53 protein-coding genes and 2 tRNA genes (1 of these 55 cut by a window edge) are annotated in these 56,425 nt (G+C 66.8%); 26 read left to right on the top strand and 29 right to left on the bottom strand.

Features of this window, described 5'->3' with window-relative positions:
• The 7 genes from NR101_RS15585 to NR101_RS15555 all read left to right on the top strand — a co-directional run.
• On the top strand, positions 1-2,486 hold the 3' portion of the coding sequence (locus NR101_RS15585; protein ID WP_256776582.1) for an efflux RND transporter permease subunit. Its footprint begins 745 nt before the window's first position; only the last 2,486 of its 3,231 coding nucleotides appear in the window; the start codon falls outside the window, past its left edge; the stop codon is at positions 2,484-2,486.
• A 34-nt stretch (positions 2,487-2,520) separates the two neighbouring features.
• On the top strand, positions 2,521-5,643 hold the full coding sequence (locus tag NR101_RS15580; RefSeq protein ID WP_256776581.1) for an efflux RND transporter permease subunit: 3,123 nt from the start codon (positions 2,521-2,523) through the stop codon (positions 5,641-5,643).
• A gap of 284 nt (positions 5,644-5,927) precedes the next feature.
• Entirely contained in the window at positions 5,928-8,105 is a 2,178-nt protein-coding gene (yccS, locus tag NR101_RS15575; RefSeq protein WP_256776580.1) for a YccS family putative transporter, read from the top strand.
• Positions 8,106-8,239: 134 nt separating this feature from the next.
• Positions 8,240-9,034, top strand: coding sequence for an SDR family oxidoreductase (locus NR101_RS15570; protein ID WP_256776579.1), 795 nt, complete (start codon positions 8,240-8,242; stop codon positions 9,032-9,034).
• Positions 9,035-9,121: 87 nt separating this feature from the next.
• Positions 9,122-11,011, top strand: coding sequence for an MFS transporter (locus NR101_RS15565; protein WP_256776578.1), 1,890 nt, complete (start codon positions 9,122-9,124; stop codon positions 11,009-11,011).
• A 192-nt stretch (positions 11,012-11,203) separates the two neighbouring features.
• Positions 11,204-11,563 (top strand): CD225/dispanin family protein, encoded by a 360-nt coding sequence (locus tag NR101_RS15560; RefSeq protein WP_256776577.1) that lies wholly within the window; start codon positions 11,204-11,206, stop codon positions 11,561-11,563.
• Entirely contained in the window at positions 11,563-11,982 is a 420-nt protein-coding gene (locus tag NR101_RS15555) for a DUF2752 domain-containing protein (protein ID WP_256776576.1), read from the top strand. The genes NR101_RS15560 and NR101_RS15555 overlap by 1 nt, the downstream gene beginning before the upstream one ends.
• A 24-nt stretch (positions 11,983-12,006) precedes the next feature.
• Here NR101_RS15555 and ampE read toward each other — a convergent pair whose 3' ends face one another.
• From ampE to NR101_RS15530, 5 genes are all read right to left on the bottom strand, one after another.
• Positions 12,007-12,900: a regulatory signaling modulator protein AmpE gene (gene ampE, locus NR101_RS15550; RefSeq protein ID WP_256776575.1), complete on the bottom strand. Its 894-nt coding sequence runs from the start codon at positions 12,898-12,900 to the stop codon at positions 12,007-12,009.
• Positions 12,901-13,014: 114 nt separating this feature from the next.
• Entirely contained in the window at positions 13,015-13,926 is a 912-nt protein-coding gene (gene nudC, locus NR101_RS15545; RefSeq protein WP_256776574.1) for an NAD(+) diphosphatase, read from the bottom strand.
• 66 nt (positions 13,927-13,992) lie between these two features.
• Positions 13,993-14,382, bottom strand: coding sequence for an iron-sulfur cluster insertion protein ErpA (erpA, locus tag NR101_RS15540; protein ID WP_256776573.1), 390 nt, complete (start codon positions 14,380-14,382; stop codon positions 13,993-13,995).
• A 47-nt stretch (positions 14,383-14,429) separates the two neighbouring features.
• A complete protein-coding gene (locus NR101_RS15535; RefSeq protein WP_256776572.1) occupies positions 14,430-14,888 on the bottom strand; it encodes a polymer-forming cytoskeletal protein in 459 nt (152 codons plus the stop codon).
• Between the two features lie 4 nt (positions 14,889-14,892).
• Positions 14,893-15,645 carry a DUF6776 family protein gene (locus NR101_RS15530; RefSeq protein ID WP_256776571.1) on the bottom strand — a complete coding sequence of 251 codons (753 nt, stop codon included), beginning with the start codon at positions 15,643-15,645 and terminating at the stop codon, positions 14,893-14,895.
• A 183-nt stretch (positions 15,646-15,828) separates the two neighbouring features.
• Here NR101_RS15530 and NR101_RS15525 point away from each other — a divergent pair, with 183 nt between their 5' ends.
• From NR101_RS15525 to NR101_RS15515, 3 genes are read left to right on the top strand one after another with little or no spacing between them, the layout of a single operon-like run.
• The gene (locus tag NR101_RS15525) at positions 15,829-16,476 is read left to right on the top strand and encodes a DUF4126 domain-containing protein (RefSeq protein WP_256776570.1); all 648 of its coding nucleotides are present in this window, start codon (positions 15,829-15,831) and stop codon (positions 16,474-16,476) included.
• Positions 16,477-16,521: 45 nt separating this feature from the next.
• Positions 16,522-18,399 carry an EAL domain-containing protein gene (locus NR101_RS15520; protein ID WP_256776569.1) on the top strand — a complete coding sequence of 626 codons (1,878 nt, stop codon included), beginning with the start codon at positions 16,522-16,524 and terminating at the stop codon, positions 18,397-18,399.
• Between the two features lie 47 nt (positions 18,400-18,446).
• Positions 18,447-20,735 (top strand): hybrid sensor histidine kinase/response regulator, encoded by a 2,289-nt coding sequence (locus NR101_RS15515; RefSeq protein ID WP_256776597.1) that lies wholly within the window; start codon positions 18,447-18,449, stop codon positions 20,733-20,735.
• 1 nt (position 20,736) lies between these two features.
• Here NR101_RS15515 and bfr read toward each other — a convergent pair whose 3' ends face one another.
• From bfr to NR101_RS15500, 3 genes are all read right to left on the bottom strand, one after another.
• Positions 20,737-21,207 carry a bacterioferritin gene (gene bfr / locus NR101_RS15510; protein WP_038685798.1) on the bottom strand — a complete coding sequence of 157 codons (471 nt, stop codon included), beginning with the start codon at positions 21,205-21,207 and terminating at the stop codon, positions 20,737-20,739.
• A gap of 329 nt (positions 21,208-21,536) precedes the next feature.
• Complete coding sequence (locus NR101_RS15505) at positions 21,537-21,746, bottom strand: (2Fe-2S)-binding protein (protein WP_038685797.1); 210 nt, start codon at positions 21,744-21,746, stop codon at positions 21,537-21,539.
• Positions 21,747-21,938: 192 nt separating this feature from the next.
• Positions 21,939-22,568, bottom strand: coding sequence for an RNA pyrophosphohydrolase (locus tag NR101_RS15500; protein WP_256776567.1), 630 nt, complete (start codon positions 22,566-22,568; stop codon positions 21,939-21,941).
• Between the two features lie 120 nt (positions 22,569-22,688).
• On the opposite strand from NR101_RS15500, the gene NR101_RS15495 reads away from it, so the two are divergent.
• Positions 22,689-22,765: transfer RNA gene (locus tag NR101_RS15495), tRNA-Met, on the top strand.
• A gap of 50 nt (positions 22,766-22,815) precedes the next feature.
• Positions 22,816-22,890: transfer RNA gene (locus NR101_RS15490), tRNA-Gln, on the top strand.
• 822 nt (positions 22,891-23,712) lie between these two features.
• Here the strand turns inward: NR101_RS15490 and rpsI are convergent.
• Positions 23,713-24,105 (bottom strand): 30S ribosomal protein S9, encoded by a 393-nt coding sequence (rpsI, locus tag NR101_RS15485; RefSeq protein ID WP_017354549.1) that lies wholly within the window; start codon positions 24,103-24,105, stop codon positions 23,713-23,715.
• A gap of 2 nt (positions 24,106-24,107) precedes the next feature.
• Complete coding sequence (gene rplM / locus NR101_RS15480; RefSeq protein ID WP_256776566.1) at positions 24,108-24,536, bottom strand: 50S ribosomal protein L13; 429 nt, start codon at positions 24,534-24,536, stop codon at positions 24,108-24,110.
• A gap of 181 nt (positions 24,537-24,717) precedes the next feature.
• On the opposite strand from rplM, the gene coq7 reads away from it, so the two are divergent.
• Positions 24,718-25,362: a 2-polyprenyl-3-methyl-6-methoxy-1,4-benzoquinone monooxygenase gene (gene coq7, locus NR101_RS15475; protein ID WP_256776565.1), complete on the top strand. Its 645-nt coding sequence runs from the start codon at positions 24,718-24,720 to the stop codon at positions 25,360-25,362.
• A 111-nt stretch (positions 25,363-25,473) separates the two neighbouring features.
• Here coq7 and sugE read toward each other — a convergent pair whose 3' ends face one another.
• Both sugE and speD read right to left on the bottom strand, forming a co-directional pair.
• Positions 25,474-25,791: a quaternary ammonium compound efflux SMR transporter SugE gene (gene sugE / locus NR101_RS15470; RefSeq protein ID WP_256776564.1), complete on the bottom strand. Its 318-nt coding sequence runs from the start codon at positions 25,789-25,791 to the stop codon at positions 25,474-25,476.
• Positions 25,792-25,957: 166 nt separating this feature from the next.
• Complete coding sequence (gene speD, locus NR101_RS15465; RefSeq protein WP_256776563.1) at positions 25,958-26,752, bottom strand: adenosylmethionine decarboxylase; 795 nt, start codon at positions 26,750-26,752, stop codon at positions 25,958-25,960.
• A gap of 147 nt (positions 26,753-26,899) precedes the next feature.
• Between speD and crp the strand changes: the two genes are divergently transcribed.
• Both crp and NR101_RS15455 read left to right on the top strand, forming a co-directional pair.
• Positions 26,900-27,589 carry a cAMP-activated global transcriptional regulator CRP gene (crp, locus tag NR101_RS15460; protein ID WP_256776562.1) on the top strand — a complete coding sequence of 230 codons (690 nt, stop codon included), beginning with the start codon at positions 26,900-26,902 and terminating at the stop codon, positions 27,587-27,589.
• A gap of 173 nt (positions 27,590-27,762) precedes the next feature.
• Positions 27,763-28,527, top strand: a complete 765-nt coding sequence (locus tag NR101_RS15455) for a sulfite exporter TauE/SafE family protein (RefSeq protein WP_256776561.1) — start codon at positions 27,763-27,765, stop codon at positions 28,525-28,527.
• Between the two features lie 21 nt (positions 28,528-28,548).
• On the opposite strand, the gene NR101_RS15450 is transcribed toward NR101_RS15455, so the two are convergent.
• From NR101_RS15450 to NR101_RS15420, 7 genes are all read right to left on the bottom strand, one after another.
• Positions 28,549-29,265, bottom strand: coding sequence for a haloacid dehalogenase-like hydrolase (locus tag NR101_RS15450; protein ID WP_256776560.1), 717 nt, complete (start codon positions 29,263-29,265; stop codon positions 28,549-28,551).
• Positions 29,262-30,065 (bottom strand): indole-3-glycerol phosphate synthase TrpC, encoded by an 804-nt coding sequence (gene trpC, locus NR101_RS15445; protein ID WP_256776559.1) that lies wholly within the window; start codon positions 30,063-30,065, stop codon positions 29,262-29,264. Before trpC ends, NR101_RS15450 begins: the two co-directional genes overlap by 4 nt.
• Positions 30,066-30,130: 65 nt before the next feature.
• Positions 30,131-31,168 (bottom strand): anthranilate phosphoribosyltransferase, encoded by a 1,038-nt coding sequence (gene trpD / locus NR101_RS15440; RefSeq protein WP_256776558.1) that lies wholly within the window; start codon positions 31,166-31,168, stop codon positions 30,131-30,133.
• 32 nt (positions 31,169-31,200) lie between these two features.
• Positions 31,201-31,779 carry an aminodeoxychorismate/anthranilate synthase component II gene (locus NR101_RS15435; protein ID WP_256776557.1) on the bottom strand — a complete coding sequence of 193 codons (579 nt, stop codon included), beginning with the start codon at positions 31,777-31,779 and terminating at the stop codon, positions 31,201-31,203.
• Between the two features lie 2 nt (positions 31,780-31,781).
• A complete protein-coding gene (locus tag NR101_RS15430; protein WP_256776596.1) occupies positions 31,782-32,555 on the bottom strand; it encodes an SIMPL domain-containing protein in 774 nt (257 codons plus the stop codon).
• 61 nt (positions 32,556-32,616) lie between these two features.
• Positions 32,617-34,092: an anthranilate synthase component I gene (trpE, locus tag NR101_RS15425; protein WP_256776556.1), complete on the bottom strand. Its 1,476-nt coding sequence runs from the start codon at positions 34,090-34,092 to the stop codon at positions 32,617-32,619.
• A gap of 218 nt (positions 34,093-34,310) precedes the next feature.
• Complete coding sequence (locus NR101_RS15420) at positions 34,311-36,701, bottom strand: XVIPCD domain-containing protein (protein ID WP_256776555.1); 2,391 nt, start codon at positions 36,699-36,701, stop codon at positions 34,311-34,313.
• 139 nt (positions 36,702-36,840) lie between these two features.
• On the opposite strand from NR101_RS15420, the gene NR101_RS15415 reads away from it, so the two are divergent.
• Positions 36,841-37,680 (top strand): ankyrin repeat domain-containing protein, encoded by an 840-nt coding sequence (locus NR101_RS15415; protein WP_256776553.1) that lies wholly within the window; start codon positions 36,841-36,843, stop codon positions 37,678-37,680.
• Positions 37,681-37,710: 30 nt separating this feature from the next.
• Here NR101_RS15415 and yegS read toward each other — a convergent pair whose 3' ends face one another.
• The 4 genes from yegS to NR101_RS15395 all read right to left on the bottom strand — a co-directional run bounded on the left by yegS (position 37,711) and on the right by NR101_RS15395 (position 40,408).
• Complete coding sequence (gene yegS, locus NR101_RS15410) at positions 37,711-38,640, bottom strand: lipid kinase YegS (protein ID WP_256776552.1); 930 nt, start codon at positions 38,638-38,640, stop codon at positions 37,711-37,713.
• 229 nt (positions 38,641-38,869) lie between these two features.
• Positions 38,870-39,352 carry a GNAT family N-acetyltransferase gene (locus NR101_RS15405; RefSeq protein WP_256776594.1) on the bottom strand — a complete coding sequence of 161 codons (483 nt, stop codon included), beginning with the start codon at positions 39,350-39,352 and terminating at the stop codon, positions 38,870-38,872.
• 9 nt (positions 39,353-39,361) lie between these two features.
• Positions 39,362-40,039, bottom strand: a complete 678-nt coding sequence (gene rpe, locus NR101_RS15400) for a ribulose-phosphate 3-epimerase (RefSeq protein ID WP_256776551.1) — start codon at positions 40,037-40,039, stop codon at positions 39,362-39,364.
• A 39-nt stretch (positions 40,040-40,078) separates the two neighbouring features.
• The gene (locus NR101_RS15395; RefSeq protein ID WP_256776550.1) at positions 40,079-40,408 is read right to left on the bottom strand and encodes a DnaJ domain-containing protein; all 330 of its coding nucleotides are present in this window, start codon (positions 40,406-40,408) and stop codon (positions 40,079-40,081) included.
• Positions 40,409-40,550: 142 nt separating this feature from the next.
• Between NR101_RS15395 and NR101_RS15390 the strand changes: the two genes are divergently transcribed.
• The 8 genes from NR101_RS15390 (at position 40,551) to NR101_RS15355 (ending at position 48,403) form a co-directional block, all read left to right on the top strand.
• Complete coding sequence (locus tag NR101_RS15390; RefSeq protein ID WP_256776549.1) at positions 40,551-41,477, top strand: phosphoribosylaminoimidazolesuccinocarboxamide synthase; 927 nt, start codon at positions 40,551-40,553, stop codon at positions 41,475-41,477.
• A gap of 123 nt (positions 41,478-41,600) precedes the next feature.
• Positions 41,601-42,086 (top strand): Mpo1-like protein, encoded by a 486-nt coding sequence (locus NR101_RS15385; RefSeq protein WP_256776547.1) that lies wholly within the window; start codon positions 41,601-41,603, stop codon positions 42,084-42,086.
• Between the two features lie 409 nt (positions 42,087-42,495).
• Complete coding sequence (locus tag NR101_RS15380; protein WP_256776546.1) at positions 42,496-45,324, top strand: monovalent cation/H+ antiporter subunit A; 2,829 nt, start codon at positions 42,496-42,498, stop codon at positions 45,322-45,324.
• Positions 45,324-45,713, top strand: a complete 390-nt coding sequence (locus tag NR101_RS15375) for a Na+/H+ antiporter subunit C (protein ID WP_256777751.1) — start codon at positions 45,324-45,326, stop codon at positions 45,711-45,713. Before NR101_RS15380 ends, NR101_RS15375 begins: the two co-directional genes overlap by 1 nt.
• Positions 45,710-47,245: a monovalent cation/H+ antiporter subunit D gene (locus NR101_RS15370; RefSeq protein ID WP_256776544.1), complete on the top strand. Its 1,536-nt coding sequence runs from the start codon at positions 45,710-45,712 to the stop codon at positions 47,243-47,245. The genes NR101_RS15375 and NR101_RS15370 overlap by 4 nt, the downstream gene beginning before the upstream one ends.
• Entirely contained in the window at positions 47,242-47,748 is a 507-nt protein-coding gene (locus NR101_RS15365) for a Na+/H+ antiporter subunit E (protein ID WP_256776543.1), read from the top strand. The genes NR101_RS15370 and NR101_RS15365 overlap by 4 nt, the downstream gene beginning before the upstream one ends.
• The gene (locus tag NR101_RS15360) at positions 47,745-48,029 is read left to right on the top strand and encodes a K+/H+ antiporter subunit F (protein WP_256776542.1); all 285 of its coding nucleotides are present in this window, start codon (positions 47,745-47,747) and stop codon (positions 48,027-48,029) included. Before NR101_RS15365 ends, NR101_RS15360 begins: the two co-directional genes overlap by 4 nt.
• Positions 48,026-48,403: a Na+/H+ antiporter subunit G gene (locus NR101_RS15355; protein WP_256776541.1), complete on the top strand. Its 378-nt coding sequence runs from the start codon at positions 48,026-48,028 to the stop codon at positions 48,401-48,403. The genes NR101_RS15360 and NR101_RS15355 overlap by 4 nt, the downstream gene beginning before the upstream one ends.
• 174 nt (positions 48,404-48,577) lie before the next feature.
• Here the strand turns inward: NR101_RS15355 and NR101_RS15350 are convergent, their stop codons facing one another.
• Together NR101_RS15350 and NR101_RS15345 are read right to left on the bottom strand one after the other, a co-directional pair.
• Positions 48,578-49,534, bottom strand: a complete 957-nt coding sequence (locus NR101_RS15350; RefSeq protein ID WP_256776540.1) for a sodium:calcium antiporter — start codon at positions 49,532-49,534, stop codon at positions 48,578-48,580.
• A 120-nt stretch (positions 49,535-49,654) separates the two neighbouring features.
• Positions 49,655-50,275, bottom strand: a complete 621-nt coding sequence (locus NR101_RS15345; RefSeq protein ID WP_256776539.1) for a hypothetical protein — start codon at positions 50,273-50,275, stop codon at positions 49,655-49,657.
• A gap of 132 nt (positions 50,276-50,407) precedes the next feature.
• Here NR101_RS15345 and NR101_RS15340 point away from each other — a divergent pair, with 132 nt between their 5' ends.
• Entirely contained in the window at positions 50,408-50,947 is a 540-nt protein-coding gene (locus NR101_RS15340) for a hypothetical protein (RefSeq protein WP_256776538.1), read from the top strand.
• Positions 50,948-51,117: 170 nt separating this feature from the next.
• On the opposite strand, the gene hmgA is transcribed toward NR101_RS15340, so the two are convergent.
• From hmgA to hppD, 3 genes are all read right to left on the bottom strand, one after another.
• Positions 51,118-52,404, bottom strand: a complete 1,287-nt coding sequence (hmgA, locus tag NR101_RS15335) for a homogentisate 1,2-dioxygenase (RefSeq protein WP_256776537.1) — start codon at positions 52,402-52,404, stop codon at positions 51,118-51,120.
• An 80-nt stretch (positions 52,405-52,484) separates the two neighbouring features.
• Positions 52,485-52,922, bottom strand: coding sequence for a hypothetical protein (locus NR101_RS15330; protein ID WP_256776536.1), 438 nt, complete (start codon positions 52,920-52,922; stop codon positions 52,485-52,487).
• Positions 52,922-54,037 carry a 4-hydroxyphenylpyruvate dioxygenase gene (gene hppD / locus NR101_RS15325; RefSeq protein ID WP_256776535.1) on the bottom strand — a complete coding sequence of 372 codons (1,116 nt, stop codon included), beginning with the start codon at positions 54,035-54,037 and terminating at the stop codon, positions 52,922-52,924. The genes NR101_RS15330 and hppD overlap by 1 nt, the downstream gene beginning before the upstream one ends.
• A 128-nt stretch (positions 54,038-54,165) precedes the next feature.
• On the opposite strand from hppD, the gene NR101_RS15320 reads away from it, so the two are divergent.
• Positions 54,166-54,657, top strand: a complete 492-nt coding sequence (locus tag NR101_RS15320) for a MarR family winged helix-turn-helix transcriptional regulator (protein WP_256776534.1) — start codon at positions 54,166-54,168, stop codon at positions 54,655-54,657.
• Between the two features lie 30 nt (positions 54,658-54,687).
• Here the strand turns inward: NR101_RS15320 and NR101_RS15315 are convergent, their stop codons facing one another.
• Positions 54,688-55,824 (bottom strand): hypothetical protein, encoded by a 1,137-nt coding sequence (locus tag NR101_RS15315; RefSeq protein WP_256776533.1) that lies wholly within the window; start codon positions 55,822-55,824, stop codon positions 54,688-54,690.
• Positions 55,825-56,425 lie beyond the last annotated feature (601 nt).

The raw sequence follows: 56,425 nt of genomic DNA, 5'->3' as shown, positions 1-56,425 counted from the left end.
GCCGCCCGGTGCGGCTGTCGGACGTTGCCAACGTCATCGACGGGGTGGAGAACGACCAGCTCGCCGCCTGGGCCGATGGCAAGCCGGCGGTGCTGCTGGAAGTGCGCCGCCAGCCGGGCGCCAACATCGTGCAGACCGTGGAACGCATCCGCGCGCTGCTCCCGCAGCTGCAGAACGTGCTGCCGGCCGACGTCCACCTGGAGATCTTCTCCGACCGTACCGAGACCATCCGCGCCTCGGTGCACGAAGTGCAGTTCACCCTGATCCTCACCATCTGCCTGGTGGTCGCGGTGATCTTCGTGTTCCTGCGCCGGCTGTGGGCCACCATCATTCCCTCGGTGGCGGTACCGTTGTCGCTGGCCGGCACCTTCGGGGTGATGGCCTTTGCCGGCATGTCGCTGGACAACCTGTCGCTGATGGCGCTGGTGGTGGCCACCGGCTTCGTGGTCGACGATGCGATCGTGATGATCGAAAACATCGTGCGCTACATCGAACAGGGCAAGAGCGGCCCGGAAGCGGCCGAGATCGGCGCCCAGCAGATCGGCTTCACCGTGCTCTCGCTGACCATTTCGCTGGTGGCGGTGTTCCTGCCGCTGCTGCTGATGCCCGGGGTCACCGGCCGGTTGTTCCACGAGTTCGCCTGGGTGCTGAGCATCGCGGTGGTGCTGTCGATGCTGATCTCGCTGACGCTCACCCCGATGATGTGCGCCTACCTGCTCAAGCCCGATGCCCTGCCCGAGGGCGAGGATGCGCATGAGCGTGCCGCCGCGGCCGGCAAGGAAAACCTGTGGACGCGCACCGTCGGCGCGTACGAGCGCAGCCTGGACTGGGTGCTGGAGCACCAGCCGCTGACCCTGGCCGTGGCTGCCGGTGCCCTGGTGCTGACCGTGGTGCTGTACATCGTGATCCCCAAAGGCCTGCTGCCCGAGCAGGACACCGGCCTGATCACCGGCGTGGTCCAGGCCGACCAGAACATCGCCTTCCCGCAGATGGAGCAGCGCACCAAGGCCGTGGCCGAGGCGCTGCGCAAGGACCCGGCCGTGACCGGCGTGTCGGCCTTCATCGGCGCCGGCAGCATGAACCCCACGCTCAACCAGGGCCAGCTGTCGATCGTGCTCAAGCAGCGCGGCGACCGCGACGGGCTGGATGAGATCCTGCCGCGCCTGCAGCACGCCGTGGCCGGCATCCCCGGCGTGGCGCTGTACCTCAAGCCGGTGCAGGACGTCACCCTGGACACCCGCGTGGCCGCCACCGAGTACCAGTACTCGCTGTCGGACGTGGACAGCGCGCAGGTTGCGCTGCAGGCCAACCGCCTGACCGAAGCGCTGCGCCAGCGCCCGGAGCTGGCCGACGTGGACAACAACCTGGCCAACCAGGGCCGCGCGCTGGAGCTGAACATCGACCGCGACAAGGCCAGCGTGCTGGGCGTGCCGATGCAGACCATCGACGACACCCTGTACGACGCCTTCGGCCAGCGCCAGATCTCCACCATCTTCACCGAACTCAACCAGTACCGCGTGGTGCTGGAAGTGGCGCCGGAGTTCCGCACCAGCACCGCGCTGATGCACCAGCTGGCGGTGGCCTCCAACGGTGCCGGCGCGCTGACCGGCAGCAACGCCACCAACTTCGGCCAGGTCACCTCGTCCAACTCGTCCACGGCCACCGGCATCGGCGCGCAGAACACCGGCATCCCGATCGGCGCCGGCAACATCATCCCGCTGGCCGCGCTGGCCGAAGGCAAGGTCACCAGCACCCCGCTGGTGGTCAGCCACCAGCAGCAGCTGCCGGCGGTGACGGTGTCGTTCAACATCGCCCCGGGCTATTCGCTTTCCGATGCGGTCAAGGCGATCGAAGAGACCAAGGACAGCCTGGACATGCCCTCGCAGGTGCATGCCGAGTTCATCGGCAAGGCCGCCGAGTTCACCGGCAGCCAGACCGACGTAGTGTGGCTGCTGTTGGCCTCGCTGGTGCTGATCTACATCGTGCTGGGCGTGCTGTATGAGAGCTACATCCATCCGTTGACCATCATCTCCACCCTGCCGCCGGCCGGTGTCGGTGCGCTGCTGGCGCTGATGGTGTGCGGGTTGCCACTGTCGGTGGACGGCATCGTCGGCATCGTGCTGCTGATCGGCATCGTCAAGAAGAACGGCATCATGATGGTCGACTTCGCCATCGAGGCGCGTCGCGCCGGTGCCAACGCGCACGATGCGATCCGTCGCGCCTGCCTGCTGCGCTTCCGCCCGATCATGATGACCACCGCCGCGGCCATGCTCGGCGCGCTGCCGCTGGCACTGGGCACCGGTATCGGCTCGGAACTGCGCCGCCCGCTGGGCATCGCCATCGTCGGCGGCCTGCTGCTGTCCCAGCTGGTCACGCTGTACACCACGCCGGTGATCTACCTGTATATGGAGCGCTTCTCCGAGCGCCTGCGACTGCGCCGCGAACAGCGCGCGCTGCGCCACGCCAGCGCCCAGGACCGCGCATGAGCACGCCGTACCTGCGCGCCATGAGGATGCCGGCATGAACATCTCCGGCCCCTTCATCCGCCGCCCGATCGGCACTGCGCTGCTGGCCATCGGCCTGTTTGTGGTCGGCCTGTTCTGCTACCTGAAACTGGGCGTGTCGGCGTTGCCGAACATCCAGATTCCGGTGATCTTCGTGCACGCCAGCCAGTCCGGCGCGGACGCCACCACCATGGCCTCCACGGTCACCGCACCGCTGGAACGCCATCTGGGCCAGCTGCCCGGCGTGGACCAGATGCGCTCGTCCAGTTCCGAAGGCAGCTCGCTGGTCTTCATGATTTTCCAGAGCGGGGTCGACATCGATTCGGCCGCGCTGGACGTGCAGACCGCGATCAATTCATCCCAGGCCGATCTGCCGTCCGGGCTCGGCTCGCCGATGTTCCAGAAGGCCAACCCGAACGACGACCCGGTCATCGCCATCGCACTGACCTCGCAGACGCAGTCGGCCGATGAGCTCTACAACGTCGCCGATTCGCTGCTGGCCCAGCGCATCCGCCAGATCAGCGGGGTGTCCTCGGTCGACATCGCCGGTGCCTCCACCCCGGCGGTACGGGTGGACGTCAACCTGCGCCTGCTCAACGCGCTCAACCTCACCCCCGACGACCTGCGCAACGCGGTGCGCGCGGCCAACGTGACCTCGCCGACCGGCTTCCTCACCGACGGCAACACCACCACCGCGATCATCGCCAACGACTCGGTGGCGCGAGCGGCCGACTTCGCCAACCTGGTCATCAAGACCCAGGACGATGGCCGGGTGATCCGCCTCAAGGACGTGGCCAACGTCTACGACGGCCAGCAGGATGCGTACCAGGCCGCGTGGTTCGACCACAAACCCGCCGTGGTGATGTATGTGTTCACCCGTGCCGGCGCCAACATCGTGGAGACCGTGGACCGGGTCAAGGCGCAGATTCCGATGCTGCGCGACTACCTGCAGCCGGGCACGGTGCTGACCCCGTTCTTCGACCGCACCCCGACCATCCGCTCGTCACTGCATGAAGTGCAGATCACCCTGCTGATCAGCCTGGCGATGGTGATCCTGACCATGGCACTGTTCCTGCGCCGGTTGGCACCGACGCTGATCGCCGCCGTCACCGTGCCGCTGTCGCTGGCCGGTGCGGCGCTGGTGATGTACGTGTTCGGCTTCACCTTGAACAATCTCAGCCTGCTGGCGCTGGTGATCGCGATCGGCTTCGTGGTCGACGATGCGATCGTGGTGATCGAAAACGTCATGCGCCACCTCGACGAGGGCATGCCACGCATGCAGGCCGCGCTGACCGGCGCGCGCGAGATCGGCTTCACCATTGTCTCGATCACCGCCTCGCTGGTGGCGGTGTTCATCCCGCTGCTGTTCGCCAGCGGCATGGTCGGGGCGTTCTTCCGCGAGTTCACCATCACCCTGGTGGCGGCGATCGTGGTCTCCATGATCGTCTCGCTGACCCTGACTCCGGCGCTGTGCAGCCGCTTCCTCAGTGCGCACACCGAGCCGGAGACGCCGTCGCGGATCGGTCGCTTCCTGGATGGCGTGCACGACCGCATGCTGCGCACCTACACGGTGTGCCTGGACTTCTCGCTGCGCCACGCACTGCTGCTCTCGCTCACCCCGATCCTGCTGATCGTGGCCACGGTGATGCTCGGCGGCGCGGTCAAGAAGGGCTCCTTCCCGGCCCAGGACACCGGCCTGATCTGGGGCCGCGCCAATTCCAGCGCGACCGTATCCTTCGAGGACATGGTCAACCGCCAGCGCCGCATCACCGACATGCTGATGGCCGATCCGGCGGTGAAGACCGTCGGCGTGCGCCTGGGCAGCGGCCGCCAGGGCTCCAGCGCGCAGTTCAACATCCAGCTCAAGACGCGCAAGGAAGGCCGCAAGGAAACCACCGCGCTGGCGCTGGCGCGGTTGAGCGCCAAGGCCGACCGCTACCCCGACCTGCAGCTGCGCCTGCGCGCGATCCAGGATCTGCCCAGCGATGGTGGCGGCGGCAACAGCCAGGGTGCGCAGTACCGCGTGTCGCTGCAGGGCAATGATCTTGCCCAGCTGCAGGAATGGCTGCCCAAGGTGCAGGCGGCGTTGAAGAAGAACCCGATGCTGCGCGACGTCGGCACCGACGTGGATACCGCCGGCCTGCGCCAGAACGTGGTGATCGACCGCGCCAAGGCCGCGCGCCTGGGCGTGTCGGTCGGTGCCATCGACGGCGCACTGTACGGCGCGTTCGGCCAGCGCCAGATCTCCACCATCTACTCGGACATCAACCAGTACAGCGTGGTGGTCAACGCCCTGCCCGAGCAGACCGCCACCCCGCGTGCACTGGATGAGATCCACGTGCGCGCCGGCAACGGCGAGATGATCCCGCTCACTGCCGTGGCCCACCAGGTGCCGGGGCTGGCCCCGCCGCAGATCACCCACGAAAACCAGTACACCACGATGGACCTGAGCTACAACCTGGCCCCGGGCGTAAGCACCGGCGAGGGCGAAGCCATCATCAAGGCCACCGTGGACGGCCTGCGCCTGCCCGGCGACATCCGCATCAGCGATGGCGGCGGCTTCAACGTGCAGCTCAACCCGAACTCGATGCTGATCCTGGTGCTGGCCGCGATCATCACCGTCTACCTGGTGCTGGGCATGCTGTACGAAAGCCTGGTGCACCCGGTGACGATCCTGTCCACGCTGCCGGCGGCGGGCGTGGGCGCGCTGCTGGCGCTGTTTGTGACCAATACCGAGCTGTCGGTGATCTCGATGATCGCGCTGGTACTGCTCATCGGCATCGTCAAGAAGAACGCGATCATGATGATCGACTTCGCCGTGGTGGCCCAGCGCGAGCACGGCAAGAGTCCGCGCGATGCGGTGCGCGAGGCCAGCATCGTGCGCTTCCGTCCGATCATGATGACCACCATGGTGGCGATCCTGGCGGCAGTGCCGCTGGCGATCGGCCTGGGCGAAGGCTCCGAACTGCGCCGCCCGCTCGGCATCGCGATGATCGGCGGCCTGTTGTTCTCGCAGAGCCTGACCCTGCTCAGCACGCCGGCGCTCTACGTCATCTTCTCCTGCCTGCGCGAACGCTGGGTCAACCGTCGCGCACGCCGCCGCGAGAAGAAGCTGCTCAAGCGCGCCAAGACCGCCTGACGGTAGTGCCGGCCGCTGGCCGGCTCTTCATGTGCCCGGACGGAGGTGCCTGGAGCCGGCCAGCGGCCGGCACTACCGGCGTCTCCGTTACGCACCGATGCGCTGTCCTGGATTGGAGGCCGCGTTTCGCGCGGTGCCGAGCATGGCTCGGCACTACCCGTATTCCGTTGCGCACCGGCCCAAACCGGTGGAAACGAATCGCGACGCTTTTGACGCTGAAACACCGACGCTGTCCCCTTCACCCACCACCGGCAATAATGGGCTGCCCCACACCCTGAGCCCGCATGACCGCCCGAGAATCCCGCCTCAGCCGCCTGTGGGCGCATGAAAAGGCCAGCTATGGCCTGCGGGTGTTCATCGCGCTGTCGGTGGCCATGGGCATCTGCTGGCACCTGGACCAGTTGCCCGCGCTGCCCGGCGTCTTCCTCGGCATCATCGCCAGCGCCATTGCCGAAACCGACGACAACTGGTGGGGCCGCACCAAATCGGTCGCCCTGTCCCTGCTCTGCTTCGTCATCGCCGCCGCTGCCGTGGTCGAATTGTTTGCCTGGCCCTGGCTGTTCATCGCCGCGCTGGCCCTGTCCACCTTCGGCCTCACCCTGCTCGGCGCGCTCGGCGAACGCTACGCCTCCATCGCCCAGGCGACGGTCACCCTGGCCATCTACACCATGATCGCCCTGGAACAGCATGGCGCCAGCGACCGCGCACAGGCCTTCAGTGCCGTCAGCCACCTGCTCGCCGGCGCGCTCTGGTACGGCCTGCTCTCCATCCTGTGGACCGCCCTGTTCGCCAACCGCCCCATCCGCGAACGCCTCAACCGCCTGTTCCTCGAACTGGGCCGCTACCTGCAGCTCAAGGCCGACCTGTTCGAACCGGTCCGCGATGCCGACCTGCAGAAGCGTCAGCTCGCCCTGGCCGAACAGAACCGCCGCGTCGTCGAGGCGCTGAACATCGCCAAGACCGCCATCCTCGCCCGCTTTGGCCGCTCCGGCCGGCCCGGCGTGCAGTCCGGCCTGTATCTGCGCATGTACTACATGGCCCAGGACTTCCACGAACGCGCCAGCTCCTCGCACTACCCCTACGGCGCGCTCACCGACGCCTTCTTCCACAGCGACGTGCTGTATCGCTGCCAGCGCCTGCTCTCGCTGCAGGGCGAGGCCTGCGCCAACCTTGGCATGGCCATCCGCCTGCGCCGCCCGTTCCAGTACGGCGAACGCACCAAACAGGCCACCGCCGACCTCACCGATTCGCTCACCTGGCTGCGCGCCCAGCACAACCCGCAGTGGCAACGCCTGCTGTCCTCGCTGGAACTGCTCGGCCAGAACCTGCAGAGCATCGAACGGCGGCTGTCCGAAGCGGCCAATTCCGAAGCCACCCTGGACAACGTGGACACCCGCCTGCGCGACACCAACCCGCACACCCTGCGTGAGATGTTCGTACGCATCCGCCAGCAGCTCACCCCCGGCTCGGTGCTGTTCCGCCACGGCCTGCGCATGGCGCTGGCGCTGGTGGTCGGCTTCGCCGCGATCCGCCTGTTCAACGCCCAGAACGGCGGCTGGGTGCTGCTCACCATCGTGTTCGTGTGCCGCCCGCATTTTGGTGCCACCCGCCAGCGCCTGGCCCAGCGCATCGCCGGCACCCTGATCGGGCTGGTGCTGACCTGGGCGTTGATGCAGTTGTTCCAGGACCTGCGCGTCGAACTGCTGATCGCCCTGCTCTCGGCGCTGCTGTTCTTCTTCACCCGCAGCGACCGCTACCTGGTGGCCTCGGCGGCCATCACGGTGATGGCGCTGACCTGCTTCAACCTGATCGGCGATGGCTACCTGCTGATCTGGCCGCGGCTGGTCGACACCCTGCTCGGCTGCGCGATCGCCGCCGCTGCCGCGTTCCTGATCCTGCCCGACTGGCAGGGCCGGCGCCTGAACCTGGTGATGGCGCGCGTGCTGGCCAACTGCGCGCGCTACCTGGATGCGGTGCTTGGCCAGTACGGCAGCGGCATGCAGGACGACTTGGCCTACCGCATCGCCCGCCGCGACATGCACAACGCCGATGCCGCCCTGTCCACCGCGCTGTCGAACATGCTGCGCGAACCCGGCCACGTGCGCCGCAACCTGGATGCGGGCTTCCGCTTCCTGGCGCTGTCCAACACCCTGCTCGGCCACCTGTCCGCCCTCGGTGCGCACCGCACGCAGCTGGACAGCTACGCGCAGGACCCGCAGGCGCTGGCCGGCGGCGAGCGCGTGGAGCAGGCCATGCAGCAGATCGCCGCCGCGCTGGAACAGCGGCAACCGGTGGAGGAAGCCGACAACGACGGCGACCGCGCCCTGGCCGAGCAGCTGGAACAGGTCACCGACGCCATGCCGCCCAAGCTGCAGCTGATCCGCACCCAGATGGGGCTGATGCTGCGCCTGCTGCCCAAGCTCCGCGGCGCCGCCAACGAGGCCGCGCGCACCCTGCGCTGAGTCCTCCCGCAGGACACGTTTGCAACACCCGCGTTGCCATGCGCGCGCCCGATGGGGCGGAAACACCCGCTGCACGTTGCCGCTACCGCCGCCCGCGCAGACTCCAGGTGCCTTCCCCGCTCAAGGACACGCACATGCAACTGGATCTCTCCGGCAAGACCGCCCTGGTCACCGCCTCCACCGCCGGCATCGGTCACGGCATCGCCCACGGGTTGGCGGCCGCTGGTGCACAGGTGGTGGTCAACGGCCGCAGCCAGGCCTCGGTCGACAAGGCCCTGGCCGCCCTGCGCCAGGCCCTGCCCGACGCCCGCCTGGTGGGCGCGGTCGCCGACCTGTCCGACGCGGCCGGCGTGGACGCCCTGCTGGCCGCGCTGCCGCCGATCGACATCCTGGTCAACAACGCCGGCATCTTCGGCCCACAGGACTTCTTCGAGACCGATGACGCCACCTGGGAAAAGTACTGGCAGACCAACGTGATGTCCGGGGTACGCCTGTCGCGCGCCCTGCTGCCGGCCATGGTCGAGCGCGGCTGGGGTCGGGTGCTGTTCCTGTCCTCCGAATCGGCCCGCAACATTCCCGCCGACATGATCCATTACGGCGTCACCAAGACCGCCCTGCTCGGGCTGTCGCGCGGGCTGGCCAAGCGCGTGGCCGGCAGCGGCGTCACCGTCAATGCGGTGCTGCCCGGCCCGACCCTGTCCGATGGCTTCGCCGCGATGATGGAAGACGAGCGCGCGCGTACCGGCAAATCGCTGGAAGAGGTCGGCCGCGACTTCGTCATGGCCCACCGTCCCACCTCGGTGATCCAGCGCGCGGCCAGCGTCGAGGAGGTGGCCAACATGGTGGTCTACCTGTCCTCGGCACAGGCCTCGGCCACCTCCGGCGCGGCGCTGCGGGTGGACGGCGGCGTGGTCGACGACATCCTCTGAGCCGGCAGGGCAGCGCGCGGGCGGCGCCGCTGCCATCCTGCGCGAACGGCGACAGTGCTAGGCTGCGCCGGTTCGCAAGGAGTTTCCATGTCCGGCCACAGCCAGTTCGCCCTGCTCAAACAGCGTCGTTTCCTGCCGTTCTTCATCGTCCAGTCGCTGGGTGCGTTCAACGACAACATCTACCGGCAGGCGATCATCGGCCTGCTGTTCTTCCTCGGCACGCCGATCGAAGAACGCTCGCTGTACACCAACCTGGCCCCGGCGATCTTCATCCTGCCCTACTTCCTGTTCTCGGCGCTGGCCGGGCAGATCGCAGAGAAGCTGGAGAAGTCGCGCCTGATCGTGATCACCACCACCATGGAGATCGTGATCATGTCGCTGGCCGCGGTCGGCTTCCTCACCGAAAGCATGCCGGTCCTGCTGGTGGCGCTGTTCTGCACCGGCATGCAGTCCACCTTGTTCGGGCCGGTGAAGTACTCGGTGCTGCCCTCGATCCTCAAGCCTGAGGAACTCACCGGCGGCAACGGCCTGGTCGAGATGGGCACCTCGCTGTCGATCCTGACCGGCATGATCGCCGGCGGCCTGATCTTCCAGCTGGCCGGCAGCCACGGTCCGATCGTGGCCGCCACGGCGGTGATCGCCCTGGCCGTGGCCGGCAACCTCACCGCGCGGATGATCCCCAAGGTCGACGCTGGCGCGCCGGACCTGAAGATCAACTGGAACCCCCTGCCCGAGTCGCTCGCCGTGCTGCGCATGGCCAAGAAGCAGAAGGCGGTCAGCAACGCGATCCTCGGCGTGTCCTGGTTCTGGTTCGTCGGCACCATGCTCACCTCGCAGCTGCCCACCTATGCCGAGGTCAACCTGGGCGGCGGCTCCACGCTGTACATCTTCGCCCTGGCCCTGTTCTCGGTCGGCACCGGCACCGGCTCGCTGCTGTGCGAAAAGCTGTCCGGGCGTACCGTCGAAATCGGGTTGGTGCCGCTGGGCGCCTTCGGCATGACCGCCTTCATGCTCGACCTGTACTTCGCCCGTGCCGGTGAGTCGGCGGCCGCCGGCATGTCGATCCTGCAGTTCGTGCAGCATGCCGGCAGCGTGCGCATCATCATCGACCTGATCGGCATCGGCCTGTTCACCGGTTTCTTCGTGGTGCCGCTGTTCGCGCTGATCCAGAGCCGCACGCCGAAGTCGGAAATGTCGCGCGTGTTCGCCGCGCTCAACATCCAGAACTCCGGCTTCATCGTATTGGCCGCCATGCTCGGCCTGATCACCCAGCGCCTGCTCGGCTGGACCATCCCGCAGCTGTTCCTGGCGCTGGCCATCGCCAATGCGGTGGTGGCGATCTACATCTTCACCATCGTCCCCGAATTCCTGATGCGTTTCCTCAGCTGGGTGATGGTGCGCGGCCTGTACCGATTGCGCCTGCACGGGATCGAGAACAACGTGCCCGACGAGGGCGCTGCGTTGATCGTGTGCAACCACGTCAGCTACATGGACGCACTGATCCTGTCGGCGACGATCCCGCGCCCGGTGCGCTTTGTCATGTACTACAAGATCTTCAACATTCCGGTGATGCGCTGGATCTTCCGCACGGCCAAGGCGATTCCCATTGCCGGCGCGCGCGAGGACCCGGCGCTGATGCAGGCCGCCTTCGATGAAGTGGACAAGGCGCTGGCCGAGGGCGAACTGGTCTGCATTTTCCCCGAGGGCGCGCTGACCCGCGACGGCGACATGGCGGCGTTCAAATCCGGCGTCGAAAAGATCCTCGAGCGGCGCCCGGTGCCGGTGGTGCCGATGGCGCTGCGCGGCATGTGGGCCAGCATGTGGAGCCGTCGCGACACCCGCCTGGGCCGCATGCGCGTCCCGCGCCGCTTCCGCGCCCACATCGAGGTGGCGGCGGCACCGGCCGTACCCGGTCGGACCGCCACCGCCGAGGCGCTGGAACAGCAGGTCCGCCAGCTGCGGGGAGGGAACGGCTGAAGCCGCAGCAGTGGGCCTGTAATCGCATGCATCAGCGCGACATCGGTTAGATTACCGCCAACATGGCCTGTCCACGCTGGCCGGCGTGGAGGTTGGGCCCTGATAGCCGGCTGACGATGCCGCCGGATGCACACCCTCTGTCCGATCCACCTGTTCGCCACATAACCCACCCAGAAAAATGGAGTTTGCCCAATGAATGCCACCGCCCCGCTGCCGCCCGCCTCCGGTACCGTCCCGAACTACCTGATCTGGTCGATCATCGTCACCGTGCTGGCGTTCTTCATGTGCTGCGTGTCGTGCCTGAGCTTCCCGGGCATCGCCACCGGCATCGTGGCCATCGTGTTCGCCAACAAGGTCAACACGCTGCTCAACCAGGGCGACCTGGTCGCTGCGCGCCAGGCGTCCAAGAACGCCAAGATCTGGGCCTGGGTCACCACCGGCATCCTGATTGCCGCCACGCTGTTCTCGGTCATCTGGCTGGCCTTCGTCGGCGTCGACGGCTACATGGAGCAGATCCAGCAGTTCCAGCAGCAGGTCGAAAGCGCCAGCTGATGGCGGCACTGCACGGCAAGCGCTGGTTGCTGGCCGCACTCCCCCCGGTGGCGATCGCCACCGGGGCGGGCATCTGGGCCTTGCGTCATTTCGATCCCAACGCCGCCAACAGCCCGTTTCCGCCGTGCAGCTTCTTTGCCGTCACCGGCTATTACTGCATCGGCTGCGGGCTGACGCGGGCGCTGCACGCGCTGGTCCACGGTGATGTGCTCACCGCGCTGTCGATGAATCCCCTGGCGATGGTGATGCTGGCCATCGCACCGCTGGTGCTGGGCTGGGCACTCGGCTGGCGTCCGCACTGGATGCAGCCGTTGATATCCCTGTTGATGAAGCCTGCCTTCTGGCTGACCCTGTTGCCGCTGTACTGGATCGCGCGCAACCTGCCGTGGGTTCCGTTTACCTGGCTCGCACCGGGCTGATCGCCCCAGCATCGTGACGACCGCTCAGGTCACCCAGCCGGCAATCACCAGCAGCGCCAGCGCGGCCATCCACAGCAACAGCATCCGCCACACCAGGCTCATCGCATCGCGCAGTTCCGGCAGGCGGCGCCACACCGGCACCATGCCCGCATCGCTGTAATCGTGCGCGTCTTCGCGCAGCTCCGCGCTCACGCTGGCACGCGCCACCGCACCCAGAAACGCCGTCGAGCCCGCCCACTGGTTGCCGTGCGCCTGTCGCCACGCCTTGTAGGCCGTATCGAAATTGCCCACCAACGCCATCGACAGCGACATCAGCTGCGCCACCGGCCATTCCAGCCAGCCCAGTACGATGCGCGCCCCGGCCATGCAATCCACTGTCGCCAACGAACGCATCGGCCCCACCGCCAGCAACGCCAGCAGCCGATACGCCAACGCACCCACCGGCCCCAGCAACAGAAACCAGAACAGCACCGCGAACCAGCGCCGCAGCGAATTGAGCACCGTCGCCTCGACCAAGGAAGGCACGTCCTCGTGCAGGCTGCCGCCGGCCGATTGCAGCTGCGCGATCGCCACGTGTCGGGTCGGGGCATCATCGGCATCGATCACCGCCTCGACATCACGGTCCAGATCGCGCGGGCCCCAGCAGATCACCAGCGTGGCCACGCCCAGCAGCAGCGAGGGCAGGCCGAACAGGCGGCCGTGCAGCGCCCACTGCACCAGCAGGAGCAGCAGCACCCACGGCAGCAGCGCCACGATCCAGCCTTGGCGGCCACGCCAGAAGCCCGAGGGTGCCGCGTGCACGTCCAGCCATTGCAGCCAGCGCCGGTACAGTCCGAAGCGGCGCAGCGCCACCGCCGCGGCAGGCGCGACATGGCCGAGGGCCAAGGCGACCAGCACGGCGACGAGGGTGGTGAACATGTAAGCCTCCGGCGCGGTTTCTGGCCGCTACTATGCCCTGCGGCCCGGCAATTCCCCGGGCCGTTGGTAATGTACGCCGTCGCGTGTTCAGCCAGCGGCAACGCCGGCCCGCGATCAGCCCACCTGCTGGCGGTACCAGTGTTCGATCAGGCTGCGCGAGATCGAAATCGGTGGCGACAGGCGGATGCCCTGGCCGTCGTCTTCGACATCCCGGGCCAGCGCCGCGCCCACTTCCTCGGCGGTGAACCAGCGGGCATCTTCCAGTTCACCGTTCACCGTCGGCACGTCGTCCTCGGCGGTGGCGGCAAAGCCCAGCATCAGTGCGCCGGGGAACGGCCACGGCTGGGTGCCCAGGTAGCGGCATTCGCGTACGCGCACCTTGCTCTCTTCGAAGACTTCACGCACCACGGTCTGTTCCAGCGACTCGCCCGGTTCGACGAACCCGGCCAGCACCGAGTAGCGGCGCGTCGCCCAGTTGGCCTGGCGCCCGAGCAGCAGCCGCCCGTTGTTTTCCACCGCCACGATCACCGCCGGGTCCACCCGTGGGTAATGCTCGGTGCCGCATTGGGCGCACCGGCCGACGAAGCCGCCGCGCGAGAAGGTGACCGCACCGCCGCAGACGCCGCAGAAGCGCGTGCGCGAGTGCCAGTAGGACATGCCGCGTGCGTAGCAGAACGCACTGGCATCGGCGGCCGACCACGTCGTGGCCGATTCGCGCAGGTCCACCCGCTGCGGAGCGGTGACATCCAGGGCGGATGCTTCCAGCGAGAACCAGGCGCGTTCGCCGCGCAGGCCCAGGAAGATCGCGGTCCCCGGCCCCCCGCCCACCTGCGAGCCGGTCAGCGGCAGGGGCTGGCCATCGTCCCCGGCCAGCGCGCGGCCGTCCTGGTCCATGACCAGCACATGCGCATCGGGCCACAGGCGTGCCAACGCGTCGGCGTCATCACGCAGCGTATCGGCACGTTCGAGGGGTTCGGTGGTGAAGGCGAAACCGGACAGCGGCGAAGAAAATCTGGACATACGCAAAGCCTGCCCAACTTCGACGACAGTGGCAAGCACCGGTCGACCCGTCGGGTCGCCGGTGCCGCCCGATCACATGCTGAAACTGCTGCCGCAGCCGCAGGTGGTCTTGGCGTTCGGATTGCGGATCACGAACTGCGCGCCGGTCAGGCTCTCGGTGTAATCGACCTCGGCGCCCATCAGGTACTGCAGGCTCAGCGGATCGACCAGCAGGGTCACTCCGTTGGTGTCCACGGCCAGGTCGTCCTCGGCACGGTTCTCATCGAACTCGAAGCCGTACTGGAAGCCCGAGCAGCCACCGCCCTGGATATAGACGCGCAGGGCAAGCGAGGTACTGGCCTCGTCCTGGATCAGTTCCTTCACTTTGGCCGCAGCGGCCTCGGTGAAGTTCAGGGGACGGTCCAGCGACTGGTAGTTCGGCGCGGGCGCGGGGGCGCCGGGCAGGGAAACAAGCGTGCTCATGTCCCCAGCATGGGGGCGCATGAGCACGCTTTCAAGCGATTGCCCGTTCAGGCCATCGCGTCGGCAAGCTTCTTGCGGGCGCTGCTGTCCTTGCCCTTGTCGGCGTTTTCATCGGCCGGCGGCGGCAGGGCCATCTGGGCGTTGCCGTGGATCAGGCGACCGGTCAGCTGGGCCCCGGCGTTCATTTCCACCACCTGATAGTGGATGTTGCCGGTCACCCGCGCGGTCGGGGTCAGCTCGACCTTCTCGCTGGCGTGCACATCCCCGTCCAGGCGGCCGCTGATGACCACCACCTGGGCACGGATCTCACCCTCGATGCTGCCCTGCTCGGCCAGCGTCAGGGTGGCATTGGCTGCGCCGTCGGCGGCGATCACCTTGCCCAGGATGGTGCCTTCCACGTACAGGCCCCCACTGAATTCCACATCACCGCGGATCACCACCTGCGCGCCGATCAGCGCGTCCACGACCAGATGTCCGTCGCGGTTGGATTTATTGCTGCCAAACATGGGCTTACTCCCCTTCTTTTGCCGATGGTGCAGCCGGTGCGCCGGCCTGCTTCCAATCAAAAACCTGGGTGGCGCCCCCCGCGCCCGATCCCAGCGTGACCCGCACACGTTGCGGGGTGAAGTCTTTCGGCAGGATGATGCTGCCGGTGAGCTGCTGGAAGTACCGGAAGGAATAGTCCTGACCCGGTACCTTGGTGCGCTGGTGCAGCTCGTCCCAGCTGACCGAGGTCAGCTTGCCGCCTTTGACGCCTTCCACGGTGAAACGCATCTGGCCCTGGCTGATCGCGCCACGGTTCAGGTTCTGGGTGAGCACCACCGCGTACTGCCAGGTGCCGCCGGTTTCCGGGGCAAACTCGACCGAATGGGTGTTCAGGCCCTTGCGCTGGCTGGTCGCCCCGACCAGCCGCTCGTAGAAGGCCACGTCCGCGCGCAGCCCGGCGATCTCTTCATCGCGCTCGCCCAGCGAGGTCTGCACCTCGTTGTTGGCCGCGCGGCTGATGCGGTCGGAGGCCTGCAGCGTGGCCTGGCGCTGCTGCAGTTCCACCACCTGCTTGTTGAGCGCGTCCGCGTGCGCCTGTGCGGCGTCCAGCTGCTTGCCCACGTCGCCGCCGGGGCCGGCGGTCCAGCGGCCGACCAGCACCGCCACGATCAAGGTGACCAGCCACACCCCGGCCAGGATGGCCAGGCGACGACGATCGGGCGCGGGCGCGTTGCCGGGCCGGCGGATCTGGATACGGGACGGTGTGGGGTTGCTCATGGCGGATGTCCGCGGCAGCGCCCAAGGCGATACCGGCACGGCCTCTGTCGGAACGATCGACTGGTTAGTGTAAGTCAGGGTCGGCCCATTTCACGCGCCCCGGGGCGTGGCCGGCGGTGGCGTTCATCGACGTCATCCCCGATAGTGTGGGCCTGTGCACACTTTGCAGACGGAGCGCATCCCATGACCGAAGCCCATCTGTTCGTCATCGGCATCCTGCTGGCCTGGCTGGCCGGCATCCGCGTGTACCTGACCGTATTCGGCGTGGGCCTGGCCGGGCTGCTCGGCTGGGTCGATCTGCCGCCGGCGCTGCAGGCCACCCAATCCTGGTGGGTGCTGGGCACCTCGGCGGTGCTGGCCATCGCCGAGTTCTTCGCCGACAAGATCCCCGGGGTGGATTCGGTCTGGGACCTGGTCCAGACCCTGGCACGGGTCCCGGCTGGCGCCTTCCTGGCCGCGGCCACGTTGTCGCCCAGCGGCGAACTCAGCGGCACCGCGCTGGTCGCCGGCGCCGGGGTGGCACTGGCCAGCCATGGATTGAAGTCCGGCACCCGCGCCCTGCTCAATACCTCGCCCGAACCGGCCAGCAACTGGATGGCCTCGGCCGCCGAGGACACGGTGGTGGTCGGCGGGTTGGCGCTGGCACTGGCGCATCCGTGGCTGGCCCTGATCGTGGTGATCGGCTGCAGCCTGGCCGGCGCGCTGGTGGTGTGGCTGGTCTGGCGCACCTTGTGGAAAGGCATGCGCTGGCTGCTCGGGCAGGCCAGCCCAGCGCCGGATGTACTGTCGAACCGCGACGTGCTGACGAACCGCGACGTGCTGCCACCGTAAACCGAAGCATGCACTGCATAATTGCGCCGCAGACTGGGAGTACTGATGGCCGTCACCGAAAACGTTGTTGCATCCGCCCGCGCCACGCGCGCTGAAACCCCGCCGGCCGACCATTGGCAGCGCTGGGTCGGGACGCCCGCGCCCGTCGCGGCGCCGAGCAACGTGGTGCCGCTCACCGCTGCCATTGCCGTTGCACCGATGCCGCCGCCGATGCCGCCCCTGCCCGCTCTGGAAACGTCCCAACCGGACGACGGCGCGACGCCGCTGGCCCTGGATGCACCGTATCGGGTACTGATCGTTGAAGACGACCGCTCGCAGGCCCTGTTCGCGCAGAGCGTGCTGCACGGCGCCGGGATGGAAGCCATCGTGCACAGCGATGCCGAAGGCGTGCAGCAGGCGATCGCCGAGAACCGCCCCGACCTGATCCTGATGGACCTGCACCTGCCCGGCCTGGACGGCATGCGCCTGACCGCGCTGATCCGCCAGCAACCGGGTCAGCAGCTGCTGCCGATCGTGTTCCTCAGCGGGGACCCGGATCCGGAGCGCCAGTTCGAAGTGCTCGACAGCGGCGCCGACGATTTCCTCAGCAAGCCGATCCGTCCGCGCCACCTGATCGCCGCCGTGTCCAACCGGATTCGCCGCGCCCGTGCGCAGGCCGCCTCGCAGCCCGGCGCGCACGGCGCCCCGGCGATGAACAATCCCGAGACCGGCCTGCCCACCCGTCACCACGTGATGCAGCAGTTGGCCGCGTCGCTGGCGCACCGCGATCACGGCGGGCTGTTCTTCATCGAAGTGGCTAGTGCGCTGGGCCTGCGCGAACGCTACGGCTATGCCGCCTTCGAGCGGCTGATGGTGCAGGCCGCGCAGCGCCTGGCCGATGCAGCGCAGCCGCACCTGCTGGCGCGCTTGAACGACAACAGCTTCCTGGTGCTGGCGCGTGGCGTCGACGAGGAAAGCCTGGACAAGATGGCCCAGCACCTGCGCGAGCAGCTGTCCGCGCGCGCGTTCGTGATCCGCGATGACGAATCGGTGCACCTGCGCGGGGTGGTCGGGCATGCCCAGCTGTCGCTGGGCTTCAGCGATGCCGGCACCGCGCTGGAAGCGGTCGAGCGCACCACGCTGCAGGCCCGGCTGCTCAGCGCCGGCGTGGCCGCGCACGTGCGCCGCGAGGATGTCGCCGCACAGGAACACCTGGCCCTGCTGGAAGGCCAGCTCGAACTGGCCTACCAGCCGATCGTGGCCGTGGCCGGTGGCGACACCGCGCAGTACCAGGTGCTGCTGCGGCTGCGCCAGGCCGATGGCAGCGTGCTCACTGCCGGCCAGGTGATTCCCGCCGCCGAAGCGGCCGGGCGAATCGCCGACCTGGACCAGCAGGTCCTCGATCACGCCCTCGGGCTGCTCGATCTCTACCGCCACGCCACCCAGCCGTTGCATCTGTTCGTGTCGCAGTCGCTGCGCACGCTGGCGCGCGACGCCTTCGCCGACTGGCTGCTGGAATCCTTGGAACGTCGCCAGATCCCCGGCAGCGCGGTGGTCATCGACGTACGCCTGCCCGACGCGCTGATCCACACCGTCACCCTGCAGCAGTTCTGCGCGCGCATGAGCGCGGTGGGCGTGCGCTTCTGCCTGAGCCAGTTCGAGCCGGGCAGCGACGCCAACGCGCTACTGACCCAGCTTCCACTCACGTATGTGCGCATGGCAGCCCGCTTCTCCAGCGCCCATGCCAACCAGCACACCCGCGACGAGCTGCGCGCGGCGATCGAAAACGCGCACCGCGCCGGGCTGCAGATCATTGGCCAGCAGATTGAAGATCCGCAGGCTGCCGCCGCGATGTGGATGGGCGGGGTCGACTTCATCCAGGGCAACATGGTGCAGTCGGCGGGCAGTGAACTGAACTTCGACTTCCACAACGCGGTGTTGTGAGCATGACGACCCACGGACGGGTTCCACGCGCACTCTGGCTGGCAGCGATGGCCGCCGCCGTTGCAGGCACGGCCGCGATCCTGGCCGCCCTCGGCAGTCGCGGGCCGTGGCCGCTCATCGCCGCCGCCGCTGCCGTGCTGGCGGTGATCGCCAGCCTGACCTGCGTGCAGCACTGGCGCGACACCCAGCAGCGGCTGCAACAGCTGCACCGGCGCGGCGATGCGCTGGCCCGCGAGCGCGACCAGCTGCAGCACGCGGTGCAGCAGCAGGATGTACTGGAGCAGGAACTGCTGCGCGCCAAGCAGGCGGCCGAAGCCGCCGCGCTGGCCAAGGGCGAGTTCCTCGCCACCATGAGCCACGAAATCCGCACCCCGCTCAACGGCATCCTGCCGATGCTGGACCTGATCGCAGGCGGCCAGCTCGGCAACGACCAGCGCCAGATGCTGCAGACCGCCACGGTCAGCTCGCAGCAGCTGCTGCGCATCGTCGATGACATCCTCGATTACTCCCGTCTGGAGGCCAAGGGCCTGGACCTGGAGATCACCACCTTCAACCTGCGCGAACTGCTCGAAGGCCTGGTCCAGCTGATGCAGCGCACCGCCGATCCCAAGGCGCTGACGCTGTCGCTGGAACTGGACCCGGCGGTGCGGCTGTCGGTGCGGGGCGATCCAGTGCGGCTGCGCCAGGTGCTGGGCAACCTGCTGGTCAACGCGATCAAGTTCACCGAGCGCGGCCAGATCCGCGTGCGCGTGCAGCGCCAGGGCGAAACCAGCGCGCAGCATCAGTTGCGCTTCGAGGTCATCGACACCGGCATCGGCATCGACGCGGCCCTGCAGTCGCGCCTGTTCCAGTCCTTCAGCCAGGCCGATGCGTCCACCACGCGCATCTACGGCGGTACCGGGCTGGGGCTGGCGATCTGCAAACGCATCATCGACCTGATGCACGGACGCATCGGCGTCACCTCCACGCCGGGCCAGGGCGCCACGTTCTGGTTCGAGATTCCGTTGTTGAAAGTGATCGGCGACCTGCCCACGCTCGGCAGCGGCAGCGGCACCACCCGCGCCCTGCTGGTCAGCACCGATGCACCGTTGGCCGCGCGCCTGGAACGCGTGCTGGAGCACCACGACGTGCGCCTGCACGTCGTGGACAGCGCCTCGACCGCACTGGACATCCTGCGCGCGCCGCAGCGCCCCGGCATCGAACCGGCGTTGACCTGGGTGATCGCCGACACCGACGCGCTGCGCCACGGCGCCATCGCGTTGCACCGGGCGGTCCTGCGCGACGCACGCGATCCCCTCCCGAAGCTGCTGTGGCTGCAGGGCAAGGACGCGCTGGCACCGGTGCTGCTCGGCGATGCGCTGGCGTTGCCACGCGACGCCGAAGACAGCGACCTGCATGCCCTGCTGCGTCCCGCCAGCGCACCCGCGCGCCCGGCGCCGCTGCTGGCTGATGTCGAGGCCGATGCAGGTCGCGAGCCGTCGCCACAGCTGGGCCTGCGCGTGCTGCTGGTGGAAGACAACAGCGTCAACCTGGCCGTCGCCCAACGCCTGTTGCAGGTGCTGGGGTGCAGCGTGGTGACCGCCAACGATGGCGAGCAGGCATTGCAACGCCTGGATACCCAGCGCTTCGACCTGGTGCTGATGGATTGCCAGATGCCGGTACTGGATGGCTACCAGGCCACGCGTCGTTGGCGTGCGCGGGAAACCGGGAACGGTGCCGCGCGTCTGCCGGTAGTGGCGATGACCGCCAACGCCATGGCCGGCGACCGCGAGCGCTGCCTGCAGGCCGGCATGGACGATTACCTGTCCAAACCGGTCAACCGCGCCTCGCTGCAGGCGTGCCTGCAGCGTTGGCAGGGCGAGGCGCCGGCGGTACACACGCCGGTGCAGGCACTGCGCGAACCCGATCCGGCCGACATCGCCGCAGGATTGGCCGCCCTGGGCGCGGCCGGCGTCGGCGAGAACGGCGACGAGCCGCTGCCGGTGCTGGACAACAGCGTGCTGGATGAACTGCTGGAGGTGATCGGTGCGCAGACCGCGCAGATCATCGGCGTGTTCCTGGACGACACGCCCGCGCTGATCCAGCAGTTGCAGGATGCCTCGGTCGCCGCCGACCTGGACCAGCTGCGCGCCATCGCGCACAGCCTGAAATCGGCCAGCGCCAATGTCGGGGCCATCGCCCTGTCGGTGGCCGCACGTCGGATCGAACACGACGCACGCGCCGGCACGCTGGAGCGCCCCGCCGTGGCGGTGGCGCTGTTGATTGCCGAGTTCGCCCGCGCACGGATCGCGCTGGCCGGCTATCAGAACGGCCTGCGCGCCCCGCTGCAGGGCTGACTCAGTCGTCCAGCTTGGTGAGCAGGTAGTTCGGCTCGCTGATGCGCTCGATCAGATCCAGCTGGGTTTCCAGCCAGTCGATGTGCTCCTCTTCGGAATCCAGGATCTTCACGAACAGCTGGCGGCTCACGTAGTCGCCCACGGAGTCGGCATACGACACCGCATCGCGCAGGGTGACCACACCGTCGCGCTCCAGCGCCAGATCGCACTGCAGGATCTCGGTCGGGTTCTCACCGATGCGCAGCTTGCCCAGCGCCTGGAAGTTCGGCAGGCCTTCGAGGAACAGGATGCGATCGGACAGCATGTCGGCATGCTTCATCTCTTCGATCGATTCCTTGTACTCGTGGTCGGCCAGTTCCTTCAGGCCCCAGTTCTTCAGCATCTTGGCGTGCAGGAAGTACTGGTTGATCGCGGTCAGCTCGTTGTAGAGGACCTTGTTGAGGAATTCGATGACTTTGGCGTCGCCCTTCATGAGCTGCTCCTGCTGCGTGTGAACGCGCGCACTGTAGCGCTTCGGGCGAAACCATGAAGGAACGCGAATCGTGCTCAGTTGCGCCGTCGCGCAACTGGGCACGACGCCTACGATCCGCGCTGCGCAACCAGGGTCGGTGGGTTGCCTCCATACCTCTGCGCGCTTTGGCGCGCCCCCTGTACTCCAAGGGAGCTCTCCACCCGACGGGATAGGTTGAGTCCACGCAGCGCGGATTAAAGGACCACGCAACGCGCCGCCTTGCGGGGCGGTCTCGGTCGTTCTTTCAAGAGAAACCCAGCAGGCGCCGCGCAGTTGCGCGGAGAGGTACCTCAGGCAACTTGGGCCAGGCCCAACACCGGCAACGGCAGGTCGTGGGTGGCGCTGAACTTGGCCAGCAGGTCGGCCGCCATATCCAGGCACGAGCCGCAGGTGGCACCACAGCCGGTACGCATGGTCAGCTCGGACACGCTTGCGACACCGCTTTGCGCGGCTTCGCGGATCTGGTGGTCGGTAACCCCGTTGCAGATGCAGACGTACACGTGCGGACTCGGCAGACAGGCCCGGATCGGCCTGCCGCTATTCAAATCGAAACGAGAATGGTTGTCAATTTCGTATCTGAATCATTCTCGATACGGTTCAGCCAGCCGGTGCACATCCTCCGGAGAACGCGGCAGATCGTCGACCGGACCGGCGGACCGACCCCTGGAACCACGATCTGTCGTGGCGCCGTCTCAGGGCGTGCCTGGCTCGGCCTTGGCCTTCTTCGGCCAATAGCCCCGCTTGGGCGGCGGGGTGCTGCGCTTGCGCGGCCGATCATGCCCGGCCGTGTTGCCGGGCATCCAGGCCTCCTGGGCGGACTTGGGCATCGATTCCACCCCGGTCCCGGCCACGCCCCGCGCCAACGGCGCCAGATGGCGCAGCGCACGTGCATAGACCCCGCGCTTGAACATCACCACATGCTCGACCGGGTACCAGAAATCCACCCAGCGCCACTGGTCGAACTCGGGGCTGTCGGTATGGTCCAGCGACACATGGGATTCGTCGCCGGCCAGCCGCAGCAGGAACCACACCTGCTTCTGGCCGATGCAGACCTGTTTCTCATTGCGGCGGATGGCCCGTGCCGGCAGCCGATAGCGAAGCCAACCCGGCGTCGCCCCGAGCACTTCGACGTGCTCCGGCAACAACCCGGTTTCTTCGTGCAACTCGCGATACATGGCTTCGACAGGCGTCTCGTCGGTATTCATGCCGCCCTGCGGGAACTGCCAGCCGTCCCGGCGCACACGTCGCGCCCAGAACACCTGCCCGTCTTCCCGCATCAGCACAATACCGACGTTCGGTCGATAGCCGTCCGGATCGATCACGATGCGGACTCCTAGAAAAATCTACTGTCCGGGACTGTGACACGCCGGCTGTCCACTCACAAGCGTGATGAAAAAGTGTTGACAGATCCCGGATACATCTCCAGAATTACCGGCTCCCTAGGCTATGTAGCTCAGCCGGTTAGAGCACAGCACTCATAATGCTGGGGTCGGTGGTTCGAGTCCACCCATAGCCACCAAGTTCAGCTTGGTTTTGTAGGGAAAAAGTGCAATACTTGCACGCAGATATTGCCCCGTCGCCAAGCGGTAAGGCACCTGACTCTGACTCAGGCATTCGGTGGTTCGAATCCATCCGGGGCAGCCAAATAAAACAAAAGGCCTGATCGAAAGATCAGGCCTTTTGTTTTATTTGGTGCAGTTAGCTGGGCGCTATGCGCCCAGCACCCCAACCTTGCGCAGCAAGACTGGGGTCCGCCTCCCTTACCTCCACATCCCCGCGCCCGTCGGCGCGCGCCTCTTGGACTCCAAGGGGGGCTTCGCCTGATGGTGCAGGAGGGGCGCTGGGCGCCATTGGGGGCAGGCGGGCAGGCGGGCGGGCGGGCAGCGTTCGCCATCAACGGCGAGATACGCCGCGATTGATGGGCGATGACGCCAGCGCTGCCAGCGGCCCGGATGATGGAAGAGCGCAATCGGGGTCACGACCATCGCAAGCGACACCCTCGGCTCGCGGATGGGCGACGAGGTTGCCGGCCAGCGGCCGGCACTACCGATTCAACGCCCCCAGGCGCTCGCCCGTTTTGCCTCGCTTTTCCCCTGCTCACCAGCCAACTGTCGAGGGTCGGCGCAGGTGGGTTGGCGGGATCCTGAGCCGCATGGATGCGGCGACGGAGCTTACACGGATGTACTTGCAGCGTGTCCCGACAATCCACCCGCGCCGACCCAGCCAGGCCAATGCGCAGAGCAGATGGTTTGGCTTTGGCTTTGGCTTTGGCTATCGGGCAATGGCAACAGAAGAGGCAGAGGGGCGACGGCAGCCGAGCATGGCTCGGCTCTACCGGCCTGTTTCTGGCACCCTGCACCGCCCTTGGCAATGCGGCATCCCATAAACGGCAAAAGCCCGGCCGAGGCCGGGCTTTTGCTGTCCTCCCAGCGGGATCCCGAAAGATCCCACGCCAGGCGCGATGGATCAGCGCTTGGAGAACTGGGTGGCGCGACGTGCCTTGTGCAGGCCGACCTTCTTACGCTCGACTTCACGGGCGTCACGGGTCATGAAGCCAGCCTTGCGCAGCTCGGACTTCAGGGTTTCGTCGTACTCGACCAGCGCACGGGCGATGCCCAGACGGATCGCACCGGCCTGGCCGGTGGTGCCGCCGCCAGCGGCGGTGACCATGATGTCGAAGCTTTCGGTGTTCTTGGTCAGCTCCAGCGGCTGGCGCACGATCATGCGCGCGGTCTCACGGCCAAAGAACTCGTCCAGCGGACGGCCATTGACGGTGATGTTGCCGGCGCCCTTGCGCAGGAACACGCGGGCGGTGGAGGACTTGCGGCGGCCGGTGCCGTAGTTTTGAGTGATAGCCATGATTAGATATCCAGAACCTGAGGCTGCTGAGCGGCGTGCGGGTGCTCGGAACCCGAGTACACCTTGAGCTTGCGGTACATGGCGCGGCCCAGCGGGCCCTTCGGCAGCATGCCCTTGACGGCGGTCTCGATGACGCGCTCCGGGTGGCGCTCAAGCGCCTGGGCCAGAGTTTCGGTCTTCAGGTTGCCGATGTAGCCAGTGAAACGGTGATACAGCTTGTCCTGCAGCTTCTTGCCGGTGACGACAATCTTTTCTGCATTGATGACAACCAGGTAATCACCGGTATCAACGTGAGGGGTGTAAACCGGCTTGTGCTTGCCGCGCAGACGGCGGGCCAGCTCGGTGGACAGACGGCCCAGCGTCTTGCCGGAAGCGTCGACGAGATACCAGTCACGCTGGACGGTCTCGGACTTTGCAGTGAAAGTGCTCATGAAAGAACTCAAGTAGGTCGGGCTCATTGCGGCGTTGAACGGCCGGAACTCTGCCACGCGTTGTGAAGAGGCGGGATTGTACCGGCGCGACCCCGCACATGCAAGTTGACCCCCGCCGTGGCTTGGCACGCCGCCGCCAGGGGGCGAGAATCGACGATCCCCCGCTGCACGCCGCCCCGCCATGACCGCGACCCGCCAGATCACCCCGCTCGATCACCTGCTGACCGAAGCCCAGCGCGCCCTGGACACGGTCTTCGGCAACCCGCCGGCCAGCCGCCCCTACCCCGCCCAGGCCACGCCGGACGTGCAGATGGCCAGCGCCGAGCGCCGCCATGCCGCCGGCCTGATGCGCATCAACCATGTCGGCGAGGTGTGCGCCCAAGGCCTGTACTTCGGCCAGGCCGCGGTCGCCCAGGAGCCGCAGACCCGTGCCCACCTGCTCGACGCGGCCCAGGAAGAGACCGATCACCTGGCCTGGTGCGCCCAGCGCCTGCGTGAACTGGACAGCCGCCCGAGCCTGTTCAACCCGATCTGGTACGCCGGCAGCTACACCATCGGTACGCTGGCCGGCCTGCGCGGCGATGGCTGGAACCTGGGCTTCGTGGTGGAAACCGAGCGCCAGGTCGAAGCCCATCTGGACGAACACCTGGACACCCTGCCCCCTGCCGACCTGCGCAGTCGCGAGATCCTCAAGGTGATGAAGATCGACGAGGCCCGCCATGCCGATCACGCCGAACATGCCGGCGCGCGCAAGCTGCCGTTCCCGATTCCCTCGGTGATGGCGCTGGCATCGAAGGTGATGAAGACCATCGCCTACCGCATCTAGGTAGTGCCGGCCGCTGGCCGTCAACCTCATGGACCCATCTGGATGCACGCGTTGCCGGCCAGCGGCCGGCACTACCCGGGGTGCGTGCGCGACGTCCTCCAGACGCGCCGATCAGCCCCCGACCAGCTTCAACCCGATCACGCCGGCCACGATCAGGCCCACGCAGGCCAGCCGCGGCAGCGAGGCGCTGTCGCCAAACAGGAAGATGCCCAGCGTGGCCACGCCGAGGGCGCCGATGCCGGTCCAAATCGCATAGGCGGTGCCGACCGGGATCGACTTCATCGCCTGGCTCATCAGGTACAGGCTGACCAGCGCCGCACCGACGGTGGCCAGGGTGGGCAGCGGCTTGCTGAAGCCCTCCGAGTACTTCATTCCGATCGCAAAGCCGATTTCGAACAGGCCGGCCAGCAGCAGATAGATCCAGGGCATGGGGTACTCCTTTGAAAAAACAAAAACGGCCCGGTGTCTTCACACCGGACCGTCGTCGATTGGCTTCCCTGGCACCGGTACTGCACGGATCCGGGCATCACGGGGCGGGCCGTCCCGCCGGGTGCAGCGCCGCCACCGGTTGCCCGGGGCGGCTGTCACAGCGGTATTACTCGGTCAGGTTGCGCCCGTGGAACAGCTCTTCGATCTCGCGACGCAGCAGCGCCTCGATCTTCATGCGTTCCTTGAACGACAGGTTCTTGGCCTTCTCTTCGAACAGGTACTGGTCCAGGTCGAAGTCCTTCAGGTGCATCTTCGTGTGGAAGATGTTTTCCTGGTAGACGTTGACGTCGAACATCTCGTAACGCGACTTGATGTTCTTGGCCAGGAAGTTCTGGATCGAGTGGATCTTGTGATCGATGTAGTGCTTCTTGCCCTTTACATCACGGGTGAAGCCACGCACGCGGTAGTCCATGATCACGATGTCCGATTCCAGACTCTCGATCAGGTAATTCAGCGCCTTCAGCGGGGAAATCACGCCACAGGTAGCCACATCGATGTCCGCGCGGAACGTGGCGATGCCCTCCTGCGGGTGGGTCTCCGGGTAGGTATGGACAGTGATGTGGCTCTTGTCCATGTGCGCGACCACGGCATCGGAGATCAACTCCTTGCCGGCCTGCTTCTTGTCGATCACCGGTTCTTCAGAGATCAGGATCGTCACCGAGGCACCCTGCGGATCGTAATCCTGGCGCGCCACGTTGAGGATGTTGGCGCCGATGATCTCGGCGACATCGGTCAAGATCTGAGTAAGCCTATCGGCGTTGTACTCTTCATCAATGTATTCGATGTAACGCTGACGCTCTTCTTCGGTGCGCGCGTAACACACGTCATAGATGTTGAAGCTCAGCGCCTTGGTGAGGTTGTTGAAACCCTGCAACCTCAGGCGAGGCAACGGCTTGACCACGGCGGTGGATCCTGTGAGTGGTGGGAAAGGCGCAATTATGGGGCAAAGTGATCGGGGGCGAAACTTGCATCGAAAGGAATAGGTGTGCTCTGTTTGCCCTTAACAAACCGGATCGTTAAGCTCGCGGCACATAGCCGTGAATTGTTCATGAGCAAAGGGAGCGCCTCAAACGTGTCAACTGTGCGCCTTGCCACAAGTCCACTGGCCCTGGATATCGCCACCATCGACCGTTTTCTGGCCCACAGCCATCGCCGCCGCTACCCCGCGCGGACCGATGTGTTCCGCCCCGGGGACCCCGCTGGCACCCTTTACTACGTGATAAGCGGCTCGGTTTCTATAATTGCTGAGGAAGAGGACGACCGCGAGCTGGTCCTCGGCTACTTCGGTTCAGGTGAATTCGTCGGCGAGATGGGGCTGTTCGTCGAATCCGACCGTCGCGAGGTGATCCTGCGCACCCGCACCCCCTGCGAGCTGGCTGAGATCAGCTACGAACGCCTGCACCAGCTGTTCCTCGGCCCGCTGTCGGCCGACGCCCCGCGCCTGCTGTACGCGCTTGGGCAGCAGATCTCCAAGCGGTTGCTGGACACCAGCAGGAAAGCCAGCCGCCTGGCCTTCCTGGACGTCACCGACCGTATCGTCCGCACCCTGCACGACCTGTCCCGCGAGCCGGAGGCCATGAGCCACCCGCAGGGCACCCAGCTGCGCGTCTCCCGCCAGGAACTGGCCAGGCTGGTCGGCTGCTCGCGTGAAATGGCCGGCCGCGTACTGAAGAAGCTGCAGACCGACGGGCTCCTTCACGCCCGTGGCAAGACCGTGGTCCTGTACGGCACCCGTTGACGCCTGCCCCTGCCCCGTCCCGGACCGCGCACCGGCGGGTCCCCGTAGTGCCGGCCGTTGGCCGGCAACCCGGCAGCCCCAGACCCAGGCCTACCCGGCTTGGCGCGGGTTGCCGACCAACGGCCGGCACATCCCGGACCTCCACCTCATCGGTTTGCCGCTAGGCTGTTGCCATGGAACTGGGCAGCGAATTCTATTGGTTCATCCTGATCGGCCTCGGCGCGCAGCTGGTCGACGGTGCGTTGGGCATGGCCTTCGGGCTGGTCTCGTCCTCGGTGCTGCTGAGCATGGGCCTGCCGCCGGCGGCGGTGAGCGCCAGCATCCATACCGCCGAAGTGTTCACCACGGGCGCGTCGGGCGTCTCGCATCTGGTGGCCGGCAACGTCGACCGACGCCTGTTCCTGCGCCTGGCCCTGCCCGGCGCAGTGGGCGGGGTGGTCGGTGCGTACGTGCTGACCCAACTGCCGGGCGAGTTCATCCGCCCGTTCATCTATGCCTACCTGCTGATCCTGGCGATCTTCATCCTGCTGCGCGCCGCCGGCCGGCTGATGCCTGCCCAGGAAGTGAAGCGCGTACCGGTGCTGGGGTTTGTGGCCGGGCTGCTGGATGCCAGCGGCGGTGGCGGCTGGGGACCGGTGGCCACCTCCACCCTGCTGGCCCGCGGCGGCCAGGCCCGCACCACCATCGGCACGGTCAACGCGGCCGAGTTCGTGGTGACACTGGCAGTGTCGATCACCTTCCTGCTGACGATGGGCCTGCAGTACCTGAACATCGTCGCCGGGCTGATGATCGGCGGAATGATGGCCGCGCCGGTGGCGGCGCTGCTGGTGAAACGGGTCAAGGAACGCTGGGTGCTGGTGGCCGTCGGCGTACTGGTGCTGTCGATCAGCCTGTTCCAGATCGGCCACGCCTTTGTGCAGTGGCGTGGCGCAACCTAGGCCGAAGGCGTCATCGCAGGATCAGACCGGATCGCCGGCCCGATCCACGCAGCCCCAGTTGAGCACGGGCGTCCCCGGCGGCAGCACCTGGCGGAAATGGGCCACCCGCGACGCCTTGGGATTGACCACCACGGGCGCCTTGGCGGCCAGCAGCAACGGCAAGTCGGCGCTGCTGTCTGAGTAGGCGATGGCGATTTCGCCGTAGCCGCGCTCGCGCAGCATGCGCATCTTCTCTTCGTTGTGGCAGTGGCGGGTGGCGATCACCGCGCCCAGGCACGGGCCGACCTCGGTACCGATCACCGGCACGTCCTGGTGGGCGACGAAGGCCAGGATCGCGCGCGCAAGCTCGGGCGGTGCGCCGGTGGCGACCACCACGCGGTCGCCCTGCGCACGATGCCTGGCGAACACCGCCAGCGCGACCGGCAGCAGCCGGCGGCGGATATCGGCCTCGTGGGTAAGCACGTAGCGGTCGATGACCTTGTTGAACTCGCGCGCCCGGTGCAGGCCGAAGGTGGCGATCCAGACGTAGCCGGAAATGCCACGGCGGCGGGTGGGCAGGAACGCCACCAGCGGCCCCAGGATCGGCGTGGCCAGCAGCGCGACCAGCAACCGCAGCGGGTTGCGCTTGATCAGCCAGGCAAACAGATGGCTGCCCGAGTCGCCATCGTAGAGGGTGTGATCAAAATCGAAGACCACCAGCGTGGCGTCGTCGCGCGGCGTTGGGTAGTTCGCAGTCATGCGCTGAAGAATAGCTGACGCAGGCCCTCGCCGGGCTCTTCCACGCGCATGAAGGCCTCCCCCACCAGGAACGCATTGACCCCGGCCTCAAGCATGACGCTGACATCGGCCGGGCCGAGGATGCCGCTTTCGGTGACCAGCAGGCGATCGCGCGGCACCGCCTGGCGCATGTCCAAGGTGGTCTGCAGCGACACCTCGAAGGTGCGCAGGTTGCGGTTGTTGATGCCGATCAGCGGCACCGGCACCTGGATGGCGCGCTCGAGCTCGTCGATGTCGTGCACTTCCACCAGCACGTCCATGCCCAGCTGCATGGCCAGGTCGGACAGTTCGGCCAGCTGGCGGTCGCTGAGTGCGGCCACGATCAACAGGATGCAGTCGGCGCCGAGCACGCGCGCTTCATACACCTGGTAGGCATCGATCACGAAGTCCTTGCGCAGCACCGGCAGCGTGCACGCCTCGCGCGCCTGCTGCAGGTAGGCATCGCTGCCCTGGAAGAAGTCCACGTCGGTCAACACCGACAGGCAACTGGCGCCGCCGAACTCGTAGCTGACCGCGATATCGGCCGGATGGAAGTCGGGACGGATCACGCCCTTGGACGGGCTGGCCTTCTTGATCTCGGCGATCACCGCCGGGTTGCCGGCAGCGATCGAGGCGCGCAGCGCATCGGCGAAGCCACGCACCGGCGACGCCTGCGCCACGCGGGCGATCAGTGCCTCCAGCGGCACCTGGGCACGGCGGGCGGCGACTTCTTCGGCCTTGCGGGCCAGGATGGTGTCGAGGATGTCGCTCTTGTCGCTCATGTCGGTCAGGGTCCTTCAGGCCGGCCATTATCGACCAGCCACGGGTAAAGCGTGAAACGGAGGGCTCAGGCCCCGGCGCGGATGCGCTGGGTGGCGTCCACGTACTGCGTCATGCGCGCACGTGCGCTGCCGTCGGCGATGGCCGCGCGGGCGCGCGCCAGGCCATCGGCGATGCTGTCGGCCACGCCGGCCACGTACAGGGCCGCGCCGGCATTGAGCGCGACGATATCCAGCGCCGGGCCGGGCTGGTTGTCGAGCACGCCGCGCAGCATCGCGATCGATTCCTCCGGGTTGGCCACTTTCAGGTTGCGGCTGGCCGACATGGCGATGCCGAAGTCTTCCGGATGGATTTCATATTCGCGCACCTTGCCGTCGCGCAGTTCACCGACCAGGGTGCCGGCGCCCAATGAGATCTCGTCCATGTTGTCGCGCCCCCACACCACCAGTGCGCGTTCGGCGCCGAGTTCACGCAGCACGCGCGCCTGGATGCCGACCAGGTCCGGGTGGAACACGCCCATCAGCACATTGGTGGCGCCCACCGGATTGGTCAACGGGCCGAGGATGTTGAAGATGGTGCGCACGCCCATTTCGCGGCGCACCGGCGCGACGATCTTCATCGCCGGGTGGTGCATCGGCGCGAACATGAAGCCGATCCCGGTCTCGGTGATCGCCCGCGCGACCTCCTCCGGGCGCAGGTCGATGATCGCGCCCAGGGCTTCGACCGCATCGGCACTGCCGGATTTGGACGAGACGCTGCGGTTGCCGTGCTTGGCCACCTTGGCGCCGGCCGCGGCGACCACGAACATCGCGCAGGTGGAGATGTTGAACGTGTGCGAGCCATCGCCACCGGTGCCGACGATATCCACCAGGTGGGTCTTGTCCTGCACCGGCACCGCCAGCGCCAGTTCGCGCATCACCGTGGCCGCCCCGGCAATCTCGCCGACGGTTTCCTTCTTGACCCGCAGGCCGGTGAGGATGGCGGCCGTCATCACCGGCGACACGTCACCGCGCATCACTTGACGCATCAGGTCGACCATTTCGTCGAAAAAGATTTCGCGGTGTTCGATGGTGCGCTGCAGGGCTTCCTGGGCGGAGAAGGTCATGGGGGGTCCTTTGCGGTACAGGTGCGGCGCGCTCAGCGCTGCAGGAAGTTCTTCAGCAGGGCGTGGCCATGCTCGGTGAGGATCGATTCGGGATGGAACTGCACGCCTTCGACCGGGTGCTCGCGATGGCGCAGGCCCATGATTTCTTCGAGGGTGCCGTCCTCGTTTTCGGTCCAGGCGGTCACTTCCAGACACGCCGGCAGCGTGGTTTTGTCCACCACCAGCGAGTGGTAGCGCGTGGCCTGGTAGCGGTCCGGCAGGCCGGCGAACACGCCCTTGCCTTCATGCCGGATCGAAGAGGTCTTGCCGTGCATGATGGTGCCCGCGCGGATCACATCGCCGCCGTAGACCTGGCCGATGCTCTGGTGGCCCAGGCATACGCCGAGGATCGGCGTGGTCGGGCCGAGCCGGCGGATCAGCTCCAGCGACACGCCCGCTTCGTTGGGCGTGCACGGGCCGGGCGAGATCACGATGCGCTCGGGGGCGAGTGCGGCGATCTCATCGACGCTCAGGGCGTCATTGCGCACCACCTTGACCTCGGCGCCCAGCGTCTGCAGGTACTGCACGAGGTTGTAGGTGAAGCTGTCGTAGTTGTCGAGCATCAACAACATAATCAGGATCCGTCGGTAATGAGGAAGATGGCGTACACGTTTTCGGTGATGCTGATCGGCCCGGCCTGAACCGATTCGGTTGCCCGCGATCCAGTCGTCTCGATGTCGTACCCCGGCGCAGGCGGCGAAGGAGGCATCACGTTGCCTGCCTGCGCACGCGGCCAGGTGCCGGCCTGCACGCCATAGGCGAAACTCGGCGCGACGTCGGAGATGCTGTACAGCCCGGAGATCCGTGCGCCGTAGGCTTGCGCCAGACCCTGGGCCGATTGGCGCGTCTGCGCGGCAGCTTCGGCCTTCAGCTCGGCGCGCAACGTCGCTTCTTTCGAATAGCCCGGCTGCAGGGAAGTGATCTGCAGGTCTTCACTGGCGGCGGTATCGCGCAGAAACGCCTGCAGTGCTTCGGTGTTGTCAAAGCTACCCCGCACGCGTCGGCTGACCCGCGTGCCGACGAACTCCTGCCGGTTGTTGGCATAGCGCATTTCCGGCTGGATCATCAGGTTGTCCGCACGCACGGTGCCAGACACGGCGCGGTGTCGCTTGAACGACCCCAGCACACTGGCAATGTTGTCCTGCACCTTGCCGCGCGCCACGTCGGGCTGCATATCGGTCGACTTCACCAACAAGTCCACGGTGAAACGGTCCGGCATCACCGTCCGTGAGCCTTCGCCCTTCACCAATAGATGCGGCTGCGAGGGAATGGAGTTGGCCTGCGCCCATGCAGGTGCGGCCGCCACGGCCAACGTCGACGACAACAGCAATGCGCTCAGCAGCTTCATGCGGTATTCCTTGTCAGATGATGCAGCGGAAGACCGTGGCAACGGCCACGGCGCTTTAAAATCAGAGGCCCTTGGCAGCCTGCGCCACGGCACGGAACAACGCGCGACCCTTGTTCATCGTCTCGTCCCATTCCTTGCCCGGATCGGAGTCGTAGACGATGCCGGCGCCGGCCTGCACGTGCAGGCGGCCGTCCTTGATCACCGCGGTGCGGATCGCGATCGCGGTATCGGCATCGCCATGCCAGCCGATGTAGCCGATGCTGCCGGCGTAGACGTTGCGCTTGATCGGCTCCAGCTCGCGGATGACTTCCAGCGCGCGGATCTTCGGCGCGCCACTGACCGTACCGGCCGGGAACGTCGCGCGCAGCACGTCGGCATAGCTCAGGCCCGGCTGCAGCTGCCCGGTGACTTCGCTGACGATATGCATGACGTGGCTGTAGCGTTCGATCACGAACTGCTCGCCCACTTCCACGGTGCCCGCCTTGGACACACGACCGGCGTCATTGCGGCCGAGGTCGATCAGCATCAGGTGCTCGGCGCGCTCCTTCGGATCGGCCAGCAATTCGACTTCCAGTGCGTTGTCTTCTTCCACCGTTGCGCCGCGCGGGCGGGTGCCGGCGATCGGGCGCACGGTCACTTCACCATCCTGCAGGCGCACCAGGATCTCCGGCGAGGAGCCGACCACCTGCACGTCGCCCGTGTCGAGGAAATACATGTACGGCGAAGGATTGAGCGCACGCAGCGCGCGGTACACATCCACCGGGCGCGCCTTGAACGGCACGCTCAGACGCTGGCTCAGCACCACCTGGAAGATGTCGCCGGCGCGGATGTATTCCTTGGATTTCTCCACCGCGGCAATGAAGCCATCGCGGGTGAATCCGGAGACGAAATCGTTCTCGTCCAGCACGTCGCGGGTGATCGGCGCGGGGTAACCGGCGCCGGGGGCGCGCAGTTTGGCCACCAGCGCGTCCAGCTTGGCCTGGGCCTGGTCCCACGCCCCGAGCTGGCCGGGGTCGGCGTGCACGATCAGGTACAGACGGCCCTTGAGGTTGTCGAACACCGCCAGCTCTTCGGAGTGCAGCAGCAGGATGTCCGGCGTGCCCAGCTCGTCGCGGCCACGCGGTGGTGCCAGGCGCGGCTCGATGTAGCCGATGCACTCGAACCCGAACCAGCCCACCAGGCCACCGGTGAAGCCCGGCAGACCGGCCAGCTTGGGCACCGAATGGGCGCTGCGCAGCGCCTCGACCTCGGTAAACGGATCTTCCACCTCACGGGTTTCCACCACCTCACCGGACTCACTGACGGTCAGCGTATGGCCGTGGAAGGCATACACCCGGCGCGCCGGCAGGCCGATGATGGAATAGCGCCCGAAGCGTTCACCGCCCTCGACCGATTCAAACAGATAGGTATGCGGGCCGTCGGCGAGCTTCAGATAGACCGAAAGCGGCGTGTCCAGGTCGGACAGCACTTCGCGGACGACGGGGATGCGGGTGTGGCCTTCAGCGGCCTGCTGCTGGAACTGCTCGAACGTGATCAAGACGACTTTCCTTCCGGGAAACGGCGGTGGCGGGACGGACGACGGCAACAGGCCACCATCGCCACCAACGGCGAGCGGAAGAAAGGGTATGCGGGGTCGTCAGAATGGACACCCGGCGACTGTACCGCATCGGCGGCATGGGATGGAACCCGTTTGGCCGGCGCGGGTCAGCCCGGCGCAAGGCCAGGCCGGGCGATCCCGTCAGCCGCGCGGGGCGGTCAGCCCATCCGCCGGGCCACCGATTGCTGGTCCTGCGCCTGCTGTTCGGCGGTGACGCTGGCGGTCAGCTGCGGCGCATTGGCCGCCCGGTCCTGCTGCCGGTCGACCTCGGCCGCCTGCTCGGTACTGACGCTCAGCGGCTGCTGTCGTCCAGCGACGACGTCGACATAGGCCAGGTGACGGTTGACGGCGGCCAGGTCCGGCGTATCCACCGCGAACGCACGCGCGCGATCCTCGCTGAGCACCACCCGCTCGATCGACTGCAGGCCTTCCTGCTTGGCCTTGGCCGCCAAGGCACCGGCGAGCTGATCGCTTTGCAGGTCGGGGGTGTGGTTGAAGCTGGCGTCGATGCCGTGCACGCCGGTTTGTGCACCCTTGAAGAGCTTGTAATCCTGATGGCTGGGGTCGTTGATCCCGACCGTTCGGCTGCCAGGCTCGGTACCGACGCTGGCCGGCCGGCCGGCGTCCGGGTGCTGGATACGCTCGTGCTGCTGCACCAGCGTCCGCGCTGCCGCCTCTTGCCGGATCAGTTCCGCGTCCAGGCTGGGGATAACGGTTTCTTTCATGCCGTGGCGGTTGACTGCCTCGCCGAAGGCCGGGCCGATGCGGTCGTACAGCCGCTTGGTTTCGATGATGTTGCCGATATTCTGCGGCGCAGTCGGGGTGGGCACATAGTTCCTGGCCGTGCTCTGCAGCCCCGCAGCGATGCCACCCACCGATGCAAACACCGCCGGTGCCTGCGCCGCGGTTGTTTTCACGTGATACGCGGCCAAGTCATACCCCTTGTCGACGTAGGCGCCCGCCGTGGCGTAGCCGTTGCGCAGGCCACCGGCCGCCCACTGGCCGCCATGGTCGATGGTATCTGCGACGCGGCGGCCCGCGCCCCGCGCCGCGTCGGCGTCCTCACGGGCGTGGCGGGAGGCGGCCGTGGCGCGCGCCTCGCCGGCAGCGTGGGTCGCAGTGGCGTCTCGGCTGAGTTCTCTGGCGGTGTCGTCCATGCCCAATTTGCCCGCCCCCCAAGACGCGAGCGAAAGCACGCCGGACTGCACCCTGCTTTCCACGCGGTGGCGTGTGGACTCGATCATGCCGGTCAGCTCGCGGCCCTCGGCATACACCGTCGTGGTGGCTTTCGCGCCGACCTGCAGCGTGGTCGATCCCATATCAACCATTTTGCCGAGCACCATGCCATTGACCCGCGCAACCTGCGCTACGCCGTCGCCGGTCTTGTCCAACCCGTGCGCCACCACCGCGCCTGCGCGCTCGACCTGCTCACCGACCACGCGCCCGTCATGCATGCCATGCGCAGCCGCGTGCAGCACCTTGGACAGCGGTCCGGCCAGTTCGGCCACCTGGCTCGGAGCATCCGTACGCGCGCGGTCCACCAGCTTGCCTTGCGCATCGTGGGTCTTGGGGTCGAGCACGATCTCCATGCGGCCAGCGGCCACCGGAATGTTGCGCAGCGCCTCATAGCCCGGCTTCGTGGCCAGTTGCTCCACAAACTGCGCGGCGGCGGTCTGCGCGCCGGGCGGCAGCATTTCGCGCATCTTCTCGGCGACCTTGGCCTGCATCATCGGCTCGCGCAGCAGCAGGCTGGCCTCGTTGGCCAACAGGCCATAGGCATGCCGCTGCTGCGCGTTCAGACGCTGCATCCCGTTCTGCACATCGTTGAGCACCTCCCCGCTGGTCTGGTAGGTGTGCACGCTCTGCTCGGGATTGAAGGTCGGCAGGCCGTTGTCTTTGGCAAAGCGCGCCGGCGTATCGGGGTGCAGGCCGGCGGCGTTGAAGGTGGTGGCGCGCGCACCGGTGACAGCCGAGGCCGCGGAAGCCATGCCGCCGCCGAGGGAGTGGCCGGCGATTTCGAAGTTTCCGCGGCTCGCCTGGTTCATCACCGCCGCAAGCTGCATGGCGCGATCATAATAATCACTGCGCATCCCGATGCCTTGCTGACCGTTGTTGAGGAAGTCCTCTCCACCGGATTCGCGGCGTCCCCCTGGGGCGTCAGGATCGATGATCTCGCCGGTTGACCCCTTGAAGACCAGGACGGGCTTTGCGTCCTCTCCAAACACGCTCTTATCAGGGATGTAGATCTCTGCTCGGAAACCTGACTGCTTGGGCTGCAACTGCTTGCGAATTTCTTCGTCCGACATGTTGATCCCCGCCGCACGCAATGCCGCTGGATCCACGCTGGCGCGCGTCCAGCCCGCAGGCGGCTCACCATCGCGCTTGGCTGACTGGTACACGTCCGCCGCCAATCCGGACATCTCACGCGCGTGGTAGGTTTCCTGGAGCTTGTCTGCCGCACTGTCCTGCCCGCTGTCGCGAAGCTGCTGGACAAGGACATTCTGCTCCTGGATGGCGCGGGCACGCGCCTCAATCTCGGGACGACTCATGGCAAGCTCCATTGCACTGTGAAGTGAGCGCGACTCTCCCGAGCCACGACCATTATCGGATAACAGAACATTTTGCTAATGTCATCCGCCAGGGCTCAATACTAGGACCACCGTGCGTACCAGCCTTCACATGATGACAATGAAAGGCCTGCTTTCTGCGGCTTGGCTCACACTTTTCGTTCTCAGCGGCTGTGCAGCGACCTCAGCCCAGGGCGCTGGACAGTATTTCGAAGGCAAGGCATTGCAGCTGGCCATCGCAAGTGAAGAGGGCGATGCGAAAACTATTCGTCATCTGATCAAGGACGAAGGCGTTGATCCCAACAAGGAATTCGCCAAACGCGACGGCATTCCGCTGATTGCCTGGCCGCTTCGGGCGAAGAACTTGGACGGCCTACGCGCCATGCTTGAGAACGGCGCAGATCCGAACGCCCGATTGTTGAGAAAGGTGGACGGCGAAGACTACCGCCCCAACAACGCAATGGTTTATGCAGCAAAGATGGATGACTCGCGATTCTTGGAAATGCTCCTTGACCATGGCGGAGATCCGAACACACGCAACTCAAACACCGAGACGCTTCTGTTTCAGGCCTTCATCAGTGGGAACCAATGGAAGAACGTGCAGTTGCTCGTGGAGCACGGCGCAAACATCAATGAGGCCAATCTCGGCTCCGCAGACACAATATTGAGCCTGTACACCAGTCGAGGCGGCTTCAATTACGCCTACTGGCTGCTGGAGCACGGCGCAGATCCAACCATCAAGACCGAGATACTGACTGGATCGGGGGAGGCGCCCCCCATGCGGATGGTCGAAGACATCTACTGGGAGATCACCACGCCCGACCTGCTGCCCTGGCAGAAGAAATGCCAGCAATGGTTGATCGCTCGCAACATCCCGCGACCGCCGATGCCCGAGCACATCCGAAAGAAGCGTGAAGCCTTCAAGTTCCCCAGCAAGGAGGAAGACATTCCACTGCTGTGATCCGGCACGCGCAGAGCACCCGCCCACAACTCACCCACCCAGCAGATGGCTCCCCGGATGCAGATGCATCCGCACCCGCGACGCCACGCATTCAATCCGGAAGTGCGTTGCCTGCACCGGCTCGCCATCCAGATTCAGGGTGATCGGCTCAGCCGCCTCGATCTCGACCCACGGCGCACGCGTGCGCTCGGCCACCTGTTCCAGCGCACCCTGCTTGCCGCCCTTGATCAGCGCGGCGAAGGTCGAGGCGACTTCGCCGCTGAGTTCGGGGATGACCGTGACATCCAGCAGGCCATCGTCGACCACCGCGTCCGGGCACAGCACCTGTCCACCGCCGGCCTGACGGCCGTTGCCGATGCCCAGCGCGATGAAGCCGCCTTCCCAGTCGAAATCCGGGGTGCGCAGTCGCGCCCGGATCGGGTCGATCCGACCCAGCCGCGAGATGCCGGTCACCAGGTAGGCCAGCCCGCCGAGCACCTTCTTCAGGCCTTCATCGGTCTCCACGGTGACCTCGGTTCCGAAGCCGCCGCTGGCCACGTTGGCGCACCACCAGCGCTCGCCGTCGGCGTCGATGTTGAGCAGGTCGATCGGGCGTGCCAGCTCCTGTTCGATCAGGGTCAGCGCCTCCAACGGGTCAGCCGGGATGCCGGCGGCCGTGGCGAAGTCATTGGCGGTGCCCAGCGGCACCAGGCCCAGCGACGGCAGCGCGTCGGCCGACTCGGGGCGATGGGCCAGGGTCTCGGCCGCTTCGCTCAGGGTGCCATCGCCGCCGGCGGCAATGATGGTGTCCACGCCGTGCTCGATGGCCTCGGCGACATAGCGCTCGGCATCGCCGTCCTCCCAGGTGACCCGCACCTCCAGCACCACGCCGCGCTCGCGCAGGGCGTGCACGGCCTCGCGCAGGTCCACGTTGCCGGTGGCCTTGCCGTTGAGGATCAGACGCCAGTGGGGATTACGCATGCAGCATGACCAGGGCAGTGGGGAAGCGCAGGCTAGCAGCGGCTACCGTGGTGCCCGGTGAACGTCATCAAACGGTCACCGGACGCCCGGAGAATGGAAGGCCATAGCAGGGACGATGGATGGAGGCAGGATCAGCCTCCGAGTATTCCCAGGGCCGCATCCGTGAGGGTGCGGCCTTTTTTTCGACCCGCGATGAGCGCAGCCGCCCAACGGTCGGCTCTACGGGTGCTCAGCCTTCGGCGAAGGTCCGCAGCGCCTCGCCTTCCATCCGGTACACGGTCCACTCGCTCTGCGGCTTTGCACCTGCGGCCTCGTAGAACGTGATGGCCGGTTCGTTCCAGTCCAGCACCGACCACTCGAAGCGCCCGCAGTTCTGCGCCACGGCGATGCGCGCGATGTGCTGCAGCAGCGCCTTGCCGGCGCCGCTGCCGCGGCGGTCCGGGCTGACGTACAGGTCTTCCAGGTAGATGCCGTTGCGGCCCAGCCACGTGGAATAGTTGTAGAAGTACACCGCATAGCCGATGGCGTTGCCGTCGGCCTCGCAGATCAGCGCATGTGCCTTGGCATCGGGCCCGAACAGGCTGGCGCGGATGCCGTCCTCGTCGGTCTGCACCGAGGACTCGGCCTTCTCGTAGAGGGCCAGTTCGCGGATGAAGCGCAGGATCAGCGCCGCATCGTCAGCGGTGGCCACGCGGATGTTCACGGCAGCCACCGGCATGGCTCAGGCCCTCGCCTTGGCGACGTTGTGGCGCATCTGCGCGATCACGTCCTGGTAGCTGATCGGCGCGTTGAAGATCGCCGAGCCAGCGACGAACGCGTCGGCACCGGCAGCGGCGATCGCGCCGATGTTGTCGGCCTTCACGCCCCCGTCGATCTCCAGTCGGATGTCCCTGCCGCTGGCATCGATCTTCTTGCGCACTGCACGCAGCTTGTCGAGCGCCGAGGGAATGAACGCTTGGCCGCCGAAGCCCGGGTTGACCGACATGATCAGCACCAGGTCCAGGTCGTCCAGCACCCAGTCCAGGATGTCCACCGGGGTGGCCGGGTTGAGCACCACGCCCGGCTTGCAGCCCAGCGAGCGGATCAGCTGGATGGTGCGGTGCACGTGGCGGCTGGCCTCCGGGTGGAAGCTGATGTAGGTGGCACCGGCCTCGGCGAAGTCCGGGATGATGCGGTCCACCGGCTCGACCATCAGGTGCACGTCGATCGGTGCGGTGATGCCGTGCTTGCGCAGCGCCTGGCAGACCATCGGGCCGATGGTCAGGTTGGGCACGTAGTGGTTGTCCATCACATCGAAATGCACCCAGTCCGCACCGGCGGCGAGCACGTTGTCCACTTCCTCGCCGAGGCGGGCGAAGTTCGCGGACAGGATGGAGGGAGCGATGATGCAGTTGGACATGGCCGGGGCCTTCGGTACGTGGAATGGGGCCGCGCGCGCTCAGCGCTTGCGCAGGGTCTTGATGCGGTCGTAGGCGGCGTTGAGCAGCCGTGACTTGCGCTCGGCCTGCTGGCGCAGCTCCGGGGCGGCGCCGACGACTTTGTCGGGGTGGTACTGGGAGATCAGCCGGCGGTAGGCCAGGTCGACCTCGGCGTCGGTGGCCTCGGAGGTCAACCCCAGCTCGCGGTAGGGGTTTTCCTTGTTCAGGCGGAACCAGTCGGCGTCGAAGGCATGCCCGATAAGCAGGCCCACTACGGCACCAAACAGCGGATTGGGCCTGAACAGCAGGGCCCCGGCGATGAATCCGAGCAGTTTTCCGTACCAGCGCATGAGGGTCTGGGCGGCCGTGGCAACAAAGGAGCCTCATTTTACGTCACAGCGGGCCCAACCGGCTTTACACTAGGCCGCCCGCTGTCTGTGCGGGCCCTCAGGGTCCCTTGGACGGCTGTCATGACAAGCCCCAGGAGTGCCCGTGCCGACCACGTTGTTGCAATCCGATCTCCCCGGCCTGCCCTTGCGCCATCGCGGCAAGGTGCGTGATGTTTTTGACATTCCGCGCGAACGGCTCCCCGCCGGCACGCCGCCGGGGGACTACCTGCTGATGGTCGCGACCGACCGTCTGTCGGCCTTCGACGTGGTGCTGCCCGATCCGATTCCCGGCAAGGGCGAAATGCTCTGCCAGGTCTCCAATTTCTGGTTCGCCAAGACCGCGCACCTGATGCCCAACCACCTGACCGGCATCGACGTGGCCAGCGTGCTGCCCGACGGCGTCGATGCGGCGCTGTACGCCAAGCGCGCGGTGGTCACCCGCAAGCTCAAGCCGGTGCCGGTGGAGGCGATTGCCCGCGGTTACCTCATCGGCAGCGGCTGGAAGGACTACCAGCGCACCGGCAAGATCAGCGGCATCGAGCTGCCCGATGGCCTGCGCCAGGCCGAGCAGCTGCCCGAGCCGATCTTCACCCCGTCGACCAAGGCCGCCGTCGGCGACCATGACGAGAACATCGATTTCGATGCGATGGTCAAGACGGTCGGTGCGGACCTGGCCGAGCGCGTACGCGATGCCACCCTGCGCATCTACAAGTTCGCCGCCGATTACGCGCGCGAGCGCGGCATCCTCCTGGCCGACACCAAGTTCGAGTTCGGCACCGATGAAGACGGCCGCCTGTACATCATGGACGAGATGCTGACCCCGGATTCCTCGCGCTACTGGCCGGCCGACGAGTACGAAGTGGGTACCAGCCCGCCGAGCTACGACAAGCAGTTCGTCCGCGACTACCTGGAGACGCTGGACTGGGGCAAGACCGCCCCGGGCCCGAGCATCCCGGCGGAGATCATCGAGCGCACCCGCGCCAAGTACGCCGAGGCGCTGCAGCGCCTGGCGGGTATCTCGGTCGACTGACTCCCACCGCGTCCCCGGCCGCGCGCCGGGGACGCGGTTTTCGATGCCCGACGCCGACGGAATCGCCAATCCCCGGCCGGCCAGCCCCCACAGCGCTATGCTCTGCTGATCCTGGGAGGGAACATGGCCACCACCACCACCGTCGCACGCCCGATCGACCGCTACTTCGCCAGCTATTCCGACGACCACCGCAATGTGCTGAACCAGCGCATTCACGTGGTGGCCGTGCCGGCGATCCTGTGGTCGGTCGTGGCCCTGCTATGGTGCCTGCCGCCGCTGATCACCTGGTTCCAGAACGGGATCTGGGCGGGGTTTGCGATGTTCGCCGCATGGTGTTTCTACAACCGGCTGTCGCGCCCGCTGGGCATCGGCATGCTGGGGATGCTGTTCGTGTTCGGCTGCCTGTGCCGACTGCTGGAGGCCGAAATCGGCCTGCATAACCTGCTGTGGACGGCGGCCGGGGTGTTCGTGGTGGCCTGGGTGGCGCAGTTCGTCGGCCACAAGTACGAAGGCCGCAAGCCCAGCTTCCTGACCGATCTGACCTATCTGCTGATCGGGCCGGCGTGGGTGCTGGCCAAGGCATATCGGCGGCTGGGCATTCGGTACTAGTCCCGCGGTTGGGGAGGGTCGGGTTGCCGGCCAGCGGCCTGCACTCCGCGGCCGTGCGACACCGACGGGTTTTCCTGAACGAAATGGATGCTCACTGGGGCTCTACGGGGTGGCGTCCAGCATCGTCGTGCGCGGCGTCCGAAGGCAGGCAGCCGTTCATGTTCCTCGCCCCATGCGTGGCCCGCCAGCCCCTGCCGTTACTGGCGCCGGACCCGCGCGACGGGCCAGATACGGCAAAGTCGCCGTGGGACTTCCATACGGCGTTCAGCACTCTCGAATGGGCGCGCGACAGGGGCTGAAAAAATGAATCACGCACGTTACAAGCAATTGCTGGCGTATTCGGGTCTATCGGCAGCAATTGACTGCCTGTTAGACTAAACGGCCTGCTCGTGAATCCCGTATTCCCTGCATGAATCCCAGCCTGCTCCTGCTGCTCGCCCTGCCGTTCATCATGGCCGTGGCGGTCGCTTCATTCCGCCGCACCTCCCGCTCCACGGCCGCCTGGTTGGCCGCGGCCGCCCCGTTGGGCGGACTGGCGTTGCTGGCCACGATGACCCCCGACATCCTTGCCGGCGGGGTCGTACGCAGTTTCGGCCAATGGCTGCCGCAGATCGGGCTGGCCTTCTCGCTGCGCCTGGACGGGCTGGCCTGGATGTTCGCCGGGATGGTGCTGGCCATCGGCGCGCTGGTGGTGATGTACGCCCACTACTACCTCAGCGCGCGCGACAGCGCCCATCGCTTCTACTGCTACCTGCTGCTGTTCATGGGCGCCATGCTCGGCATGGTGCTGTCAGGCAACCTGTTGCTGTTGATGGTGTTCTGGGAAATGACCAGCATCAGCTCGTTCCTGCTGATCGGCTTCTGGTCGCACCGCCAGGACGCCCGCGAGGGCGCGCGGATGGCGCTGGTGGTCACCGGCGGCGGCGGGCTTGCCCTGCTCGGTGGCGTGCTGCTGATCGGCCGTATCGTGGGCAGTTTCGAACTGGATGCGGTGCTCGCTTCCGGCGATGCCATCCGCGCCAGCGCGCTGTATCCGTATGCGCTGTTCCTGGTGCTGGCCGGCATCTTCACCAAGAGCGCGCAGTTCCCGTTCCACTTCTGGCTGCCGCAGGCGATGGCCGCGCCTACCCCGGTGTCGGCCTACCTGCACTCGGCGACCATGGTCAAAGCCGGTGTGTTCCTGCTGGCCCGGCTGCATCCGGCGCTGTCGGGCACGGATCTGTTCTTCTACACGGTCAGCGGGATCGGGGCGATCACCCTGCTGATCGGGGCCTGGAACGCGATTTTCCAGCACGACCTGAAGGGCCTGCTGGCCTATTCGACAATCTCCCACCTGGGCCTGATCACGATGCTGTTCGGGCTGTCGGCGCCGATGGCGGTGGTCGCCGGCGTGTTCCACATCCTCAACCACGCCACGTTCAAGGCCTCGCTGTTCATGGCCGCGGGCATCATCGACCACGAGACCGGCACCCGCGACATGCGCAAGCTCGGCGGACTGCGGCGGTTGATGCCGTTCACCAGCACGCTGGCGATCATCGCCTCGCTGGCGATGGCCGGCATTCCGCTGCTCAACGGCTTCCTGTCCAAGGAGATGCTGTTCGCCGAAGCGCTCACCGCCGGTGGCCCGGAAACGATGCGCATGGCGATGTCGATCGCCGCGCTGCTGGCCGGCGTGTTCGGCGTGGCCTACAGCCTGCGCTTCGTGCACGACACCTTCTTCGGTGATGGCCCGCACGACCTGGACCGCGTGCCGCACGAGCCGCCGCGCTGGATGAAGGTGCCGGTGGAAGTGCTGGTGGTGGTGTGCGTGGCGGTCGGCGTGGCCCCGGCGATCACCATCGCCCCGGTGCTGCACGCCGCCGCCGCCTCGATCCTGGGCCCGGCGATGCCGGCCTACAGCCTGTCGGTGTGGCACGGCTTCAACACGCCGCTGATGATGAGCATCGCCGGGGTGATCGGCGGCATCGCGCTGTACTTCGGCCTGCGCCGCCTGATCGACCTGCACGCGGTGGTGAGCCGCGCGATCGGCCGCAACATCTTCCACAAGCAGCTGGACCTGGTGTTCGGCTTCGCCCACCGGCTGACCCAGGCGCTGGCCAACGGCAGCCTGCAGCGGATGCTGATGGCGCTGGTGGTGGTGGCGATCATCGTCGCGCTGGCCCCGTTCGTGGCCGATCCGGGCTCGCCCAACTGGCCCTCGCCGCAGCCACTGCCGCTGCTGGGCTGGACGCTGTGGCTGGTGATGATGGCCTGCGCGGTAAGCGCATTGTTCGTCTATCGGCAGCGTCTGCTGGCGGTGCTGGTGATGGGCGGGGTCGGGCTGATGGTGTCGCTGACCTTCGTGTTCCTGTCCGCCCCAGACCTGGCCCTGACCCAGTTGCTGGTGGAGATGGTCACCCTGGTGCTGATGCTGCTGGGCATGAACTACCTGCCCACCCAGTCGGCGCCGGAACATTCGCGCTGGCGCAAGCGCCGTGATGCGCTGATCGCGGTGATCGGCGGTGGCGGCCTGGCCGCGCTGGCCTACACCGCGATGACGCTGCCGCCCAACACCATGGCCGGCGAGCTGGTCGCGCGCGCCCTGCCCGAAGCCTATGGGCAGAACGTAGTCAACGTGATCCTGGTCGACTTCCGCGGCTTCGATACCTTCGGTGAAATCACCGTGTTCGGCATTGCCGCGCTGGTGGTGCACGCGATGCTGCGGCGCTCACGCATGGCGCCGGAGCAGATCATGCCGGGCCCGCCGATCAAGCTGCCGGTGCCGGCCGATCTGGCCCAGATCATGTTCCCGCTCACGCTCACCGTCTCGATCTTCCTGTTCCTGCGCGGCCACAACGCGCCCGGTGGCGGCTTCATCGCCGGCCTGGTGCTGGCCGTGCCGCTGCTGATCCAGTACGTCATCCAGGGCACCACCTCTGTGGAATCGCGGTTCGGCTTCGACTACATCCGCTGCATCGGTGCCGGCCTGCTGATCGCCATCGTCAGCGGCAGTGCCTCGATGTTGTTCGGCGTGCCGTTCCTGACCAGTGGGCACCTGGACCTGCATATCCCGCTGATCGGTGAGGTGCCGCTGGCCAGCGCGATCGGGTTCGATACCGGCGTGTACCTGGTGGTGTTCGGCGGGGCGATGCTGATCCTGTCGATGATGGGCACGATCAAGCCCTCGCGTACCCGCAACGCCCGCAAGGGCGAGATCGATCCCAACCGTCGTTCGGCAGAAACCGGGGAGATGCACTGATGGAACTGGCCCTGGCAAGCGCGATCGGCATATTGAGTGCGATCGGCATCTACCTGCTGCTGCGTGCGCGCACCTTCGACGTCATCCTCGGGATGACCTTCCTGTCCTACGCCACCAACCTGCTGATCTTCGCCGGTGGCCGCCTGGTGTCAGGCAAGGCGCCGGTGCTGCGTGAGGGCATCGACAGCGACCTGGGCAACTACACCGATCCGCTGCCGCAGGCGCTGGTGCTGACCGCCATCGTGATCGCCTTTGCGATGACCGCCGTCAGCATCGTGCTGGCCATGCGCAGTCGCAGCGACAACCACAGCGACCACGTCGACGCGCACGAAGAAGAGGCCGACGACGCCCCCGCCGATACCGCCCCCGGCCGGGAGGGCGGCGCATGAACCATGCGGTGATCCTGCCGATCCTGATTCCGCTGTTCGGCGCGGCCTGTTCGTTGTTCGTCGAGCACCGCCGCTATGGGCCCCGGGTGCAGCGCGCGGTGGCCTGGACCACGCTGACTGCGCTGGCCGCGGCGGTGGCACTGCTGTTCTTCCAGACCGCCGATGGCAGCATCGCGGTATACCTGCTCGGCGACTGGCCGGCACGGCTGGGTATCGCGCTGGTGGCCGACCGGCTGTCGGCATGGATGCTGGTGACCACGCTGCTGCTGGCCATTCCGTGCCTGCTGCATGCCTGCTCGGGCTGGGATCGGCGCGCACCGCATTTCCACGCGCTGTTCCAGTTCCAGCTGGTCGGCCTCAACGGTGCCTTCCTCACCGGCGACATCTTCAACCTGTTCGTGTTCTTCGAGGTGATGCTGATCGCCTCCTACGGCCTGCTGCTCAGCGGCGGGCGCGGCCTGCGCATGCGCATCGGCCTGCATTACGTGGTGTTCAACGTCACCGCCTCGACCCTGTTCCTGATCGCGCTCGGCCTGCTGTATGCCTCGCTGGGGTCGCTCAACATGGCCGAGCTGTCCCAGCGCATCGCCGAAGTGCCGGCCTCGCACCTGGTGCTGGTCAAGGCCACCATGGGTTTGTTGCTGCTGGTGTTCTGCAGCAAGGCTGCGCTGATGCCGTTGTACCTGTGGCTGCCCGAGGCGTATGCGCGCGCACCGGCCGCGGTGGCCGCGCTGTTTGCGATCATGACCAAGGTCGGCCTGTATGCGGTGCTGCGGGTCAGCACGCTGTGGTTCGGCGAGGATGCCGGCCCGATGGCCGGCTACGGCAGCGACTGGCTGCTGTGGGCCGGCGTGGCCACGCTGGTGGTGGGCGGCCTGGGTGTCCTGGCGGCCGCGCGCCTGCGCGTGATGATCTCCTACCTGGTGGTGGTGTCGGCAGCGACGCTGTTCATCGCGTTCGCCGTGCGTACCCCGCAGGTGCTGTCGGCCGGGCTGTATTACCTGCCGCACAGTACCTTCGTGGCCGCCGCACTGTTCCTTATCGCCGACCTGATCCGTCGCCGTCGTGGCGGTGCCAGCGACAAAAAGGAAATCATCGCGCCGATGCCCGGCAAGCAGACCCCGGCGGTGCTGTTCCTGATCGGCGCGGTCGCGGTAGCCGGGCTGCCGCCGCTGTCCGGCTTCCTGGCCAAGGCCGCGCTGCTGGCCGGGATGCCGGCCCAGTACACCGGCGTGGTCTGGACCGCGGTGCTGGGCAGCAGCCTGATGGTGATCGTGGGTCTCACCCGTGGCGGCATCCGCCTGTTCTGGCGCGTGCCGGTGCAGGAGGAAGGTGTACCGCCACCGCGCAAGGCGCCCACCCGCACCGTCGAACTCATCGCCGCCGCGCTGCTGCTCAGCTACGGCATCGCCATGAGCCTGTTCGCCGGCCCGCTGATGCAGCACACCGATGCGATGGCCAGGCAGCTGCTGCAGCCGAAGGAATACGTGGGTGAGCTGCGCGCCACCACGCCGGAGATCCGCCAGCCATGACGCACAAGCCTTCGCTGTACAAACGCGTGATTCCCTCGCCCTCGCTGAGCGTGATGGTGGTGGCGTTCTGGCTACTGATGTCCGACAGCTTCACCGTCGGCCAGTTCGTGCTGGGCATGTTGCTGGGCCTGGTGGTGCCCCTGTTCGCCGCGCGCCTGGACCGCGAGTTCGCCCGCATCGGCTCGCTGCGGCCGGTGCCCAAGCTGGTGTTCGTGACGCTGTGGGACATCCTGGTATCCAACATCCGCGTGGCCATCCAGGTACTCGGCCCGGAGCGTCGCATCCACCCCGGCTTCATCTGGCTGCCGCTGGACATCGCCAACATCCACGGCATCGCCGCGCTGACCAGCATGATCACGCTGACCCCGGGCACGGTATCGGCGGCGTTGTCCGACGACCGCCGCTACCTGCTGGTGCACGTGCTGCACCTGGACGATCCGGACGAACTGATCGCGCAGATCAAGCGCCGTTACGAAGCCCCGCTGATGGAGATCTTCCCATGACCGGTTACACCTTCATCCAGACCACGATGGCCGTGTGCATGCACGTGGTCGGGCTGGCCATGCTGCTGGCCACCTGGCGCCTGCTGCGCGGCCCGACCGTGCCCGACCGCATCCTCGCGCTGGACACGCTGTCGGTGACGGCCATTGCCGAGCTGATGCTGTTCGGCATGTACCTCAACTCGGCGGTGTATTTCGAGGCGGCCTTGATCATCGCCATGCTCGGCTTCGGCAGTACGGTGGTGCTGAGCAAGTTCGTGCTGCGCCGGGATATCGTCGAATGATCACCTTCATCCAGATCGTGCTGTCGATCCTGCTGCTGTTCGGCTGCTTCTTCATCCTGGTCGGCGCGCTGGGCCTGGTGAAGCTGTCGACGTTCTTCAAGCGTCTGCACGCGCCGACCAAGGCCAGCACCCTGGGCGTGGGCTGCGTGCTGGTGGGCTCGGTCTGTTACCACATCTTCCTGGGCCAGGATCCGCAGCCGCGCGAGCTGTTGATCACCGTATTCCTGTTCATCACCGCGCCGATCAGCGCACACATGATGGCCAAGGCGGCGCTGTCGCTGATGATGGAAAAGCGCCCGAGCCTGCCGGGACATGAAACCGCCAAGGAAGAACAGTTGCCGCCGCCGCGACCAGAAGGCGATCAGGCGCCGTAATGAGGGAGACGGAGAGGTTCCGGACCGGGATCGGATACCGGGCCGAACCCGCGTGGAACCGACCATTGGTCGGCCGCCGCCAATCCCGCGCGTAGAGCCGACCGTTGGTCGGCTGCACCCACATCGCAACCGGAGCAGCCGACCAACGGTCGGCTCTACGGGACGCTGCCTCGTTCAGCCGCCTCTGACCAGCGCCAGCTCCAACCCGATCCAGGCCAGGAATGCCACCACCAGCACGCCCCCTTCGCGGCGGCTGACGGTGAGGTCGCCACGCAGCATCGGGTACAGCACCAGCACGAAGGCGATCGCCGCCGGCAGCTCCAGCTTCACGAACGACGCGGGCACCGCCAGCGGCCGCAGCGCCGCCATGCCGCCCACCACCACCAGCAGATTGAACAGGCTCGAGCCAATCACGTGGCCCAGCACCATGTCGCCCTGGCCACGGCGGGCGGCCGCGATCGCCGCCGCCACTTCCGGCAGCGCGGTGCCGATGGCTACCGGCAGCAGGCCCACCAGCAGCGGCGACCAGCCCAGCCCGGCACCGAAAACCGGCGCGGCCTGCACGATCCAACGCGCGCCGTAGTACAGGCACAGGCCGGCAAACAGCAGGCGCAGCACATTGAGGAACAGCCCGGTGCGGGTCATCGCATAGCCGGCGATGGCCTCGCGCACCGGTCCGGATTCCCGCCGCGCACGTCGCAGCACGAACGCCAGCACGGCCACGAAACCAAGCAGCAGCAGGCCACCCTCCCAGCGCGTCACCACGCCGTCCAGGCCGAACACGATCAGCGCCAGGCTGGCCACGGCGAGCAGGATGAGCAGGGGCGAGAGCAGCCGTGCGCGGACCAGGAGGGGCGCGGCCAACGCGGCGAGGCCAAGGGTAAGCCCGACGTTGACGATGTTGCTGCCGACCGCGTTGCCCAGTGCCAGTTCTTCGGCGCCGACCACGAACGCGCGGGCGTTGACCACCAGCTCGGGCAGCGAAGTACCGAAGGCGACCAGCAGCAGCCCGGCCACGAACGGCGAGGCGCCGAAGCGCTGGGCCAGGCCGGAGGCGGCCTTGACGATCGAATCGCCGCCCAGTGCGAGCAGCAGCAATCCCAGCAGGAACCACGCGGTAGCAGCAATCATCGGCACATCCCCAGGCAGCAATGGCCCGATTCTAGAGCCAGCGTGCGCGCAGGGGGTGAGGAAACCACCGAAGCGGGGGTGCAGCGGCGCGGCCCGCTCCGGGCACGCGCCGCCGTCGGCTTACGAACAGCCTTCTACGTAGTCGACCTGCGGGGTCTGGCCGACCCGCCAGGCGGTGACATTGCCGTCGCCGCCGATCTCGAAGTTGATCAGCGCGCCGCCCTCGGTAGCCGGGCGCACACGCAGGTTGTGGCCCTTCTCGTCGTACTTGTGCGCGGTGACGTCACCCCGATCGGGATAAAGCGTCTGCAGCTGGCCCAGCGACATGCCGACCTTGCCACCGCCGGGTGCGGCGATGCGGTCGTTGCGCACGTCGTAGCGGACCAGACGCTTGCCTTCGATCATGAAGACCACATCGTCAGCCTGCGCGCCTTGCGGTCGCAGCGCGTGGCAGTAGTCGTCGGGAACGTCGCCCTGCAGGGGTTCCTTCCACGCGGTGCGCACCTGCTCCAGCGTGCTGCCCAGTGCGATCGCGCCGTAGCCGTCAAGCCGCGCCGGACCGGTGGCGGCCGCGGCGTCGGGGCCGGCAGCCGCACCCTTGTCTGGCGCAGCGCCGACAGCCGGCGTGGTCGGTGCCGGCGCGGCCGCCTGGGCGTCCTTCGACGGGGTTTCCGGGCTGCGCCCGCAGCCTGCCAATGCCAGCACGATGCCCAGTGCCAAAACGCCTCCCAGCTGCTTCATGTGATGTCCTCCAGTCAGTGCCCGGCAGACTAGCGCGATCCCCGTGCAGCGGTTGCATGCAGTGACGCGATTGTCATCGCCGTTTCACCTGCCGCGTTCAGGCTCGGCCTGCACCGCATCGACCCTACGCCCATGCAACCGCGCAAGACCGACCTCGCCCGCACCGCCCTGCAGGCCCACCGCGCGCCACTGGACATGCGCCAGCGCCGCCTGCTGATCCTATGCGACGGCCAGCGCGACCTGCCCCAGCTCAGCGCGATGATCGGCGCAGAGGCGTCGGCCATGGTGATCCAGCTGATCCAGGCCGGGTACCTGGTGTCCACCGCGCCAGCAGAGCCGGCCCCGCTGGCGGCGCCGGCCAGTGCGCCCGGGCCCGCACCCGCACCGGCTGTGCCCCCGCCCACCGAACGCCGTCGCTCGCTGGTGGCCGCGCGCATCTACCTGCTGGGCATCCTGGAAATGCAGCGCCACCCGCAGGCCGCCGCGCTGTTGCACGCGTTGCAGCGCGCGCGCAGCGACGAAGACGTCATCGCCTCGCTGTACATCGCCCTGACGGCGCTGCCGGGCCTGACCTCGCCCGGGTATGCCGAGCGGGTGCGGCAGCGCGTGCTGGAGGTGTTGCCGGAAGCGCATGCCGCGCAGGTGCAGCAGACCGTTGTTGCAACAGCCTGAGGCAATGGTCAGTTGAAAAGGCACTGCATGGAGGGGATTGCTCGGTGTCCACAGTGGGTACACCGTCTGGTCCACCGCGTCGCCGAGGGCGTCATGCTGAGCGCCGCCCTGTCCTGCCACTGCCACGCGACGTGACTCGGCGCCGGCCGCCTCGGCGGCCCGCGTTGCAATCACCCCGTGAAGTTCGCCTTCAACCCCTTCCAGCACTGCTGGTAACCGCGCTGCCGGTGCGCGGCCTCCATGGCTTGCGCGGTCGGGCGGATCACCCCACGGGTTTCGAACATGAAGGCCATGGTGTCCTTGATCACGTCCGGTTTGCTCAGGTCAGCCGCCGAGGCCTTGTCGAAAGTGGCCGCATCCGGACCGTGGCCACTCATGCAGTTGTGCAGCGAGGCGCCGCCGGGCACGAAGCCCTCGGCCTTGGCGTCGTAAGCACCGTGGATGAGGCCCATGAACTCGCTGGCGATGTTGCGGTGGAACCACGGCGGCCGGAACGTGTCCTGCGCCACCAGCCAGCGCGGCGGGAAGATGGCGAAGTCCATGTTGCTGGTGCCGGCGGTATCGCTGGGCGAATGCAGCACCAGAAAGATCGACGGGTCCGGATGGTCGTGGCTGATCGAGCCGATGGTGTTGAAACGACGCAGGTCGTAGCGGTACGGCGCGTAATTGCCGTGCCAGGCGACCACGTCCAGCGGCGAATGATCGATGTCGGCACGCCACAGCTGCCCGCCGAATTTGGCGATCAGTTCGAATGCGCCCTCGATATTCTCGAACGCGGCCTGCGGGGTTTCGAAATCGCGCGGATTGGCCAGGCCGTTGGAGCCGATCGGCCCCAGGTCCGGCAGCTTCAACAGCGCGCCGAAGTTTTCGCACACGTAGCCACGTGCCTGACCATCGGGCAGTTCGACCCGGAAGCGCACGCCACGCGGGATCACCGCGATCTGCTGCGGTTCGATCTCGATCACGCCCAGCTCGGTGAGCAGACGCAGGCGGCCCAGCTGCGGCACGATCAGCAGCTCGCCGTCGGCGTTGTAGAAGTAACGGCCCTGCATGTCGGCGTTGGCCGCATACAGGTGGATGCCCACGCCATGATGCGCATCGGGCGAGCCGTTGCCACCCATGGTGTACAGGCCATCGATGAAATCGGTGGGGGTGGGCGGCAGTGGCAGCGGGTCCCAGCGCAGCTGGTTGGGCGACACCGCGCCATGCGCGAAATCACCGTGCAGGTGCGGCTGCGCATACGCGCTGAACTCACCGTGCGTCACCGCCGGACGGATCCGGTACAGCCAGCTGCGCCGATTGCTGCCGCGCGGCGCGGTGAACGCGGTGCCCGACAGCTGTTCGGCATACAGCCCATGCGCCACCCGCTGCGGCGAGTTGCGGCCGACCGGCAACGCGCCGGGCACCGCCTCGGTGGCGAACTCATTGCCGAAACCGGTCTGGTAAGTGCTGCTCATAGATCTCTCCAGATAGTTAAATCGAGTCCGCACTGATCGTGGGGTGCGCCTTTAAGGAGCTTGCGACGCCCCCGTTTCGATCAGTAGCTGGCAAGAGTGTATTCAACCAAGCCAAGCGGGGTTTCGGCCGTTCCTCTCTCGCCAAGGCCAGCGGCTGCCTCAAAAATTGCCACCGTTCCGTCGACTTCAATTTGAACCTTTAGCGGAAATTTTCCGCCCTGCTCATCACCCAACACCGCCACCGCTGATCGCCTGACCGATCCATCCTCTAATGCATGGAAGGACGGCCCACTGCCCTCCGTCAAGGCCAGTCCGGAAAATTTCTTTCCTTGGACCCGTAAATGCAGAATCGCAACAGCTCGCTGGTCGTCAGCACACTGTCGAAGAGTTACTGGCTTGTCGCCGAATGCTGTGTAGGTAGTAGTAAAACAGAGCATTTTTCCAGGCACGGAAGCCAGAACTGTTCCAGTAAAGCCGACGGTGAGGGCGAAAACGATTCCGGCCTGAATCAATTTCATTACAGCACGCCGCGCTTGATCTGGTCGCGCTCGATGCTCTCGAACAGCGCGGTGAAGTTGCCTTCGCCGAAGCCTTCGTTGCCCTTGCGCTGGATGATCTCGAAGAAGATCGGGCCGATGCAGTTGGTGGTGAAGATCTGCAGCAGCTTGCGCTGGTGGGTCTCCGGATCGGCATCGATCAGGATCTTGTTCTTCGCCAACCGCGCCACGTCTTCACCGTGGTTGGGCACGCGCATGTCGATCACGTCGAAATAAGTGTCGGGGGTGTCGAGGAACTCCACGCCCTGGGCGCGCATCGCTTCCACGGTGTCGTAGATGTTTTCGGTGAAGCAGGCGATGTGCTGGATGCCCTCGCCCTTGTAGGCGTCCAGGTACTCGTTGATCTGGCTCTTCGGATCGGACGACTCGTTGAGCGGAATGCGTACGATGCCGTCCGGGGCGGTCATCGCCTTGGACACCAGGCCGGTCTTGAGGCCCTTGATGTCGAAGTAGCGGATCTCGCGGAAGTTGAACAGGCGCTCGTAGTAGTCCGACCACTGCTGCATGTTGCCGAAGTACAGGTTGTGGGTCAGGTGGTCGATGAAGGTCAGCCCGAAGCCCTTGGGACGCGGGTCCACGCCCTCGATCGGGGCGTAGTCGGTGTCGAACATGCTGCCATTGGCGCCGTAGCGGTCCACCAGGTACAGCATGCAGTCGCCGATGCCCTTGATGATCGGCGCGGCCACCGCGCGGGTTTCCGGCTTGAAGTCGATCGCTTCGGCACCGTTGCCCAGCGCCATCTGGTAGACCTCATCGCCCGGCTTCTTGAAGCGGATGGCAAAGCCGCAGGCGCACGGGCCGTGCTTGTCAGCGAAGTCCGAGGCGAACGAATCGGGTTCTTCATTGACCAGGAAATTGACGTCGCCCTGGCGGTACACGGTGATCGCGCGCTGCTTGTGGCGCAGTACCGCGGTGAAGCCCATCTTGCGGAAGTAGGCGTGCAGTTCGGCGCCACGGCCGGCCGGCGCGGCGAACTCGACGAACTCGAAACCGTCGATGCCCATCGGGTTTTCGAAGGTGGTGACCTGCATGCCCGGATCGGGTGCGTGGGACGCGGTGCTCAGTTGGCTGCTCATGATGTGGCTCCAAAGCAAGTCCGCATCGGAAAAAACCAGGTGCGGTGGGGCGGCAGACCCGCGAGAATGCGGTGTCCGGAACGTAGGTTATAGTTTCACATGAAACCACCATCAAGGTGCACCGCAGCATGAGCCCGCCCGATCCCAGCAGCCACAGCATCCGCGCCTCGCACGCCCTGCTCGACCTGGAGCAGTTCCTGCCCTACCGGCTGAGCGTGCTGTCCAACCGGGTCAGCGGCAATATCGCCAAGCTGTATGGGGACCGTTATGGTCTGGCGATCCCGGAATGGCGGGTCATCACCATCCTGGCGTTGTACCCGGGCTCATCGGCCAGCGAGGTTTCCGACCGCACGGCGATGGACAAGGTGGCCGTGAGCCGGGCCGTGGCCAGACTGCTCGAGCGTGGCTTCATCAAGCGTGAAACCCATGGCGACGACCGCCGTCGCTCGGTACTGGCGCTGTCGGCGGCCGGGTTCGAGGTGTACGAGACCATCGCCCCGCTGGTGATCGAGATCACCCGCAAGCTGATGTCCGTGCTCAGCGAAGAGGAGGAACAGATGCTGGAGGCGCTGATCCTGCGCCTGGCCGGGGAAGGTCTGCAGAAGATGGACCAGGGCTGAGGGCAGGCAACGCCGCTGGGGCGTTGCGGGTCAACTCAGGTGCTTGCGCCGGGCATGCACCCACGGCGCGGCCAACGCGCCGATGGCGCCACCGGCAAAGGCCAACGAGGCGGCCACCACGGCCGCTTCTATCGCATTGGGCAGGGCCAGCGCGGCCAGCACCAGCAGCGCCGAGGGCAGGCCGATGAAGGTGGCCATGAAGTAGCCCCAGCGCGGCGCCCACGTACCCACCTGAAGCAGACTGACCGGCATCCACGTTTCGGCCGAGGCGTCCTGCTGGACCTTGGCGGCGACCCGGGTCAGGTCGACTTCCACCGGGCCCTTGCCGGTACGCGCGGTGGCCAGCATCTGCGCCACTTCTTCGACCGGCGGGAACGACGTCGGCCACGTGCCCGGCGCGCTCACGCCGTAGGCGGTCAACACCGGCACGCTGATCCACTGCGCCAGCAGCGGCCGCAGCTTGCGCCGGTCGAGCACGCACCAGAGCTGGCTGACGCCGTTGGCGACCACGCCATACAGGGCCAGCTGGCCCGGTTCGGGATACGGCAGCAGGTGCACGCGCGCTGCCATGCTGTCGTAGCCCATCTGCCGCAGGAAACCCGGGCGGGTGCGCCCCTCGTGTGCCCAGGCCAGGCCCAGCGCGGCAACCAGGTAGGCTTCGGCCGGGTCCTTGGCCCCGGCACTGGCGCGGTCGTCGCTGGCCAGGAAGAACGCCAGGGACTTGGGCTCGTCCACGTCGCCGCTGTCCCAGCGCCCGGCATCGCCCAGTACGTGCTTGAGCGGCAGGCGTGCCGGTGCGGTTTCGGCCTTGGCCGCGTTCTGCAGGAAGGGCAGCACCGACAGCACGAAGCCCTGCAGGTCCACCGCGCGCACACCGCTGCCCTGCCAGTCGGCCGGCAGCAGGCCGGCCAGGGCCGGGTTGCGTGCCAGCACGTCGAGCTGGGCTTTCTGCTCGACCAGCTTCTGCACCGCGGCCTTCAACAGCACGTTGTCCGGCACGGCCACCAGCGGCAGCCGGTAGCGGATCGCGCCGGGTGCGGGGGTGTCGGCGTCGGGCGCATCGCCAGCGCCATGATCGTCGAGCAGCACATCCACCGGCGGCAGGCTGACGCCGGTCGGGGCCTGGAGGGTGGTATCGGAAGTGCTGTCGCTGGTGCCCGTCTGCATGCGTATCGATCCGTCGGTTGTGCGCCACGAACAGCGCGGCATGAGGTCCTTGGAGGTAGCGGCAAGGGCAGCAGGAAATGAAGGGTTGCCCAAGTGGGTGGATCCACGCCATGCGTGGTTGCCGCGTGCAGCTCGGCACGATGTCGCAACAGAGCGCAGCCGCGCCTGGCGTGGCTCTGCGCGCCAGGCCGATGGATAGCTCCAACCGGCAGACTGGAAAGTTCTTCTCCCATCTGAGGGGAGCGTCTTGTTGCAAGGGCAGTCGCAAATGGCGCACGGCGATACGTGTGTGACTGTGTAGTCCAGGGCCCATCTGGGTCTGATGTTGTCTCCGCTCAGGTCTGTCGCGAGCGTGAGGGCCCCTTAGCAGCCGGTAGGCCCCTGGCGCAAATGTCCCCCGGCCGCGTTGCGGCCTCCTCCTTTATTTTGCCCAGGACCCTACCGGCCGCTAAGGGGCTCGGCTTGCGGTAATCAGATAGAAGCCAGGCGTTTTGACGCTGGTCGGTGGGTCGGGCGCTGGGCTCCCATGCCCTTGGAGGCGAAATCAAGGGGGAGGGGGCGGCCGCAGGCCGACGCCGGAGGACATTCGCCGGAAAGGGCA

The sequence above is a fragment of the Stenotrophomonas sp. Ste86 genome, assembly GCF_024519465.1.
In the GTDB taxonomy this organism is placed as follows: Bacteria; Pseudomonadota; Gammaproteobacteria; order Xanthomonadales; family Xanthomonadaceae; genus Stenotrophomonas.
Note: the sequence above shows the minus strand (reverse complement) of the source record. Positions and strands in the feature narration are given on the sequence as shown.

Coding starts and splice junctions, on each gene's coding strand:
- NR101_RS15430 (WP_256776596.1), bottom strand. CDS start 32,555: ATGAAGCTGCTGAGCGCATTGCTGTTGTCGTCGACGTTGGCCGTGGCG.
- bfr (WP_038685798.1), bottom strand. CDS start 21,207: ATGAAGGGCGACGCCAAAGTCATCGAATTCCTCAACAAGGTCCTCTAC.
- NR101_RS15355 (WP_256776541.1), top strand. CDS start 48,026: ATGATCACCTTCATCCAGATCGTGCTGTCGATCCTGCTGCTGTTCGGC.
- NR101_RS15315 (WP_256776533.1), bottom strand. CDS start 55,824: ATGCAGACGGGCACCAGCGACAGCACTTCCGATACCACCCTCCAGGCC.
- NR101_RS15380 (WP_256776546.1), top strand. CDS start 42,496: ATGAATCCCAGCCTGCTCCTGCTGCTCGCCCTGCCGTTCATCATGGCC.
- NR101_RS15365 (WP_256776543.1), top strand. CDS start 47,242: ATGACGCACAAGCCTTCGCTGTACAAACGCGTGATTCCCTCGCCCTCG.
- NR101_RS15350 (WP_256776540.1), bottom strand. CDS start 49,534: ATGATTGCTGCTACCGCGTGGTTCCTGCTGGGATTGCTGCTGCTCGCA.
- crp (WP_256776562.1), top strand. CDS start 26,900: ATGAGCAAAGGGAGCGCCTCAAACGTGTCAACTGTGCGCCTTGCCACA.
- yccS (WP_256776580.1), top strand. CDS start 5,928: ATGACCGCCCGAGAATCCCGCCTCAGCCGCCTGTGGGCGCATGAAAAG.
- rplM (WP_256776566.1), bottom strand. CDS start 24,536: ATGAGCACTTTCACTGCAAAGTCCGAGACCGTCCAGCGTGACTGGTAT.
- NR101_RS15330 (WP_256776536.1), bottom strand. CDS start 52,922: ATGAAATTGATTCAGGCCGGAATCGTTTTCGCCCTCACCGTCGGCTTT.
- NR101_RS15320 (WP_256776534.1), top strand. CDS start 54,166: ATGAGCCCGCCCGATCCCAGCAGCCACAGCATCCGCGCCTCGCACGCC.
- sugE (WP_256776564.1), bottom strand. CDS start 25,791: ATGCCCTGGATCTATCTGCTGCTGGCCGGCCTGTTCGAAATCGGCTTT.
- NR101_RS15450 (WP_256776560.1), bottom strand. CDS start 29,265: ATGACTGCGAACTACCCAACGCCGCGCGACGACGCCACGCTGGTGGTC.
- NR101_RS15525 (WP_256776570.1), top strand. CDS start 15,829: ATGACCGAAGCCCATCTGTTCGTCATCGGCATCCTGCTGGCCTGGCTG.
- NR101_RS15455 (WP_256776561.1), top strand. CDS start 27,763: ATGGAACTGGGCAGCGAATTCTATTGGTTCATCCTGATCGGCCTCGGC.
- trpC (WP_256776559.1), bottom strand. CDS start 30,065: ATGAGCGACAAGAGCGACATCCTCGACACCATCCTGGCCCGCAAGGCC.
- NR101_RS15535 (WP_256776572.1), bottom strand. CDS start 14,888: ATGTTTGGCAGCAATAAATCCAACCGCGACGGACATCTGGTCGTGGAC.
- NR101_RS15565 (WP_256776578.1), top strand. CDS start 9,122: ATGTCCGGCCACAGCCAGTTCGCCCTGCTCAAACAGCGTCGTTTCCTG.
- hmgA (WP_256776537.1), bottom strand. CDS start 52,404: ATGAGCAGCACTTACCAGACCGGTTTCGGCAATGAGTTCGCCACCGAG.
- coq7 (WP_256776565.1), top strand. CDS start 24,718: ATGACCGCGACCCGCCAGATCACCCCGCTCGATCACCTGCTGACCGAA.
- NR101_RS15385 (WP_256776547.1), top strand. CDS start 41,601: ATGGCCACCACCACCACCGTCGCACGCCCGATCGACCGCTACTTCGCC.
- rpe (WP_256776551.1), bottom strand. CDS start 40,039: ATGTCCAACTGCATCATCGCTCCCTCCATCCTGTCCGCGAACTTCGCC.
- NR101_RS15520 (WP_256776569.1), top strand. CDS start 16,522: ATGGCCGTCACCGAAAACGTTGTTGCATCCGCCCGCGCCACGCGCGCT.
- erpA (WP_256776573.1), bottom strand. CDS start 14,382: ATGAGCACGCTTGTTTCCCTGCCCGGCGCCCCCGCGCCCGCGCCGAAC.
- NR101_RS15360 (WP_256776542.1), top strand. CDS start 47,745: ATGACCGGTTACACCTTCATCCAGACCACGATGGCCGTGTGCATGCAC.
- NR101_RS15375 (WP_256777751.1), top strand. CDS start 45,324: ATGGAACTGGCCCTGGCAAGCGCGATCGGCATATTGAGTGCGATCGGC.
- hppD (WP_256776535.1), bottom strand. CDS start 54,037: ATGAGCAGCCAACTGAGCACCGCGTCCCACGCACCCGATCCGGGCATG.
- NR101_RS15395 (WP_256776550.1), bottom strand. CDS start 40,408: ATGCGCTGGTACGGAAAACTGCTCGGATTCATCGCCGGGGCCCTGCTG.
- ampE (WP_256776575.1), bottom strand. CDS start 12,900: ATGTTCACCACCCTCGTCGCCGTGCTGGTCGCCTTGGCCCTCGGCCAT.
- rpsI (WP_017354549.1), bottom strand. CDS start 24,105: ATGGCTATCACTCAAAACTACGGCACCGGCCGCCGCAAGTCCTCCACC.
- NR101_RS15345 (WP_256776539.1), bottom strand. CDS start 50,275: ATGAAGCAGCTGGGAGGCGTTTTGGCACTGGGCATCGTGCTGGCATTG.
- NR101_RS15415 (WP_256776553.1), top strand. CDS start 36,841: ATGAAAGGCCTGCTTTCTGCGGCTTGGCTCACACTTTTCGTTCTCAGC.
- NR101_RS15570 (WP_256776579.1), top strand. CDS start 8,240: ATGCAACTGGATCTCTCCGGCAAGACCGCCCTGGTCACCGCCTCCACC.
- NR101_RS15530 (WP_256776571.1), bottom strand. CDS start 15,645: ATGAGCAACCCCACACCGTCCCGTATCCAGATCCGCCGGCCCGGCAAC.
- NR101_RS15515 (WP_256776597.1), top strand. CDS start 18,447: ATGGCCGCCGCCGTTGCAGGCACGGCCGCGATCCTGGCCGCCCTCGGC.
- NR101_RS15435 (WP_256776557.1), bottom strand. CDS start 31,779: ATGTTGTTGATGCTCGACAACTACGACAGCTTCACCTACAACCTCGTG.
- NR101_RS15555 (WP_256776576.1), top strand. CDS start 11,563: ATGGCGGCACTGCACGGCAAGCGCTGGTTGCTGGCCGCACTCCCCCCG.
- yegS (WP_256776552.1), bottom strand. CDS start 38,640: ATGCGTAATCCCCACTGGCGTCTGATCCTCAACGGCAAGGCCACCGGC.
- NR101_RS15370 (WP_256776544.1), top strand. CDS start 45,710: ATGAACCATGCGGTGATCCTGCCGATCCTGATTCCGCTGTTCGGCGCG.
- NR101_RS15580 (WP_256776581.1), top strand. CDS start 2,521: ATGAACATCTCCGGCCCCTTCATCCGCCGCCCGATCGGCACTGCGCTG.
- trpD (WP_256776558.1), bottom strand. CDS start 31,168: ATGACCTTCTCCGCCCAGGAAGCCCTGCAGCGCACCATCGAACACCGC.
- NR101_RS15340 (WP_256776538.1), top strand. CDS start 50,408: ATGCAACCGCGCAAGACCGACCTCGCCCGCACCGCCCTGCAGGCCCAC.
- NR101_RS15420 (WP_256776555.1), bottom strand. CDS start 36,701: ATGAGTCGTCCCGAGATTGAGGCGCGTGCCCGCGCCATCCAGGAGCAG.
- NR101_RS15560 (WP_256776577.1), top strand. CDS start 11,204: ATGAATGCCACCGCCCCGCTGCCGCCCGCCTCCGGTACCGTCCCGAAC.